The 57,671-nt window shown below is 66.9% G+C and carries 46 protein-coding genes and 1 tRNA gene (1 of these 47 running past the window's edge); 14 read left to right on the forward strand and 33 right to left on the reverse strand.

What is annotated here, in order from left to right:
- The 4 genes from NET02_RS12300 to NET02_RS12315 form a co-directional block, all read left to right on the forward strand.
- Positions 1 to 733 carry the 3' end of a PEP-utilizing enzyme gene (locus tag NET02_RS12300; RefSeq protein ID WP_284057719.1) on the forward strand. It extends 971 nt beyond the left edge of the window, so 733 of the gene's 1,704 nt are visible here — the last part of the coding sequence; its start codon lies off the left edge, out of view; its stop codon occupies positions 731 to 733.
- Positions 730 to 3,027: a xanthine dehydrogenase family protein molybdopterin-binding subunit gene (locus NET02_RS12305; RefSeq protein WP_284057720.1), complete on the forward strand. Its 2,298-nt coding sequence runs from the start codon at positions 730 to 732 to the stop codon at positions 3,025 to 3,027. Before NET02_RS12300 ends, NET02_RS12305 begins: the two co-directional genes overlap by 4 nt.
- Positions 3,027 to 3,506: a (2Fe-2S)-binding protein gene (locus NET02_RS12310; protein WP_284057721.1), complete on the forward strand. Its 480-nt coding sequence runs from the start codon at positions 3,027 to 3,029 to the stop codon at positions 3,504 to 3,506. Before NET02_RS12305 ends, NET02_RS12310 begins: the two co-directional genes overlap by 1 nt.
- Before the next feature lie 189 nt (positions 3,507 to 3,695).
- Positions 3,696 to 4,487 carry a hypothetical protein gene (locus NET02_RS12315; RefSeq protein ID WP_284057722.1) on the forward strand — a complete coding sequence of 264 codons (792 nt, stop codon included), beginning with the start codon at positions 3,696 to 3,698 and terminating at the stop codon, positions 4,485 to 4,487.
- Here NET02_RS12315 and NET02_RS12320 read toward each other — a convergent pair.
- The 6 genes from NET02_RS12320 to fdh all read right to left on the reverse strand — a co-directional run bounded on the left by NET02_RS12320 (position 4,390) and on the right by fdh (position 10,898).
- Entirely contained in the window at positions 4,390 to 4,791 is a 402-nt protein-coding gene (locus NET02_RS12320) for a type III secretion fhipep protein (protein ID WP_284057723.1), read from the reverse strand. The genes NET02_RS12315 and NET02_RS12320 overlap by 98 nt on opposite strands.
- A gap of 15 nt (positions 4,792 to 4,806) precedes the next feature.
- Positions 4,807 to 5,685: a formate dehydrogenase accessory protein FdhE gene (locus NET02_RS12325; protein ID WP_284057724.1), complete on the reverse strand. Its 879-nt coding sequence runs from the start codon at positions 5,683 to 5,685 to the stop codon at positions 4,807 to 4,809.
- The gene (locus NET02_RS12330; protein WP_284057725.1) at positions 5,682 to 5,918 is read right to left on the reverse strand and encodes a hypothetical protein; all 237 of its coding nucleotides are present in this window, start codon (positions 5,916 to 5,918) and stop codon (positions 5,682 to 5,684) included. The genes NET02_RS12325 and NET02_RS12330 overlap by 4 nt, the downstream gene beginning before the upstream one ends.
- 1 nt (position 5,919) lies before the next feature.
- Positions 5,920 to 6,807, reverse strand: a complete 888-nt coding sequence (gene nrfD / locus NET02_RS12335; RefSeq protein ID WP_284057726.1) for an NrfD/PsrC family molybdoenzyme membrane anchor subunit — start codon at positions 6,805 to 6,807, stop codon at positions 5,920 to 5,922.
- A gap of 9 nt (positions 6,808 to 6,816) precedes the next feature.
- Positions 6,817 to 7,647 carry a 4Fe-4S dicluster domain-containing protein gene (locus NET02_RS12340; RefSeq protein ID WP_284057727.1) on the reverse strand — a complete coding sequence of 277 codons (831 nt, stop codon included), beginning with the start codon at positions 7,645 to 7,647 and terminating at the stop codon, positions 6,817 to 6,819.
- Positions 7,648 to 7,712: 65 nt separating this feature from the next.
- A complete protein-coding gene (gene fdh, locus NET02_RS12345; RefSeq protein WP_284057728.1) occupies positions 7,713 to 10,898 on the reverse strand; it encodes a formate dehydrogenase in 3,186 nt (1,061 codons plus the stop codon).
- A 314-nt stretch (positions 10,899 to 11,212) separates the two neighbouring features.
- Here fdh and NET02_RS12350 point away from each other — a divergent pair, with 314 nt between their 5' ends.
- A complete protein-coding gene (locus NET02_RS12350) occupies positions 11,213 to 11,635 on the forward strand; it encodes a hypothetical protein (RefSeq protein ID WP_284057729.1) in 423 nt (140 codons plus the stop codon).
- 60 nt (positions 11,636 to 11,695) lie between these two features.
- Positions 11,696 to 12,190 (forward strand): NUDIX domain-containing protein, encoded by a 495-nt coding sequence (locus NET02_RS12355; protein WP_284057730.1) that lies wholly within the window; start codon positions 11,696 to 11,698, stop codon positions 12,188 to 12,190.
- 49 nt (positions 12,191 to 12,239) lie between these two features.
- Here the strand turns inward: NET02_RS12355 and NET02_RS12360 are convergent, their stop codons facing one another.
- The 10 genes from NET02_RS12360 to NET02_RS12405 all read right to left on the reverse strand — a co-directional run bounded on the left by NET02_RS12360 (position 12,240) and on the right by NET02_RS12405 (position 24,302).
- Positions 12,240 to 13,844 (reverse strand): thiamine pyrophosphate-binding protein, encoded by a 1,605-nt coding sequence (locus NET02_RS12360; RefSeq protein ID WP_284057731.1) that lies wholly within the window; start codon positions 13,842 to 13,844, stop codon positions 12,240 to 12,242.
- Between the two features lie 26 nt (positions 13,845 to 13,870).
- A complete protein-coding gene (locus tag NET02_RS12365; protein ID WP_284057732.1) occupies positions 13,871 to 14,641 on the reverse strand; it encodes an aspartate/glutamate racemase family protein in 771 nt (256 codons plus the stop codon).
- Between the two features lie 99 nt (positions 14,642 to 14,740).
- Positions 14,741 to 15,928 carry a metal-dependent hydrolase family protein gene (locus tag NET02_RS12370; RefSeq protein WP_284057733.1) on the reverse strand — a complete coding sequence of 396 codons (1,188 nt, stop codon included), beginning with the start codon at positions 15,926 to 15,928 and terminating at the stop codon, positions 14,741 to 14,743.
- 75 nt (positions 15,929 to 16,003) lie between these two features.
- Complete coding sequence (locus NET02_RS12375; protein ID WP_284057734.1) at positions 16,004 to 17,398, reverse strand: M20/M25/M40 family metallo-hydrolase; 1,395 nt, start codon at positions 17,396 to 17,398, stop codon at positions 16,004 to 16,006.
- 14 nt (positions 17,399 to 17,412) lie between these two features.
- Entirely contained in the window at positions 17,413 to 18,354 is a 942-nt protein-coding gene (locus NET02_RS12380; RefSeq protein WP_284057735.1) for an ABC transporter permease, read from the reverse strand.
- Between the two features lie 12 nt (positions 18,355 to 18,366).
- Positions 18,367 to 19,281, reverse strand: a complete 915-nt coding sequence (locus NET02_RS12385; protein WP_284057736.1) for an ABC transporter permease — start codon at positions 19,279 to 19,281, stop codon at positions 18,367 to 18,369.
- Positions 19,282 to 19,380: 99 nt separating this feature from the next.
- Positions 19,381 to 21,039 carry an ABC transporter substrate-binding protein gene (locus tag NET02_RS12390; protein WP_284057737.1) on the reverse strand — a complete coding sequence of 553 codons (1,659 nt, stop codon included), beginning with the start codon at positions 21,037 to 21,039 and terminating at the stop codon, positions 19,381 to 19,383.
- A gap of 76 nt (positions 21,040 to 21,115) precedes the next feature.
- Positions 21,116 to 22,339 (reverse strand): metal-dependent hydrolase family protein, encoded by a 1,224-nt coding sequence (locus NET02_RS12395; protein ID WP_284057738.1) that lies wholly within the window; start codon positions 22,337 to 22,339, stop codon positions 21,116 to 21,118.
- Positions 22,340 to 22,422: 83 nt separating this feature from the next.
- Positions 22,423 to 23,574, reverse strand: coding sequence for an NAD(P)/FAD-dependent oxidoreductase (locus tag NET02_RS12400; protein WP_284057739.1), 1,152 nt, complete (start codon positions 23,572 to 23,574; stop codon positions 22,423 to 22,425).
- The gene (locus tag NET02_RS12405; RefSeq protein WP_284057740.1) at positions 23,571 to 24,302 is read right to left on the reverse strand and encodes a GntR family transcriptional regulator; all 732 of its coding nucleotides are present in this window, start codon (positions 24,300 to 24,302) and stop codon (positions 23,571 to 23,573) included. The genes NET02_RS12400 and NET02_RS12405 overlap by 4 nt, the downstream gene beginning before the upstream one ends.
- A 285-nt stretch (positions 24,303 to 24,587) precedes the next feature.
- Here NET02_RS12405 and NET02_RS12410 point away from each other — a divergent pair, with 285 nt between their 5' ends.
- A complete protein-coding gene (locus tag NET02_RS12410; protein ID WP_284057741.1) occupies positions 24,588 to 25,472 on the forward strand; it encodes an NAD(P)-dependent oxidoreductase in 885 nt (294 codons plus the stop codon).
- Positions 25,473 to 25,651: 179 nt separating this feature from the next.
- Here NET02_RS12410 and NET02_RS12415 read toward each other — a convergent pair whose 3' ends face one another.
- Positions 25,652 to 26,122, reverse strand: a complete 471-nt coding sequence (locus NET02_RS12415; protein WP_284057742.1) for a DUF6917 domain-containing protein — start codon at positions 26,120 to 26,122, stop codon at positions 25,652 to 25,654.
- Positions 26,123 to 26,387: 265 nt separating this feature from the next.
- Between NET02_RS12415 and NET02_RS12420 the strand changes: the two genes are divergently transcribed.
- Positions 26,388 to 27,428: a proline racemase family protein gene (locus tag NET02_RS12420; protein WP_284057743.1), complete on the forward strand. Its 1,041-nt coding sequence runs from the start codon at positions 26,388 to 26,390 to the stop codon at positions 27,426 to 27,428.
- A 72-nt stretch (positions 27,429 to 27,500) separates the two neighbouring features.
- Here NET02_RS12420 and NET02_RS12425 read toward each other — a convergent pair whose 3' ends face one another.
- Together NET02_RS12425 and NET02_RS12430 are read right to left on the reverse strand one after the other, a co-directional pair.
- Positions 27,501 to 28,739 (reverse strand): Zn-dependent hydrolase, encoded by a 1,239-nt coding sequence (locus NET02_RS12425; protein ID WP_284057744.1) that lies wholly within the window; start codon positions 28,737 to 28,739, stop codon positions 27,501 to 27,503.
- Between the two features lie 533 nt (positions 28,740 to 29,272).
- Positions 29,273 to 29,348: transfer RNA gene (locus tag NET02_RS12430), tRNA-Lys, on the reverse strand.
- Between the two features lie 527 nt (positions 29,349 to 29,875).
- Between NET02_RS12430 and NET02_RS12435 the strand changes: the two genes are divergently transcribed.
- Together NET02_RS12435 and NET02_RS12440 are read left to right on the forward strand one after the other, a co-directional pair.
- The gene (locus tag NET02_RS12435; protein WP_284057745.1) at positions 29,876 to 30,130 is read left to right on the forward strand and encodes a protein-L-isoaspartate o-methyltransferase 1; all 255 of its coding nucleotides are present in this window, start codon (positions 29,876 to 29,878) and stop codon (positions 30,128 to 30,130) included.
- A gap of 97 nt (positions 30,131 to 30,227) precedes the next feature.
- Complete coding sequence (locus NET02_RS12440) at positions 30,228 to 31,058, forward strand: DUF92 domain-containing protein (protein ID WP_284057746.1); 831 nt, start codon at positions 30,228 to 30,230, stop codon at positions 31,056 to 31,058.
- 316 nt (positions 31,059 to 31,374) lie between these two features.
- On the opposite strand, the gene NET02_RS12445 is transcribed toward NET02_RS12440, so the two are convergent.
- From NET02_RS12445 to NET02_RS12475, 7 genes are all read right to left on the reverse strand, one after another.
- Positions 31,375 to 32,046 carry a chlorite dismutase family protein gene (locus NET02_RS12445; RefSeq protein ID WP_284057747.1) on the reverse strand — a complete coding sequence of 224 codons (672 nt, stop codon included), beginning with the start codon at positions 32,044 to 32,046 and terminating at the stop codon, positions 31,375 to 31,377.
- A 55-nt stretch (positions 32,047 to 32,101) separates the two neighbouring features.
- The gene (locus tag NET02_RS12450; RefSeq protein WP_284057748.1) at positions 32,102 to 34,747 is read right to left on the reverse strand and encodes a M16 family metallopeptidase; all 2,646 of its coding nucleotides are present in this window, start codon (positions 34,745 to 34,747) and stop codon (positions 32,102 to 32,104) included.
- Between the two features lie 232 nt (positions 34,748 to 34,979).
- Positions 34,980 to 37,769 carry an aconitate hydratase AcnA gene (gene acnA, locus NET02_RS12455; protein WP_284057749.1) on the reverse strand — a complete coding sequence of 930 codons (2,790 nt, stop codon included), beginning with the start codon at positions 37,767 to 37,769 and terminating at the stop codon, positions 34,980 to 34,982.
- Between the two features lie 442 nt (positions 37,770 to 38,211).
- A complete protein-coding gene (locus tag NET02_RS12460; RefSeq protein WP_284057750.1) occupies positions 38,212 to 39,243 on the reverse strand; it encodes an XdhC family protein in 1,032 nt (343 codons plus the stop codon).
- 189 nt (positions 39,244 to 39,432) lie between these two features.
- Positions 39,433 to 41,778: an aerobic carbon-monoxide dehydrogenase large subunit gene (locus NET02_RS12465; RefSeq protein WP_284057751.1), complete on the reverse strand. Its 2,346-nt coding sequence runs from the start codon at positions 41,776 to 41,778 to the stop codon at positions 39,433 to 39,435.
- Between the two features lie 4 nt (positions 41,779 to 41,782).
- Positions 41,783 to 42,292 carry a (2Fe-2S)-binding protein gene (locus tag NET02_RS12470; protein WP_284057752.1) on the reverse strand — a complete coding sequence of 170 codons (510 nt, stop codon included), beginning with the start codon at positions 42,290 to 42,292 and terminating at the stop codon, positions 41,783 to 41,785.
- 17 nt (positions 42,293 to 42,309) lie between these two features.
- Positions 42,310 to 43,185, reverse strand: a complete 876-nt coding sequence (locus NET02_RS12475; RefSeq protein WP_284057753.1) for an FAD binding domain-containing protein — start codon at positions 43,183 to 43,185, stop codon at positions 42,310 to 42,312.
- Between the two features lie 288 nt (positions 43,186 to 43,473).
- On the opposite strand from NET02_RS12475, the gene NET02_RS12480 reads away from it, so the two are divergent.
- Positions 43,474 to 44,031, forward strand: coding sequence for a Uma2 family endonuclease (locus NET02_RS12480; protein WP_284057754.1), 558 nt, complete (start codon positions 43,474 to 43,476; stop codon positions 44,029 to 44,031).
- Between the two features lie 61 nt (positions 44,032 to 44,092).
- Here NET02_RS12480 and NET02_RS12485 read toward each other — a convergent pair whose 3' ends face one another.
- The 4 genes from NET02_RS12485 to NET02_RS12500 all read right to left on the reverse strand — a co-directional run bounded on the left by NET02_RS12485 (position 44,093) and on the right by NET02_RS12500 (position 48,630).
- Positions 44,093 to 44,770 (reverse strand): alpha/beta hydrolase family protein, encoded by a 678-nt coding sequence (locus NET02_RS12485; RefSeq protein WP_284057755.1) that lies wholly within the window; start codon positions 44,768 to 44,770, stop codon positions 44,093 to 44,095.
- A 1,350-nt stretch (positions 44,771 to 46,120) separates the two neighbouring features.
- Entirely contained in the window at positions 46,121 to 46,738 is a 618-nt protein-coding gene (locus tag NET02_RS12490; protein ID WP_284057756.1) for a nucleotidyltransferase family protein, read from the reverse strand.
- Positions 46,735 to 47,382 carry a response regulator gene (locus NET02_RS12495; protein ID WP_284057757.1) on the reverse strand — a complete coding sequence of 216 codons (648 nt, stop codon included), beginning with the start codon at positions 47,380 to 47,382 and terminating at the stop codon, positions 46,735 to 46,737. The genes NET02_RS12490 and NET02_RS12495 overlap by 4 nt, the downstream gene beginning before the upstream one ends.
- Before the next feature lie 3 nt (positions 47,383 to 47,385).
- Positions 47,386 to 48,630 carry a GAF domain-containing sensor histidine kinase gene (locus tag NET02_RS12500; RefSeq protein ID WP_284057758.1) on the reverse strand — a complete coding sequence of 415 codons (1,245 nt, stop codon included), beginning with the start codon at positions 48,628 to 48,630 and terminating at the stop codon, positions 47,386 to 47,388.
- A 270-nt stretch (positions 48,631 to 48,900) separates the two neighbouring features.
- On the opposite strand from NET02_RS12500, the gene NET02_RS12505 reads away from it, so the two are divergent.
- Positions 48,901 to 50,232, forward strand: a complete 1,332-nt coding sequence (locus NET02_RS12505) for a glutamine synthetase family protein (protein ID WP_284057759.1) — start codon at positions 48,901 to 48,903, stop codon at positions 50,230 to 50,232.
- 109 nt (positions 50,233 to 50,341) lie between these two features.
- On the opposite strand, the gene NET02_RS12510 is transcribed toward NET02_RS12505, so the two are convergent.
- The gene (locus NET02_RS12510; RefSeq protein WP_284057760.1) at positions 50,342 to 50,761 is read right to left on the reverse strand and encodes a hypothetical protein; all 420 of its coding nucleotides are present in this window, start codon (positions 50,759 to 50,761) and stop codon (positions 50,342 to 50,344) included.
- Between the two features lie 145 nt (positions 50,762 to 50,906).
- Between NET02_RS12510 and NET02_RS12515 the strand changes: the two genes are divergently transcribed.
- Both NET02_RS12515 and NET02_RS12520 read left to right on the forward strand, forming a co-directional pair.
- A complete protein-coding gene (locus NET02_RS12515; RefSeq protein ID WP_284057761.1) occupies positions 50,907 to 52,214 on the forward strand; it encodes an MFS transporter in 1,308 nt (435 codons plus the stop codon).
- A 369-nt stretch (positions 52,215 to 52,583) separates the two neighbouring features.
- Entirely contained in the window at positions 52,584 to 54,854 is a 2,271-nt protein-coding gene (locus tag NET02_RS12520; RefSeq protein ID WP_284057762.1) for a diguanylate cyclase domain-containing protein, read from the forward strand.
- A gap of 259 nt (positions 54,855 to 55,113) precedes the next feature.
- Here NET02_RS12520 and NET02_RS12525 read toward each other — a convergent pair whose 3' ends face one another.
- Complete coding sequence (locus tag NET02_RS12525) at positions 55,114 to 56,220, reverse strand: M24 family metallopeptidase (protein WP_284057763.1); 1,107 nt, start codon at positions 56,218 to 56,220, stop codon at positions 55,114 to 55,116.
- Between the two features lie 3 nt (positions 56,221 to 56,223).
- Entirely contained in the window at positions 56,224 to 57,381 is a 1,158-nt protein-coding gene (locus NET02_RS12530; RefSeq protein ID WP_284057764.1) for an amidohydrolase family protein, read from the reverse strand.
- Positions 57,382 to 57,671 lie beyond the last annotated feature (290 nt).

Genomic DNA, 57,671 nt, shown 5'->3' on the forward strand with positions numbered 1-57,671 from the left:
TGGGCGGGAGAAGGTGCAGGCGGCGCTAGAGCGCGTGCTCCGGATGATGCCGCTGACGCCGGATCACCACTTCTACATCGATCAGGGCACCTTCGCGCGCATGCGCTACGTGCTGCTCGCGATCGGCCGGCGCCTGGTCGAGGCTGGCTTGCTGGACCAGCCGGACGACACGATCTTCCTGAAGTACCACGAGCTGCGCGTGCTCGCCGCGAACCCGTCGGCGATCCCGAACGCGAAGGAGATCGTGCGGGAGCGCCGGGAGGCCCGCGAGCGCGCGATGGCGATCCGGCCGCGCGAGTGGGTCGGCACGGTCACCCACTGGTCACTGTACGAGGAGCCGTACAAGCAGGGTGTTTGGGGTTACCCCCAGAAGTTCTACGACTCGCTCAAGCGGGAGAAGCGGGAGCCGGCCGCGCAGGTCGAGGGGCTCCCGGCCTCACCGGGGGTGGTCGAGGGCATCGCCCGGCTTGTCCTCACGCCGGAAGAGCTGGACGTGTTGAAGGAGGGGGAGATCCTGGTCTGCCGGATGACCAACCCGGCCTGGGTGGTCGCGTTCACGAAGATCGCCGGGCTGGTGACCGACTCCGGCGGGCAGCTCTCTCACCCGGCGGTCGTCTCCCGCGAGTTCGGCATCCCGGCGGTGGTAGGCACCACCAACGCGACGCAGATGATCAAGACTGGGGCGCGGGTGCGGGTGAACGGCAACACTGGCGTGGTGGAGATCCTGGGGTGAGCGTCGGCCGAGCTGTCCCGATGATCGACGCGGTCGAGCGGGTGACCGGCCGCATCCGGTTCTCCCAGGATGCGAGCCTGCCGGGCATGCTGCACGCCGCCGCCGTGCGCAGTGTCGTGCCGCATGGACGCATCGCGCGCGTCGACACCGCAGCGGCCCTGGAGGTGCCAGGCGTGGTCGCCGTCGTGACTGGGGAAGACCTGCGCCGTCTTCCCGGCCTGCGCCCGGTGTACGGCCCGCAGATCGAGGATCAGCCGGTGGTGGCGCTCGACCGCGTGCGCTATGTGGGTGACATCGTGGCGCTGGTCGCGGCGGAGACACCGCGGGCAGCGCAGGAGGCGGCGGCGCTGGTCACGGTCGAGTACGAGGAGCTGCCGGCGGTCTTCGACCCGCTCGACGCGTTAGAGCCCGGTGCGCCGTTGCTGCACGAGCTGGAGCCGGAGCGCCCACACGAGGGCACGGCGCTCTACTTCGGCATCCGCCCCCAGTTCGGCACCAACTGCTGCAACCTCTTCCGGATCCGGCGCGGCGACGTCGCGCGTGGCTTCGCCGAGGCCGACCTGGTGCTCGAGGAGACCTTCCGCACGCCTGCGATCCAGCACGTGGCGATGGAGCCGCACGCTGCCCTGGCCCTCTGGGAGGACGGCCGGCTGACGGTCTGGTCCGGCACCCAGACGCCGTTCAATACGCGGCAGATCCTAGCCGGGATCTTCGGCCTGCCGGTCGAGCGCGTGCGCGTGGTCGTACCCCCGATGGGCGGCTCCTACGGCTGCAAGGTCTTCCCGCGCATCGAACCCCAGGCCGCGCTGCTGGCGTACGTGACCGGCCGGCCGGTCAAGTTCGTGCTGCGGCGGGACGAGGAGTTCGTTACCCTGACGCGGCATGCCACGGTCGTGACGATCCGGCTGGGGCTGAAGCGAGACGGCCGCATCACGGCGAGAGAGGTACGAGCCTACTGGAACACCGGCGCCTACGCCGACTGCGGCCCCGACGTGGCCCGCAAGGGCGGCTTCGGCATCGTCGGTCCCTACCGGATCCCGAACGTAGCGGTCGACTCCCGCTGCGTCTACACCAACTTGCCGCCTGCCGGCGCGTTCCGGGGCTACGCGGTGACCCAGGCCACCTGGGCGTCGGAGTCGATGATGGACCTCGCCGCCGACGCGCTCGGGCTCGACCCGCTGGAGTTCCGGCTGCGCAACCTCTTGCGCGACGGCGAGACCTTCGCCACCGGCGAGACCCTGCACGACGTGCACTTCGCCGAGTGCCTGGAGCGCGCGGCCGCGGCGATCGGCTGGGAGGGACCGCAGCGCCGCGAGCTCGGCGATGGCCGGGTGCGGGCCAAGGGGCTGGCCGTGGTGATGAAGGGGATGACCACGCCCAGCCGCTCCGAGGCGAAAGTGGGGGTCGACCGGAGCGGCCAGGTGACCGTCTACTCCTCGACCGTCGAGCTGGGCCAGGGGGCTCGCACCGTGCTGGCCCAGCTCGCGGCCGAGGCGCTCGGCGTGCCGTATCAGCAGGTTCGTGTCGTCGACCCCGATACCGACCGCACGCCCTTCGACAACCGCACCACGTCCAGCCGCTCGACCTACATGATGGGCAACGCGGTGCGGCAGGCCGCGCTGGCGCTGCGCGAGCGGTTGCTACTGGCCGCGGCTCAGCGGCTGGAGGTGGAGCCGGCAGATCTGGAGCTGGTGGATGGGAATGTCCGGGTAGCCGGCGCGCCGGCCTCGGCGCTCACGTTCGGCCAACTCGTGGAGGCGACCGGGCAGGAGGAGCTGGTCGAGCACGGGGAGTTTCGCAACCAGGGTGGCCTCGACCCCGACACCGGCCAGGGCATCGCCTCCTCGCACTGGCACCAGGGCGCTGGCGCAGTCGAGGTCGAGGTCGACACCCGAACCGGCAAGGTGACCATCCTGCACGCGCATGCCAGCGTCTACGCGGGGCAGGTGGTCAACTGGCACACCGCCGAGCTTCAGAACCTCGGGTGCATCGTCTTCGGCGTAGGCAGCGCGCTCTTCGAGGAGCTGGTCTACGACCAGGGGCAGCTCGTCAACCCGAACCTCTCCGACTACCTGATCCCCTCGTTCCTCGACCTGCCGGAGCGGATGACCCATGACCTGATCGAGCGGCCCGGCGCGGAGATCCACGGGTTGGGTGAGACCGCGTTGCCGCCGATCCCGGCGGCGGTAGGCAACGCCGTAGCGCGGGCGATCGGCGCGCGGGTGACGGAGCTGCCGCTGACGCCGGAGCGCGTGCTGCGGGCGATCCGGGCACGCGACGGGGAGCGAGGCTGATGGAGCAGACGATCACGGTCGAGCTGAACGGCGAGCGACGGGCGCTCACCGTGCGGACGGATGCGACTCTCCTGGAGGTGCTGCGGGATGGGTGCGGGCTGGCCAGCGTGCGCGAGACCTGCGGGATCGGCATCTGCGGAGCGTGCACCGTGCTGGTGGACGGTGTGCCGATCAGCAGTTGCCTGCTGCTCGCGCCGCTGGCCGACGGCTGCCGGATTACCACCGTCGAGGGGCTGTCGCGCGGCGACGAGCTGCACCCGGTGCAGCGGGCCTTCATCGATCAGATGGCCTTCCAGTGCAGCTACTGCACGCCGGGCATGGTGTTGAGCGCGGTCGCGCTGCTGGCGGAGCGCCCGGATCCGAGCCCGGAGGAGATCGCCGAGTACCTGGCCGGCAACCTCTGCCGCTGCGGCTCCTACCCGCGCATCCTGGCGGCCATCTCCGACGCCGCGCGCCTGATGCGCCAGGCAAGCCGCTGAGCGCGACCGGCGGGGCTCCTCTTCACCTCTGACCCTGCGGCCATCCCCTTCTCCCAAACCTTCGGGAGAAGGGGATAAGAGTTGAGAGCCGCCCGACGCTCTTACATTCCCGACTTTCTCCCCTTGACATCACCCCCCGTACTAGAATAAGGCTAGCGAACTCACTAGCTCAACTGTAGGAGGACGAGGATGACAGGGCTGGTCTCGCGTCTCACGATCCTCGTCGCGGTGCTGGTCGTCGCAGTCGGGGCGCTGGCCTGGGGATACTGGGCGGGCGCCCGCTCCCGGTCGGAGGCCGGCGAGCAGCCGGCCGTGCTTCCCGTGCTGACCCCTGCGCAGGAGCAGCTCGTGCGGGAAGCGGCCCTGGCGCACCCGACGGTCCAGGCGGTACTGGCGACGCTCCCGTCGCGCGAGGTGGCGATCTCCTACGGCACGGTCAACGATCCGGCCGGTGAGCTGGCCGGGGGCATCGCCTGGATGCCGTTCGACTCGCCGCAGACCGTGCGCGGCGAGTGGCTGATCCCGCTCGACTGGCAAGCGCGCTGGCCGCCGTCGAGGTTCGAGCAGGCGACGTATACCGTGCGGAACGCCGAAGGCCTGCTGGTCTGGGTCGACCTTGGGAGCGGGCGTGTGGTTCGCGTGGAGGCGACCGGCGCATACGCGAGCGTCGATCCGGCCGAGGACCCGAGGGCACTGCCGAGCGAGCTCGAGGGGCGCGCTGCCGAGCTGGCGCTGGCCGCGCCCTGGCTCGAGCCGCTGCTGGCTCAGGGGAAGCCCGAAGTCAGTGGGGTCAGTCCCGTTCATACCGAGCACGCGGGGCCCGCTGGCGCTCGCACGCTGGCATTCAGGTGTGGAATGGCAAGGCCGGCTCGCGGGGGCTGGCTCAGGTGCCTGAGTCGTCGCGCGAGCGGCGCCCGGTGTCCAGCCGGGGCTCGGGCAGCGCGTCGTCGCTCGGCGCGCCGGCGGCGAGCCACTCGCTGAAGCTCGGATCGTGGCGAGCGAGCTGGTACTCCTGATAGATCTCCTGGCAAACAGCCCGCACGCCCCCGCTGCCCGGCGTCGCGAGCACGAGCTCGAGGAGCCAGGCTTCGAAGACATCAGGGTCGGGATCGGCCTCGATCACCCGCTCCAGCACCTGTCGCTTGAGGCCGAGACCGATGCTGTCGGGCGTCTGGTCGCGCTTGCGCCGCTTGCGCCGCCCCTCGGCCGCCTCGAGCGCCTGGAGCAATGCCCGGCTGAAGGCGGCCGGGCGCAGCAGCGCGGCATGCTCGGTCAGTCCAGCCATACCGACCCTCCCTGCTCAGGCCTCGCGGTCGCGCGGCACGACTCGCGTGTCCAGCGGGAAGCCGAGCGGGCCCGGCCGCTGGTACTCCCGGTCGAGGGCGACCAGATCGAGCTCCACCGTCATGAGGTCTTGCAGGAGCAGATCGCCGAGCGACCAGGTCGTGATCGTCGAGAAGGTCTTCAGGTAGCCCCGGCAGCGCTCGCACACCTCCACGCGCTGCGTGTCCTGCTTCCCTTCCTCGGCCAGGTAGCGCAGAGCATGGTGGTCAGCGTTCCCGCAGAAGGGGCACTCCTGGTGGGGATAGGGCCACTCGCTCGCGCAGCGGCCGCAGCGCAGCCAGCGGCTGCGCTCGAGCCCGCGTAGCTCGGCGAGCGCTGGCCAGGCACCGCAGACCGGGCAATACCCGGCGCGCCACTCGAGCTGTCGCACCAGCTCGCGTGCCCGACGCCCGCAGGTTACGAGCACTGGCAGGGCCAGCGCCTGGCCGACCACCGTCAGCAGCGAGGCCGGCACGCCCGACTGTACCGCCAGCCGCTCGAGTTCGACCTCGCGGTGCGCAATGCTCGCCGCGAGGAGCGCGACGGCGTCGAGCCTGCCGCCGGTCACCGCGGCCCAGAGCTCCTGCCCGCCCTCGACTGATTGCGATGCGACGACGCGGGCGAGCTCCTCGAGCACGAAGGTGAGTCGAGCGCTCTCGACCCCGATCGCGCGCTCGTGCAGCAGTGGAGGCCGAGATGCGCCGTACGGCGGCACCTGGAAGTCGATCGCGACCGCGCTCTCCCACGCTGGATCGGCAGCCGAGCGAAGCGCGGCCGCGTAGAGACGCGCTAGCGGCGCAGCGACCTCGTCCTCCTGCGCCAGCGCCTCGAAGCGGTGAAGGCTTGTCCCACTCACTCTATCGGCATCCCGGCGAGCCCGCTCGCGTTACCCGGGCGCGGCGTGTTGTAGTAGATCACTCGCGGCCCGGTGGGCCGGAGCTCGACAGACGCCCCGCGGTTACCGATATCGCCGCCGGGGCCACCGCCACGGGCGCGCGAGGCCTCGGGGCTGCAGGCTCCGAGCGCCAGGGCCAGGACGAGGAGCACAACCGACGCCACATGCCGGACAAAGCGACAGACCCGTACCACGTCAGGCTGCCTCCGACGACAGCAGCATCGCCATCCGCAGCAAGAAGCCACCGACGAGCACGAGCACCGCGGCGCTCGGCAGCGTCAACCGGCCGAGGAGTCGCGGTCGCCAGGCGAGCGCGAGCGGGACGAGAGTCCCCAGGAGCACCGCCACAACAAGCAGGACGCCATAGACGTTCTGCAGGACGAGGCGCCGGACGTCAGCGTCGAGCGTCGCGGCTAGGATGACGACCACGAGCAGGGTGAGGGCCAGCGAGCCGGCCATCAGATTGCGCAGCCACTGTGACACCGCTGGGGAGCGGTCTCGGGTCAGGAGTAGCAGGAGCGCGCTGGCCATCGCGAAGCCAGAGGCGAGCAAGAGGATGCCGAGCCAGGGTGTATCTCCCCACAGCGGCCGGTTCGTGGCTGAGAGCAAGACTCCCTTGTATCCGGCATAGAACACCCCGGCGATCCCGGCGAGAGCCGCCAGCACCGTTCCGAGAACGCCTCGTGCCAGGAAGGCGAGCCCCGATGGAAGCGGGCCACGATCGGCGAGGCTCCCGACCAGTGTCAGGAACGAGAAGCCGCCCAACAGGAAGAGCGCCCACGCACCGTCAGCCATCGGCGCCCACCACTTTTGGAAGGTGGGGCCGAGCGTCTTGGAGAAGAGCAGCATGTGCCAGAACCGTTCCGGCCGCTTGAGATCGAGCGTCAAGAGCAGGCCGCTCAACGCGCTGCCGACCGTCGCAACGGCGAAGCCATAGCGCGCGATGAACCGGTCATCGCGGCTGCCGAACAACCAGAGCAGCGCCGCGATCGCTGCTGCGGCGCCAGCGATGCCGGCGATGAAGAACTCCGAGACAGCCCACCAGCCCCAGTGGGGTGACTTGGTGAAGAAGGTATCCGGCATCGCTTCCCCCTATCCCTCGGTCTCCGGCGCTTGCTGCCGACGTTCCCGCTCCTCGGCGGCCAGCCGATCCATCCGCTGCTTGCGCAGTCCGGCCAGCCCGAGCAGTCCGAGGGCGACCGCACCGGCCGCCGAGAGGGCGCTGGCCGGGGCAGCCTTCTGGGATGGGAGCTGCGGGTTCGAAGGCAGCCCGTACACCTCGGGCTCGTCGAGCAGGAGATAGAAGGAGTTTAACCCGCCGAGGATCGACTCGTCGTGCCCGTACAACCGTGCCTGCGTCACGCCCTGGGCTTGCAACTGTTCCAGCCGTGCCTGTGCCCGCTGTCGCAGCTCGGAGATCGGCCCGAACTGGATCGACTGTGTCGGGCAGGCCTGGGCGCAGGCCGGTACCATGCCCGCTTGCATGCGGTCGTAGCAGAGCGTGCACTTCATCGCCGTGTTAGTCTCGGGGTTGATCTCGATGACCCCGAACGGGCAGGCCGCGATGCACGCCCGGCACCCGTTGCAGACGTCGGACTGGATCACGACAGTATCGAACTCCGTGCGGATGATCGCGCCGGTCGGGCAGACTTCGAGACAGGCTGCCTGGACGCAGTGCTTGCACACGTCGCTCATCATCAGCCAGCGCCCGGTGCTGCGATCGGGGCTGAACTGTTCGATGAACTTCACGTGGCGCCACTGGATGCCGCTGAGCGCGACTGTGTTGTCGTAGCTCACGCCGCTGAGCGTGACCTTGCCGCCGTTGCGAGCTGGGAGCTGGTTCCAGGCTTTGCAGGCAACCTCGCAGGCTTTACAGCCGATGCAGACGGACGTGTCGGTGAAGAAGCCCATCGGTTCTGGCATGGCATGGCTCCTTCAGCTTCTCCCGCGCGCGGCGAGATGCCTCGCGCGGGCGCCTACCTCGCTCCTCACTGCAGCTTCTCGACGTTGCAGCACAGGGCCTTGCTCTCGTGGATCGAGACGTTCGGGTCGCCCACCATCGCCGTCAGGTCGTTGACGATGTCGCCGGTGACGATGCCCATGTAGCCCCAGTGCCAGGGCATGCCGACCTGGTGGACGACTTTGCCGTCGATCATCAGCGGACGCAGCCGCGGCGTGACGAGCGCCTTGGCGACGATCGACCGGCGCTTGGTCGTGATCTTCACGAGGTCGAGGTTCTTGATGCCCTTCTCCTCGGCCAACTCCGGGCTCATCTCGATGAAGAGCTCGGGTTGCAGCTCGGCGAGCCACGGGAGCCAGCGGGTCATCGCTCCGGCTAGGTGATGCTCGGTCAGCCGGTAGGTGGTGAGCACGATCGGGAAGTTGGGATCGCCTACCTGGGCGAGCTGGTTCTCCTCGTGCTGCCAGTGCTTGGCCACCGGGTTGTGCTGCTGCTTCGGGTAGAGCAGGTTGACGACGGGCGACTCCATCGGCTCGTAGTGCGTCGGCAGCGGCCCATCGGCGAGCCCGGTGGGCACGAAGAGCCAGCCCTTGCCGTCGGGCATCATGATGAAGGGGCTCTTGCCGTCGTGGGCGTCCAGCCCGGTCGCGCCTGGCTTAGCCGGAGTATCGGGGGCCTTGGTGGCCGCGAAGTCGGGCACGTCGTATCCGACCCACTTCTTCTGCCCGGCGTCCCACCAGATGTACTTCTTGCGCTCCGACCACGGGTTGCCGTCCGGATCGGCCGAGGCGCGGTTGTAGAGCACGCGGCGGTTGGCCGGCCAGGCGTAACCCCAGCCCAGGTTGGTACCCGGCTTGTTGTCCGGATCCGGCTCGCGGTTGCGGGCCAGCAGCTTGCCCTCCTCCGGGAAGACGCCGCAGTAGATCCAGGAGGCGCAGGTGGTCGAGCCGTCGTCCTTGAGGTCGCCGAAGCTCTTGAGCAGCTCCTTCGTGCCGGTCTGGTAGCCGTTGATCTCGCGGATGATCTTGAAGACGTCCGGCTCGCCCTCGATCCGCGTGTTGGTCGGATAAGTGCCGGGGTCGTAATCGAAGTCCCAGAAAAGGTTCTTGATCCCTTCGTCTCTGGGCAACGTGCTGTCGGCGTAGAGCTTCTTGAGCCGCAGCGCGAGCTGGTGCGTGAACCAGGCGTCCGAGCGGCAGTCCCCGGGTGGGTCGGCGGCTTTCTCATGGAACTGGATGAGCCGCTGCGTGTTGGTGAAGGTGCCTTCCGTCTCGGCGACCTGAGCCGAGGGGAAGAGGAAGACCTCGGTCTTGATGTCCTCCGGCTTGATCTGGCCGCTCTTCACCTCCGGCGAGGCGTACCAGAAGGAGGCTGTCTCGGTCTCGAAGTTGTCCTTGACCACCAGCCAGTCGAGCTGCATCAGCGCGCGTCGCTGCAGCGCGCCGTTGATCGAGGTGGCCGGGTTCTGGCCGAAGATGAGCGCGCCCTTCACCTCTCCCTTCGCCATAGCGATCATCGTCGCCATGTGCGAGTAATCGCCGGAGATCTTCGGGTGCCAGTCGTAGCCGAAGTCGTTCTCCGGGGTAGCCGCGTCTCCGTACATCGACTTGAGGTAGCTCACGATGAACTTGGGGAAGTTGGCCCAATAGCCGGTTGGCCGCGTCTCGGTCAGGATGTAGTCGGCCAGCGTGTCGTGCGCCTTGCGGGCGTCCGGGTGGTTCATGTAGCCGTGGATCGAGTGGTACAGCGTCGGCACGTCGGTCGAGCCCTGGATAGTGGCATGGCCGCGCAGCGCGAGGATGCCGCCGCCCGGACGGCCCATGTTGCCCAGGAGGAGCTGGAGGAGGGCGGTCGTGCCGATCGTCTGGACGCCGTGGGTGTGCTGGGTCCATCCCATAGCGTAGACGAAGGTCGTCGTGCGCTCCCGCCCGGAGTTGGCGGTGACTGTCTCCGCCACTTTCAGGAAGACGTCCTTCGGGCAGCCGGTGATGCGCTCGACCATCTCCGGCGTGTAGCGGGAGAAGTGCCGACGCACGATCTGGAACACGCTGCGCGGGTGCTGGAGCGTAGGATCTTTCTCGGCGGCCGGCGGCACCATCCGCTGGATCATCTCGGCGAAGGTCGCCGCCTTCTTCGCCTCTTCGCGCGCCTTGGCCGGATCCCACGGCTCGACGCGCTTGTACTGCCAGGTGGCGTTGTCGTAGATGTACTTCTGCTCGCTCCCCTGCGGCGCTTCTTTCAGGCCGGAGAAGACGCCCTCCAAGTCCTCGGTGTCCTGGAAGTTGTCGTTGATGATGGTCGCAGCGTTCGTGTAGTTGACGACATAGTCCTTGAAGTACTTCTCGTTCTCGATCGCGTAGCTGATCAGCCCGCCCAGGAAGGCGATGTCGGTGCCCGAGCGGATCGGCACGTAGAGATCGGCCATCGCCGAGGTGCGCGTGAAGCGCGGGTCGACATGGATGAGCGTCGCGCCGTTGAGCTTGGCCTGAGCCACCCAGCGGAAGGCGACCGGGTGGTTCTCGGCCATGTTCGACCCCATGATGACGATGCAGTCGGCGTTGACGAGGTCACCGGGGAAGGTGGTGGAGCCGCCGCGCCCGAGCCGTGCCCCCAGACCGGGGACGGTCGAGCTGTGTCATATCCGTGCCTGGTTCTCGATGCGGACTATCCCCAGTCCGCGCATCAGCTTCTGCTGGATGTGGTTCCACTCGTTGTCGATCGTCGCTCCGCCGAGGGAGAAGATGGCGGTCGTGTGCATGACCCGCTTGCCGTTGGGTAGGGTCTCGACGAAGGTCTCGTCGCGCGTCTTCTTGACCAGCTCCGCCACCCGGTCCATGGCCCAGTCGAGATCGACGACCTCCCACTGCGTGGCATTGGGTGGCCGGTGAAGGACCTTGGTGAGCCGGTTCGGGTTCACGTGGAGCTGATACGTCGCTGCGCCCTTGGGGCAGAGGTTACCCATGTTGATCGGGCTCTTCGGGTTTCCCTCGATGTTGACGATCTGCCCGTCGACCACGTGAACCAGCGTGCCGCAGCCGACCGCGCAGTACGGGCAGACGCTGGGGAATACCTGAGCGTTCTGGATCCGCAACTGCTGGGCGCGTACCTGTTTGGGGCGAACGTCGATACCGAGACCCAGCAGTCCCCCGACTGCCGTCCCGGCCGCTGCCCCGCTCACCTTGAGGAAGCGCCGGCGCGAGAGTACGACAGCCATCAGCCTCCTCCTTCTACTCCCCGGCGCGCAACCTGCCGCGCCGGGCAAAGCATTAGGGTGATGGAAAGCACGTTTCTAACCGAGAGAATAGTCATCGATAACCGATGTTGTCAAGAGGGGGGCAACCGAAAGGTCGAGCAATCCGTTCCGACCCTGCCAGCTGCTGGCGCGCTTCCCGCTTCGAGGCGCGTACCGTCTTCCCGGTTTATGGTTCCCTGGTACGGGGACATCACTCCCGGCCCTCGCCCGCGCGTTGCCAGCGAGGGGTAGGGCGAGGAGAACAGGGTTCCCTCTCTACCGGACAGGAGGTGATCGTGTCGCCGAATCCCCGTCGCTCGCTCGCTGTCGTGCCGCTGCTCCTGCTGGTCTTTGCCTGCAGCCGTGGCCCGGCGCCGACGCCAACGCCGACTCTCACCCCGAGCGACCAGGTCAAGATCGCTGTCCGCTCCTACCTTGCGGCGATCTACGCCGGCGAGGCCGAAAAAGCCTGGGACATGCACACCCGGGAGACCAATCAGGGCGAATCGTTCGATCAGTTCGCCGAGGCGGTGGACGTCGCCGCCAGTGTGGGGGACCAGATCGAGATTGTCCAGATCGACGAGCCGGAGATCAACGGCGAGGAGGCTCGCTGCACCGTCGTGCAGCGGCTGGGCCCGCGCATCTCCGTCTACACCTTCACCCTCCGTTACGAGGACGGCGAGTGGCGCATCCATAACCCGGCGCAGTTCAACCCCTGAGCCCCGGGTGTGCGACACTTCGGCGGGAGCGTCCGCGAGGCGCGGGAGGAGCGAGGCGATATGGAAGAGCGGGAGCGAGCGCTGCACGTCGTCGCGGTCGGCGGCGTGGTGGTGCGCGGCGATGCCGTGCTGCTGGTGCGCATGGCTTATGGCCCGGCGCGTGGCCAGTACCTGTTCCCCGGCGGGCTGGTGGAGCCGGGGGAGACGCTCGACCAGGCGGTCGCGCGCGAGGTCCTCGAGGAGACCAGTGTGGCTGCCGAGCCGATAGGGGTGATCGGCCTCCGGACACGCTACGACGGGCCGCGCTCGGATACCTACGTCATGTTCCTCCTGGAGCACCGCTCGGGCGAGCCGCACCCGGACGGCCAGGAGAGCGACGACGCCCGCTACTTCGGCCTGCCCGAGCTGGAGGCCGCTGGCGATGCGGTCACCGGGCTCTCGCGCTACGTCTCGCTTCGGGTACTGCGCGGGGAGTACTGCCTCCAGCGCTTCGCCGCCGACTTCGACTACCGCGCCGCCGGGCGCGACCCGGAGCGCTGGCGGATATTCTGCTGATGGTCGGCTAGGCGAGCGGTCCCTGGACGACGAGTGCCGGCGGCCGCGCTCAGACGATGTCACGGTACGCGTCCGGGTGGAGCGGCACCTCGATCACGAACGGAACATCGGCGCGCAGCGCCTGTTGGGCCGCCTCGGCGATCTCTTCCGGCGTACCTGCGCGGACGGCGTCCGCGCCACAGGCGCGCGCGGTGGCGACGCAGTCGATCGGCCCGAAGTCGACTCCGTGCCGGGGCAGCCCGCGCGACTCCTGCGCCAGCCGGATCAGCGAGTACGACTGGTCGGCGATCACCACGACGATGATAGGCACGCCGATGCGGCAGGCCGTCTCCAGTTCGTGGCTGTTCATCGAGAAGCCGCCATCGCCCAGCGCGGCCAGCACCGGCACGCCCGGCCGGGCCAGCTTAGCGCCGATGGCGGCCGGCAGCCCGTAGCCCATCCCGGAGAGCCCGTTGGACATCCAGAACGTCTCCGGGTAGCGGCTGGGCCAGAACTGGCCGAACAGGTACTTGTGCGAGCCGACGTCGGTGGTGACGATGGTCTCGGCCGGCAGGACGCTCGCCAGCGCCTGCACGATCTCGACCGGCTTGAGTCCCCGCCTGGGCGCCCGCGACTCCCCGCGGGCGATCGCCAGCCGCTCGGCGCGGATGGGCGCGAAGGGGTCACCCCAGGCGCGCGGGGGATCCTGCCGGCTCAGATGCTCCAGGAGCTGGCCGTGGTCGGCCAGCAGCAGGTCGTGGCGGGGTAACTCGCCGGCCGCGTTGGCCGATTCGAGCGCCCAGAGCACCGGCAGACGCGCGTGCCAGGTCTTGTCCACCTCGACCGGGTCGAAGCCGAACCCGACGAGCAGGTCGGCCTGCTCCAGCGCCTGGAGCATCAGGTCGTCGATCGCCATTCCCCCGATAACTCCGACGAAGTTCGGCGCCGTCTCGTCGACCAGGCCCTTGACCTTGGGGGTGACCGCGACCGGAAGCTTCCAGCTCTCGAGCCAGCGACGCAGCGCCGGGGCGTTCGCTGGCCGGACGCCGAGCCCGAGCAGGACCAGCGGGCGCTCCGCCTGAGCAAGGCGCTGGGTGAGCTCCGCCGCGGCGGAGACCGGATCGCCGACCGGCGCCGGCTCCGGTGGCTGCCAGGGGATCACCGGCTCGGCGGCGGGCAGCCGGGCGTCCTCCGCCGACAGCGTGAGGTAGCTGGGGCCGAGCGGCTGCGCCAAGGTGGCGGCGACGGCCCGCCTGACCGCGCTGCGGGCGTTGAGCGGGGTCATGCGCTCGACGTGCTTGGTGACCGGGCGATAGATGTCGTGGAGCGGCAGCCGCTGGTGGGTATGGCTGGGAGGCCAGCTCGCCGGGATATCGGCGGAGATCGCGAGCAGCGGCTCGCGGTCGAGCCAGGCGTTGGCGAGGGGCAGCATCAGGTTGGCGGCGCCGGGGCCGAGCGTGGTGAGCGCCACGCCCGCCGTACCTTTGAGCTTGCCGTAGACCCCGGCCATGATCCCGGCGTCGGCCTCGTGGCGGCAGAGGACGTAGTCGATGCCGCGCTGGCGGAGAGCCTCCATCAGCACCAGTACTTCCCCGCCCGGCAGCCCGAAGACGCGGTCGACCCCGGCTGACGCGAGCTCTTGGGCAACAGCTTCAGCAATAGTCTGCTCTGCCATGCTCACCCCTATCGTGACGGTTCTCCCTAGCGCCAATTCGAGTCATGGAATGACCCGAGATCATGGGATGCGACAGCCCAGCGTATCATCGTGGTTACATCGAAGACAGGAAGCCCGGTCAGCGCGCGAATTCGGTGCGCGTAAGGGGGCATGTTTGTACATTCGAGCACGATCGCCCCAACACACGGGTCACGCTCGAGCAAGAGCCGCGCGGCGTCCTCGTGTTCCCGCGTGGCTCTCTCAACATCGAGCTCTTCCAGGTTGTCGAGCAGCACCGACGTGAAGTGACCGCCGGCTTCTTCGAGACCGACCACGGTGATCGGAGTGTCCTGTGGTACGCGCGCGGCGGCCAGATGCTGAGGCGTCAGCGATCGGCGCTCGACGGTAAGCACGCCGATGCTTCGCCCTCGGGGCAGTAACGTGGCGACGAGCGGGATCTGCAAGAGGCTGGACGTGAGCACGGGGACGCCAACACTTTCCTGAAGCTGTTCCTGGTACAGGATAAGGAATCCGCAGCCTGTGGTAATCAGCTCCACCCCTTGTCCTTCAAGATCGCGCGCTGCGTCGATGAATTTCTGGACCAGGTCGGTCTCGCTGAGATGGCGGACCACCAGGTCAGGGGTGGCGCCTGACACGACACGATAGGCGACCGGAAAGGGCCAAGTGCTCGCGTTCCCGATGTCCCCAGGGATGCGTGGGAAGCGAGTATCCAGCATCAGGATGCCTACTGGAATTCCATAGGTCTTCTTCCCGCCGCGCGCGACTCGTCCAGATTCTCGCGACTCGGTAGCGATCATGATGGCCTCCCGAGGCTTCGCGCTGACTCGGTCGGTTCACTCGAGGAAACTGATGCAGCTCCCAGCGATCCCAACCAGCAGCGAGCGCCAGCTACGCGTCTACATGTTTAGCTCGTCCCGGTAGATGACACCATCACGCATGACCAACCGAATGTCGGTTTGAAGAGCGGTGATATCATCCAGTGGGTTTCGCCCGACAACAACCAGATCTGCGAGTTTACCTGGCTCGACGGTGCCAATGAGATGGTCCAGCTTGAGCAACTCCGCCGCCGTGCTCGTCGCGGCTACAATGGCATCCTCGGGCTTCATCCCTGCCTCGACCATCAACTGTAGCTCGAGAGCATTCTCACCGTTCTTCATTCGAGAAGGTGCTCCTAAGTCGCTTCCCATAGCGATCTTCACGCCCATTTCCATGGCCATTCGGAAACTTCGGCGATGCGGCTCGAGCAGCGGTTCCGCACGAGCTACCCGCCATGGTTCAGCCTTGCGACGTACCGCGTAATAGTAGAAGGGACCGAACGTCGGGACGAGGTAGGTTCCCTTCTCCTTCATCATCTGGCAGGCTTCCTCATCGAGGAAGATTCCGTGATCGATCGAGGTTACGCCTGCGGCGATCGCATTCTTAATACCGGTGAGCCCGATAGCGTGCGTCTGGTTCAGCTTGCGCGCTCTCGTCGCTTCGAACACCGCTGCGCGAATCTCTTCTGTGGTGAATCCTTCGACGTCTACATCGGCCCCAGCGGTAGCGACGCCAGCGGACACTGCGAAGATCTTGATGCTATCGGCTCCACGCTTGACGAGCGTGCGAACCGCGCGGCGTATCTCATCGACGCCGTCAGCCTCGATTGCATAGTGATGGACATGCCCACCGGTCATCGTGAGCCCGCGTCCACTCGCCAGGATACGAGGCCCGAATGATATGCCCTGGTTGATTGCGTCGCGTACATCGATATCGAGGTCGTACTGTGCCCCTGCTGACCGCACGGTGGTAAAGCCGGCTAACAGCGATCGTTGAACCGCCTCGAGCGACCGCAGGGCGAGAACGCCAACTGGATCGTGCTCGTGCGCAGGGTCATAGTCTCCACCAGCGAAGTGCAAATGAGTATCGATCATGCCCGGCATCAGCACCATGCCTTGGAGGTCGTAGATTCGGTCGACGTCCGTATGAGCGATCGAGCCTCTTGGCCCCACGCCTACTATACGGTTGCCTTCTACCAAAACATCGTGGTGCTCGAAGTACCCGCCCTTCCCGTCGAGCATCGTGGCGTCGGTGAACAGTACGCGCATGACCTACCCCCTCTCGCCTCTCGGGTGCCGTCCTTCTCCCGTAAGTTCCGCGTCCGACGAACGAAATTGGTGATGCTAGCGATCCGGAAAGCGGGCAAGCTCGGCGAAATTCAGGATGACATTGGCGACATACTCGATGCCGTCATCAAAATACGGAACGAGCATGAATTCATCAGGTGCGTGTCCACGCCAGTTAGGCGGGCCGATCCCGGTGATGGCGCCAGCGATACCGAGCTTTCCCGCGAGCCACGTTGCCTGGCGGCCCGAACTCTCGTGCCGCGGTTTGATCGCTACCGGTTTCCCATACACGTGTTTGGCTGCACGCATGATCGCCTCAGTTACCGGGGAGTTCAGCGCACTTTGAGTGGGATCGGTCGATGTGAGTCGTGTAACGGTAATTCCTTCGAACTGATGTGCTCTGAAATGTCGCTCAACCTTCTCATAGATGTCATCGGCGGTCTGGTTCGGCACGAGTCGAAACTCTAACCTGGCGATCGCCTGAGCTGGCAGCACTTCCTTCCAACCCGGTCCCGTATAGCCGCTATCCAACCCTGTTATCGTGAGACTCGGCTCGAACAGTAGCTTGCGTAGAGCTTCTATTCCCGTGACGTTATCCGGAAATTCGGAGATGCCAAGCTCTTCTGCATAGGCTGAGTCATCCCATGGATAGGATCGAAGGATGCTGAACTCGTCCGGATCGGGGGGACGCACGTGGTCGTAGAAGCCCTGTATCGTTATTCGTCCAGACGTATCGCGCAGGCTCGCGAGTGCATGCACGAGGCGCCAGCCGGCATGTGGGGCTAGCCGCGCCCTCGAAGAGTGCAGATCCTTGGATGAACCAGTCGCCTGGACTTCGAGGACAAGCATGCCTGAACTGCCGAGCCAAATGAACGGATGATCAGTTGGGGCGAAACCGGCATCGAAGCTGACAACTGCGTCAGCCTTGAGTAGACCGGCGTGCGTGTCGAGGAATTCGTCTAGTTGGGGACTGCCACGTTCCTCAGCACCATCGAACAGCAGCTTGATGTTCAACGGGTACTGGCCAAGGACCCGGCGAAGCGCATCCAAGGCCGCCAGGAGGGCGGCCAAGTTCCCCTTTGCGTCCGTTGCTCCGCGTCCAATGATCTTGTCCCCAAGTTGCCGAGCCTCGAAGGGGGGAACCGACCATGCTTCGACCGGTTCCGCTGGCTGTACATCGTAGTGGCTCGTCAGCAAAAGGGTGGGGGCGTTCAGGTGGGGCACCGATTGACCAAAGACCATCGGGCAGGCCGGGGTCGGCAGAACCCGTGACTCGAAGCCAAGGTCCTCGATGAGCGTGTCAATTCGCCGCGCACATCGATCCAAGAAATCTGGTCGACTTCCAACTGACGGTATCTGTATCAGCTGCTGAAGTACATCGATATAGTGTTCAGAGCGATGCTTGACTACTTCAGCAATCTCTGACCGGGGATCTCTATTGGTCGCGCCCATCCACCTGCCCTTATCTACGATGTACTCACCTGACGTGCTCTCTTCGAAGCCGGGTCTAGTTCATCTCGGATCCAGTCACCGACGAGGTTGATAGCCATCACTGTGATGAAGATGGCTGCCCCTGAGATCCCAGAGATCCACCAGGCGGTGGCAACATACTGGCGGCCTTCCGAGACCATACCGCCCCAGGTAGGGATCGAAGGCGGGACTCCGAGTCCCAGGAAACTCAAGGACGCTTCAGTGATGATGGCCCGTGCAACTTGCAAGCTGGCGACAACGACGATCGAGGACGTCACATTCGGCAGGATGTGACGGAGCAGAATCCGGAGACTATGACACCCGATGGCCCTCGATGCGACGACGAATTCCTGCTCGCGCAAGGCCAAGACTTCGCCACGAACGATTCTTGCGTAGTAGACCCACCCGGTGATTCCTATGACGAGGATGACGTTCCTGAGACTGGGGCCGAGAACGGCCATGATCGCGATCGCCAAGATGAGTGATGGCAATGCATACTGGAGGTCGGCAATCCGCATGATGATGGAGTCGACGCGCTTACCGTAGTACCCGGCGAGCAGGCCGAGTGCGACTCCGATGCAGCCTTGGACGGTAACCGCTAAGATGCCAACGGCCAGCGATATTCTCGAGCCGTAGATTATCCGGCTCAACACGTCGCGACCTAGAGCGTCAGTCCCGAGAAGGTAACGAGGATCGCCCCCAGTGCTCCAGGCTGGTGGGACTAAGCGTCGTGCTATGTCTTGGACCGCCGGGTCGTGTGGAGCGAGAAGCGGCGCAGCAACACTGGCGATACCGATACCGATCAGCACGAACAAACCGACCAAGGCAGGCAGGTTCGTTCGCAGGGACCGCAGGTATCGCCTGTACGCTGGCGGCTCCTGGCGTACTTCGAAGCTTGCGAGTCGCGTCTCAACCGTACATGAACGGATGTCGGCCATCGACCATCTCCGCTAGTAGCGAATGCGTGGATCGAGGTATGTGTACAAGACATCGACAAGAAGGTTCAGGAGGACGATCACTGCGGAGATACTCACTACAAAAGCTTGTAGGACAGGAATATCTCGCCCTCTGATCGCTTGGATCGCAAGAAGGCCCATACCCGGATAACTGAAAACTGTCTCTGTGACGACCGAGCCTCCTAGGAGATAACCGATCTGGAGCCCGATCACTGTCACCACTGGAATGGCCGCGTTCTTTAGCGCATGTCTGGTCAGAATCGTTCTGTCGGCCAAGCCCTTCGAGCGAGCTGTGCGAATGTAATCGTGGCTGAGAACTTCGATGAGACTGGAACGCAGAATTCTCGCTACCATAGCGGATGTGTATAGACCAAGGGTTACTGCCGGAAGGATGATGTATTCTGGGCCACGGTAGCCCGACGTTGGCAGCCAACCAAGCTGAACTGAAACGATCAGAATAAGCATGATGCCTAACCAGAACGTCGGCATCGATTGGCCGAACAAGATCGCCATCATGCTCAGGCGATCGAAAAACGAGCCCTGCCTCGTCGCGGCGAGGATGCCCACCGGAATCCCCAAGCCGAGCGATACGACCGCGGAGGTAACTGCAAGGCGAAGCGTGGCGGGTATACGCTCCACAACGAGGTCGAGGGCAGGGCGTCGAATCCTGTACGAATAGCCGAAGTCGCCTTGCAGCGCGCGACCGAGAAAGAGTCCATATTGAACGAGAATGGGTCGATCGAATCCCATGCGTTCGCGGATCTCCTGCACCTGTTGGGGTGTTGCATCCTCCGGGACCATCATCGCTGCAGGGTCACCTGAGAGGTGTATGAGGATGAACACCACAAAAGAGATGCCGAGCATCACGAAGAACGCATGTAAGATTCGATGCAGAAGGAATGCGAGCATCTCGCCTCCGAGAGAGCGCCGTTATCGCCCGATGTCGCCCCCGAAGCGACGTGACAACGCCCGGGGTGCGAACGTTGTATGTCCCTCAGGCAGCTGCGGTTAGCTCCAGCTCATCTCATGGACATTGAGCAGCTCGTCCGAGCGAGGCTGCCAGCGCAGATCTGCCTTGACTCCGTAGATGTCTTCCTGCACGTAGAGGAAGATCCATGGAGCCTGCTCGTGCAGGTATGCCATGAGCTCGTGATAGATCGCTTCCCTTCTTTCGGGATCGAACTCGCTCATTGCCTCTTCGATCATGCGATCGCTTTCGGGTGAGTTGTAGTAGAGGCCACGACGCTTGCTGTGGAAGTGCCCGCCCATGACGCCATCCGCATCGAGCGTGGACGCACCCCAGCCGAGGAGGTACAGCCCAGGAATTTCCAGATTCAACCAGCGTGTGAAGTACTCTTGGAACTCAGCTGGCCTTACCTCGACTTGAATGCCAACATTCGCGAGATACCCTGCCACAGCCTGTGCAACCTCGAGGTCCTGCAGGTATCGGCCAACGGGTGTATCCAAGGTTGTCTGGAAGCCGTCTGCGTAGCCGGCCTCGGCCAACAGTTGCTTTGCCTTCTCAGGGTCGAACGGGTACGGCTCGAGGTTCGGATTGAAGCCGAACTCAGCTGGACCTGAAACTGAGGCGATTCGCAGCCCGTGTCCCCCGAGAAGGTTGTCGATGATCGATTGGACATCCACTGCGTAGTTTAGTGCTTGCCGTACGCGCACGTCGTCGAAGGGCGGATTCCAGGTATTCATGCCGATGAAGATGGTGCGAGTACTGGGCACCGTGCGGATATCCAAGTCTGATCGCTGTTCGATGGTCGGTATATCCGTGATGGGGATCAGCGTAGCGAGGTCGAGCTCGCCAGCCAACAGTGACGCCACGCGTGTCGCGGCCTCTGGAATTGGACGGAACTCGACGGATGGGATAGACGGGCTGCCGCCCCAGTGGTCCTCAAACCGTTCTAGTATTATGTGGTCGTCCTTGACCCATTCCACGAACTTGTAGGGGCCTGTACCGATCGGTGAGACAGCGAACTGTTCTGAACCCATCTCTTGATACTTGTCCGCTGGAAGTGCGTAGAGATAGCCGAGTATCGTAAGCAGAGGAGGAAATGGTTCTCTCGTAATAATGCGGACAGTATAGTCATCCACCGCTTCAACGCGATCGATCACTTCCACTCGCGTGCGCGATCGCGAATTGACGGACGGGTCGAGTACTCGTTCGATACTGAACTTGATGTCTTTCGATGTCAGCGGGTTCCCATCATGGAAAAGCACGTCACGTCGAAGCTGGAATTCCCACGTCAGCTCGTCGATCGTTTGCCACGATTCCGCCAGCGCTGGGACGAGGTTGAGCTCGTGATCGCGCTCCACGAGCGAGTTGAAGACATTTCGAAAGACAGCGATGGCAACCGTGGACGTGTCCTCGTGGGGATCGAACGAGGCGATGTCGACACCCTGCGCGATGACGATAGGGCGTGTAGACGATCCAGTAGGTGTTTCACCGCCAGGTTGCGTGGCGACCGTTGGGGTCGATGACGTACCAGGGCCAGCGTCTTCACCTCCAGGAGTCTGCTCATCGGAAGCTTGACTGCACGCCGCCAAGAGCGCTGCCGTGCCTACAAGGCCGCCCGCCGCAAACTGGAGAAAGCGACGCCGGGATTGGACACGAGCGAGCGCCCGTCGAGCCGATACCGTGTTCCCCTGCTCGTTCATGGTGCTCCCTCCTCAGTGCAATCGCCGCGGCAATGCGGTGCCGAGCGACTGTCGTGAACTTGCGCCAGCGGCTCCGCTACAGGTACAGCTCGCCGTCGCGGACGAAGTGCTTTCCGTCGCGGATGACGTGAACTATGGACCGGAGTGCACGCACGTCGCTGAGCGGATCCCCGTTGACTACGATGACGTCAGCCGCGAGCCCAGGGGTCAGCGTGCCGAAGCGATCCTCCATGCCCATGATCTTGGCCGCGTTACCGGTTGCGGCGACGATGCAGTCCATCGCGCTGATGCCGGCAGCTTCTTGCATGAGGAGCATCTCTTCGACCATTTCACCGGCGCTGTCGGTGCCGACCCCATACCGAACGCCTGCCTGTACTGCTTGGGCGAAGCTCTCTTGCTGGGGACGCAGAGCGAGGTCATAGATCAAGTCACAGGTCGCTTGATCCCCGGCCTCGCGGTAGTACTCGGCAACTCGATAGAGCCCACTCATCGTTGGCACGAGATCGACCCCTCGTTCGATCATCATATGGATCGCTTCTTCATCTAAGAAAACGCCATGCTCGATCGAGTCGATCCCTGCCCTGATCGCATTCTTGATGCCTTCGGTGGCATAGGCATGGGCACAGGTCTTCTTACCGTGCTTGTGCGCCTCCTCGATCCCCGCGCGGAGCTCTTCCTCGGTGAACTCGACGTGCTGTGGGTGCTCCTGAGGGTAACGGGCAAGGCCAGCTGTGGCCATGAACTTGATGTGGTCGACGCCAGTCAGGAGTTGCTCGCGCACCGCCTTGCGTACCTCATCGGGGCCGTCTGCCTGGCGAGCCATCCAGTATCCGTGTCCGCCCGTCATCGAGATCGCCTGCCCTGCTACGAACATGCGTGGTCCAGGGAGCAATCCTTCGTTGATCATGCGGCGCAAGGTGACGCTGATGTCATAGCCGGCGCCAACCTCTCGAGTGGTTGTGATGCCGGCTCTGAGCTCGATCAAGAGATTGCTCGCTGAGAGCACAGCCAGGTACGTCGGGGATTCTCTCACCAAGCGATTCGATGCTTCGCGGTACGACGAGACGCCTGGGGTGACGTACCGGAGCCGCTTGCGATACGCGTGATCGTGCAGGTTGATGAGACCAGGCAACACCGTCTGCCCAGTGGCATCGACCACCGTATCGCCAGGTTCGCCACGATGCGCTCTATCCTCGACGCTCGCGATCCGGTCTCCCTCGATGATGACCGTGCCTCGTTCGATCGGATCTCGACCGGTACCATCGATGATCGTCCCGTTGGTAATCACGATTCGTGCCATCTGTCGTTCTCCTTTCGTTCTTCCCTCGCCAAGCGATCGTCTCTTTGTAAACGCGCACTGATACGTCCCGTTGACAATCGCGGCTAGAAGATGACCGATTCTGTCAAGCGGAGATCACTGCGGAAGCGCGTGGCCGTGAGCGCTGAGGCGTCCCATGTAACTGGCGCCCCATGGACGATCCATTCGGCCACCAATAGCCCCACCGCTGGGCTATGCATAACGCCGTGCCCGCTGAACCCGCACGCCACGTATAACCCCTCCTTATCCTCAACTGGACCGAGAATCGGATGGTGATCGGGTGTGAGCGACCGTGCCCCGGCGTACGCGCGCACGACCTTGGCTTCGACGAGGACGGGCATCCTCCGCGCGGTTGCCTCGTGGATACGGGCGAATCGATCCCAGTCGACGGTGGCCTCCAATCCCGGGCGATCGTCCTTGTCTGTACCGCCGAGTAGCACTTCGTACCCGTGTGTGTGGGCATACCACCCGGTATCGACGTCGACGGTGAGCGGTACACTGCTCGGCACGCTGGGCGGGCGCTCCACGACGAAGACCTGGCGCTGGTACGGGAAGACGGGAAGATCGATACCGGCATACGCCGCAACTTGCCGTGTCCACGGCCCGGCTGCCAGGACTACGGTTTGGGCCGTCCAGGTCTGCTCAGGTGTCTGCACCCGCCACGCGGAGCCATCCATTGCCGAGAGGCCAGTCACAAGGCTCTCGGTGACGACTTCTCCTCCGAGCTCACGGAACCGTGCCAGAAAGCCCTGCACCACGGTGTACGGGTCGAGCGATCCGTCCAGTGGACAATAAGCTCCGCCGATCAAGTCGTCGACGCGGAGGGCCGGGTGGAGTTCGGCAATCTCATCAGGAACCAGAAGCTGCGTCGGGACTCCGCACTGGCGCTGGAGTTCTGCCTGCCGTTGAAGGGTCTCCCAATGTTCCGGGCTGGTCGTTACAAATAGGTAGCCGTGCTGCCTGAACCCGGGATCGACGCCGAAACGCTCGAGGAACTGTTCGAAATACGGGAGACTGAGCTGGCTGAGGCGGATGTTGGCCTCGGTGCCGAACTGCAAGCGAATACCACCGGTTGCCTTGGAGGTCTCTCCGGCACCCGGAGATTCCTGCGCTTCTAGGAGGACAACGTGGAGGTTTGCATCGAGTTCCTTGAGGTGGTACGCGACGCTCGCCCCCGCTACGCCAGCGCCGATGACGACGACATCTGCTGATCTCATCCGTTCTCCTTTGCCGATGATGGTCGCCCCGGCCATCCGGTAAACCAGTGCCGGAGCCGGCCGGAGGCGACCTCCGCGAGCACATCGTCCAGGTATCTCATGATGTGCTCGCGCATCCGGGCGGCCGCACTTGCGGCATCACCTCTACGAACGGCGCTAAAGATCTCCTCGTGCTCCTGCATCTGCTTCTGCGGGTGGCTCATGATGCTGGCTGAGATCATGCGAATGCGTTGCATTTGGGAATCGATCGTGGCCATGAACGACGAGAGCTGCTTGTTGCTGTGCTTGTCGATGAAGAATCCGTGGAACTCGTTGTTGGTGAGGAAGAATTCCGGGAAGTCCTCGCGGGCAAGGGAGTCTCGCGCCCGGTCGAGAATTTGATCCAACGCGGCCAGATCATCCTCGGTCAGTCGCGGTACGACCTGCTCGACGACATAGGGCTCGATGAGCGACCGTGCCTCGTAGATGTCGCGGACATCTTCGACGCGGAGCTCAGCGACGATCGTCTCCTTGAACGGCGTGATCACGACGAGCCCGTCACGCTGAAGATGAACCAAGGCGGTACGGATCGGGCTCTTGCTGATGCCGAGCATGGCTGCGAGTTTAGCCTCGGTGATCAGCTCACCTGGCTCAAGCTTCAACTCGAGGATCATCCGCTTGATGACCTCATAGGCTTGTTCGGCCAGTGAGGTCCGGGTAAGCGGTGTAACCGGGGTCTGGGTCGCCACACCTGCTCCTCGTCCGTTGCGGTCTGATGTTGTAGACATCATATACCAGATACCGACCGCTGTCAAGGCCCTACCCAGTCTCGGCGCCGGATATCAGGGGGGGGAGCAGCTCGAGGAGGGAGAGAGCAGCTGCGTGCCGCTCCGGCAGCGAGCTGCCTGTTTGGTAAGCAAGAGGTTGACAGGGCCGGTGGGCGGGAGTACGGTGAGGGCGAGTTCGACAGACCATCGAGAGGATGAGGCGCTTCGATCGCTCGCAGGGAGCGGGCGCTGACTGGAGGTCGACCCATGGCGACGATCGGATTCATCGGCCTGGGCAACATGGGCTTCCCGATGAGCCGCAACCTCCTGCGCGGCGGGCACCGGGTCGTCGGCTACGACATCGCCGCGCCGGCGCGCGAGCGGTTCGCGGCGGCCGGCGGCGAGGTGCGGCTGGGCGTGGCGGAAGTGGTTCGGGAAGCGGACGTGGTGTGCACGAGCCTGCCGGGACCAGTCGAGGTGGAGGAGGTCTACCTCGGTCCAGGTGGCGTAGCCGAGACCGGCCGGGCGGGCCAACTGGCCATCGAGCTGAGCACGATCGGCCCGACGCTGGGCCGGCGAGTGGCCTCGACGCTGGCAGAGAAGAGTGTGGGCTTTGTAGGCGCGCCGGTCTCCGGCGGAGTGGAGGGCGCTGAGGTCGCGACGCTGACCATCATGGCTGGGGGCTCGGCCGAAAGCTTCGCCCGGGCCGAGCCGCTCTTCGGCCTCCTGGGCAAGAACATCTTTCACGTGGGTGAAGACCCGGGGGCGGGGTATATCGTCAAGCTGCTCAACAACTTCTTCATCGGCTTCTACACCGAGGCCGTGGCCGAGGCGCTAGCGCTAGCCGATCTCCTCGGGTTCGACAAGGAGAAGCTGTTCCAGATCCTCAACGTGAGCTACGGCCGGAGCGGCATCTACCAGCGCAACTACGAGCTGTTCATCGCCAAGGAGCGCTACGAGCCGGGGTTCGCGCTGGGCCTGTTGCTCAAGGATCTCGCCCTGGCGCGGTCGATGGCCGAGGAGTTAGGGGCGCGACTCCCGATCTTCGAGCGCCTGCTGGAGGTGTACCGCCAGTCCGTGGAGGCCGACTTCGGGACGAGAGACATGGCCGCGCAATATCTCTATGTCAAGTCACTGCAAGGCGGGGCCTGAGCGACTCGGCGTGAGCGGCTACGGGCGCGCTGTCTTCCCCTGCCAAGCTCGGGGCTCGTCCGGGAGCTGTGCAGTGATGGAGCGAGCGGGCCGCGAGCAGCGCACCGTGGGTCGGCCCGGAGGCGGCGACTCGCCGGATACCCTGCTCCGCCGGCGAGCGCGGTGGGCGGTCGCGCTCGTCAGGCCTTGCCCGACGATGTGAGCACGAACTCCACCGTCTGGCCGGGAGTCAGGCCGCGCTCCGCACCGTGGGCCAGGCGGTCAGCGCGCACGACGATGTTGAGGTGGTTCGGCTCGTGTGAGGTATCGAAGCCAGCGACCACGCCGACAGTCTCGCCGGCGATCGAGCACGTGTCCCCGACGATGACGATCCCGCCGGTCGGAAAGCGCACGAAGCCGAGGTAGGCCGCGCGCTGCACGGTCTTGCCGGGTTGGGCATCGGGCTCGTCGGTGACGGCCAGCTCGGCTATCGAGCCGTCCGGAAAGGCGCGCGAGCCGACCGGTTCGAGCTCCAGCCCGCGTCGTTCGAAGGTGACGCGCAGGACAGCGACGAGCTGGCCGCGGAGCGGCGCCTTGGCTGCGAAGGGCTGTGGCGGCACGATCCCCAGGGCATAGGGGTCGCGTGTGCGCTCTGGATCCTTCCCGCTCATCTTCCCTCCGCGCTCATCAGGCCTAGCAGTCCCTCGAACGAGCTGCAGCCATCTGTCCTGCACTCGCGCTGCCTCTCACCGGCAGCCTAGCAGGCCAGGGCGGACCAGTGCAAGGTGGATGCCGGCCCATCGATCGCTCGGATTGGAACGGTCCGCCTTCCACGGCTCTGATAGTCATGTTTTGGCGGGTTGCAGGTGCCTGCTCCAGCGCGTAGGATGCGGCAAGCGGGAGGGATCGTGGCCAGGGAGGGAGAGGAGCGAGGCAATGTTCGGGCATGCGCGTCACGTGCTCCACGTCTGGGACTACCACCACGGGCAGGCGACGAGGATCGTGGTCGGTGGCTGCCCGCCGCTGCCAGGCAAGACGATGGCCGAGAAGCAGGCCTACCTGGCCGAGCGGTACGACCACCTGCGGGCGCTGATCTGTCGCGAGCCGCGCGGGCATCGGAACATGCTCGGCGCCTTCCTTACCGAACCGGCCACCCCGGGCTGTGATGCCGGGGTGATCTTCGTTCACCCCGATGGCTACTTCGAGGCCTGCGGCGACTCTACTTTCAGCGTCGCGGTCGCGCTGGTCGAGAGCGGCATGGCCCCGCGACAGCTCGAGGACGGCGAGCAGTTGCTGCGGCTCGACACGGTGCTGGGGCCGGTGCCGGTGACGGTGGAGCTGGCCGGCGGGCGCGTGCGCTCGGTCACTATGCGCAGCGGCTGGTCGCACGCGCTCGGAGCGACCACCCTGGAAGTCGAGGGGCTGGGCGCCGTGCAGGCCGAGCTGGCGTGGGGCGGCCTGCTCTACGCCTTCGTGCCCGCGGCTACGGTTGGCTTGCGGCTGGGCCCGGATATCGCCCCGAGTGAACGGGAACAGGTGCTGGATACCGGCACGCGAATCTGGCGGGCGGCTCGCGAGCAGGCGCGCGCCGACGTGCCCAGCGTGCAGGCAGGCCGGCCGGTCGACCTGATCACGCTGTACGAGGACGTCGACGCGCAGGGGCGCCCGATGCCGCCGGGAGATGGGCAGCCGGCCGGTTCCCGCGTGGCGAACTTCTACGCGCCTCGCACTATGGGGCGCACGCCCTCCGGCACCGGCACTGCGGCGCGGGTGGCCCTGCTGCACCAGGCCGGCCGACTGCCGCTGGGTGCGGAGTTCTACCACGAGAGCCCGCTCGGCCTGCGCTTCACCGCGCGGACGGTGGCTGCCGGCACCGAAGGCGTCGTCTCCGAGATCTCGACGATGTCCTATTGTATGGGGATCGCGACGCTGGTACTCAGGGACGACGACCCCTTCCACGAGGGGTTCGCGATCTGAGTCCTCGGAGGCCGATCAGGCTCTGCCGGCGACCACGAGGGGTAACCGCGCTGGAGCGCTCGCCTGGCCATCCTAGTAGGCCACGCGATGCAGCCCGGCTGTCAAGACCTGGATGCCGGCTACGGCGTCCTCAGTCGTGGTGAACTCGGCTGGGGTATGGCTGCGGCCTCCCACGCTCCGGACGAACACCATCGCCACCCGGGCGATATGCGCCATCCGCTGGGCATCGTGCACCGCCCCGCTGGGCATGGTCGTCACCGGGATCTCCTGTTCGGCCGCAGCGTCGAGGAAGAGCTGGACGAGTTCAGGGTCGGAGGAGCACGGCGGATGGCTCGTCGTGATCCGCCAGCTCACCTCGCGGCCATGGCGCTGAGCGATCGAGCGCAGGGTCTCCTCGTGGGCGGCGCAGAGTTCGGATAGGGCTGCGGGGTCGGGATGCCGGACATCGATGGTGAAACTGACCTTCTCTGGGACGATGGCGGGAAAGTTGGGCTCGACCAGCACCCGTCCAACGGTGGTCACGGCCGGACGACCGATCTCGCGTGCCCGGGCGATGACCGCGCTGATCATCTCAGCGGCGGCCGGCATCGGATCCTGGCGCAGATCCATCGGCATGGCGCCGGCATGGTCGGCGCGACCGCGAACCTCGACCAGGTAGTGGCGGATTCCCGGGAAGCCGGTCACGACTGCGACCGGGAGCCCCTGTTGCTCGAGGATCGGGCCCTGCTCCACGTGGAGCTCGATGAAGACGTCGATGTCGTCTCGCTTCGCCTCCGGAATGCGGCGGGGATCGAGCCCGACCGCGCGCATGGCGTCGGCAATCGTGACGCCATCGTAGTCGCGCAGCGTCTCGGGCTCGTCGGGGCCGATGAGGCCAGTCACGGCGCGCGATCCCCAGAAGTTGGTGGCCGGGAAGCGGCTCGACTCCTCCTCGCAGAAAGAGACGAGCTCGAGTGTGCGCCGGGGCGTGCCGAACCGCTCGCGGAGCGTCCGGAGAGCGACGAGTCCAGCGATGACGCCGAGCGCGCCGTCGAAGCGCCCGCCTGGCGCCTGGGAGTCGATGTGCGACCCGGTGACGATACTCGGCCCTCCCTCGAGCCCTTCGAGCCGAGCCCAAACGTTGCCGACCGCGTCTTGTCGAGCGTGGAGGCCAGACTCCTCGGCCCAGCGCATGACCTGCTGCTGAGCTCCGACCCACTCCGGCGTATACACCTTGCGGACGACGCCGGTGTCGCCCCAGGCGCCGTAGCGCGCGAGCTCGTGGAGCAAGCGCTCGACGAGCTCGGCGTCGATCGCGATTGTCTCGCTCATCTGCTCCCTCCCCTCGTGGCTCGACCCTCTGGCCCATTGTGCCGCCGAACGGCCCGCGAGTCCAGGACGGCAAGCGAAGTCCGGTGTGGGAGCATTCGACCACTGTATCCCACCCCTTAGGGAGAACGCTGCGTTCAGAGTGTGGCGTCCTCCATACGGTAAACACTCATCCGATGCCGCTGTGACCGGGTCACGCATCACGCTGGAGGCAGCATAGAGTGAGCTTTATTGCAGTAAACCTGTCCGGTTGCCTGGAGAGTTCCAGCCTAAAGCAAAACGAGCGGTTACAGGCCCAATGGGGCATGGCCGCACCGGTGACCGAGGGTACGAGCGTCGACTGATAGTCGGGACTCGTTGGCGAGAAGCCGCGAGCGATGTACCCTACACAGGCCAGACAGGCGAGCGAGGGACTCCTCTTCGCGAAGCGAACCCGGAGGAGAGCGTAGCCTGGCGGGTGTGCTAGCGCGCTTAGTCGGCCGGCAAGAGGGCGTGCACCGGCATGCATAGCCCGACGACTGTCGGGTAGAGCCCAGTGGTAGGCCGGGTGGGAATCGAACCCACAACCCGCGGATTAAAAGTCCGCTGCTCTGCCAGTTGAGCTACCGGCCCGAGGCGTACGACACCCCGCGCACAACCTCATTCTACCACTACGGCACCCTCGCTCTCCGCTTCCCGGCGCCGCAGCCCGCTCGACCCGGCGGTGCCTCGCCGGCTCCCGGCCCGCTCGAGCCCGCGATCCGGTGGCCCGGGAGCCACGCATCGAGCGCGTGCCTGCGCCCGCCCTGCCGGTCATGCCCTCCCGGCACCGCCGAGCCCTGGCCTGGCGCCAGGGCCCGGCGCGGGCGGTCGCTTGCGGCATCCCTGTCGAACCCAGCAAGCTCGTGGATTCCTGGCGTCCGGAAACCTTTCTAGAATGCGCGCTGCATGCATCGACCGTCTCCCGGGGAGCGAGGCCAGTCCCGTGACGCGCTGGTCGTATCAAGAGCGGACGGCGCAGTCCCGCCAGCCGTGCGGTACGCTGTACCTGTGATGCCGCCAGCAGGCGATGCCGTGGCGGGTATACTCCGGCGGCTCGGTAGACCGGCAGCGGCACGGGTCAGCTACCGGGTCGACGCGAATCCAGAGAGGCAGGCACGATGACGATCGACGAGGCGACTGCCCTCCGCCTGGCGGGTGAAGCTGTGGATCGGGCGGGTGGCAGTCGTCACATCTATCGCAATCCACGTCACCCCTTCGCGCCCAACGCGATCCGCTCCTTCGAGATCGAGGGGTACCGGGTGGTAGTCCGGTTCGGCGAGATCAGCAGCCCGGCCATCGTCGAGGTCGAAGGCTGGGTGTTCGAGATCCAGGAAGAGGGGTTGATCACGCTCTTCCGTCCCTCCCGGGAGTGAGGACGACGGTGGATCGACACCTCGCGCGCTCGGCCGGGGTGCGCACGGTGGCAAGATATCCGGGCGATCGAACGGGAACCGGGCGGAGGCAGGCGTGGTGCCCGAGAGCTTGATCGGCCGGCTCGCGCTCGGCCTGGCGCTCAGCGCAGCCATCGCCGGGGCCGGAGTCTGGCGCCGGGCGCTGACCTGGAGCGGGGCTGCCGGGGCGCTGGTGTCCGGCACCATCGTCTTCGGGCTCGGCGGGCTAGCTTGGGCCGTCCCGATGGTCGCCCTCTTCGTGTCGGGCAGCGCGCTCTCGGCGCTGGGACGCGAGCGCAAGCGCGCGCTCGGCGAAGTCGCGGCCAAGGGCGCCCGGCGCGACCTCATGCAGGTGCTGGCCAACGGCGGAGCCGCGACCGCGCTTGCGCTGGCCGCGGGCTCGGCCGGCCTGGCTACGTCGCTCTTCCCTGCCTATCTAGGGGTTCTCGCCGCGGTCACGGCTGATACCTGGTCGACCGAGATCGGCGGGCTGAGCCGTCGCCCGCCGCGGCTGGTCACGACGCTGGCCGTCGTGCCGCCAGGGACGGCCGGCGGGGTCACCCCGCTGGGCCTGCTCGCAGCGACGGCCGGCGGACTCTGGATCGGCGCGGTCGGCTGGCTCTCCCTCCTGCTGGAGGGCGGGCCGGCAGCGATCGGGCTGGGTGCCGCGCTCGCGCTCGGCGCGCTGGCGGGGCTGGCGGGATCGCTCGTCGACAGCGTGCTCGGGGCGACGGTGCAGGAGGTGCGCTGGTGCCCTGCCTGCCAGGCGGCCACGGAGGCAGCGGTGCATCGCTGCGGAGCTCCGTCTTTGCCTCATCGCGGCTGGCCAGGGCTGACCAACGACGCGGTGAACTTCCTAGCCTCGCTCATCGGGATTCCGGTCGGGCTCTCGGTGGCGATGCTGGCGTGATCGCTCGGTGCCACTCGCCGAATCTGCTCGCTGCCGTGGTGCAGGAGACCCCCGCCCGACCAGCCGCCAGTGGCCAGGTGGAGGACTTGCCCACTGGCTGGGCTCGAAGCTCGAGGTTGCCTGCCCTCAGGGCACCCTCCGCCCCGGACGGCGCCGAAGGCGACGTGGCTAGCTCCCTGGCTGGTCGGCAGGGGCGACTACGTATGCGACCACCTCCCCTGTGTTGCGGCGGCCTGCCTGGAATCCCGGCTGCCTGGGGCGGGCCCGGTGTCAGAGGTCTTCCGCTCTCCCTCCCGGCGTCACTGGCGGCGGATCGCTAGCTCAGGTCGGCCAGAACGTCTTCCGGCTCCTTGCGCAGGCCGAGGAAGATCGGCGTATCGAGCTGGGTGTAGCGGCGCACCTCGGCGGCGCGGAGCCGCTGCACCATCGTCACCAGCGTGGCGACGTCGTCGTCTTCGAGGGCGACGATGAACTCCTGATCCTGCACTCCGAAGGAGTTGACCGTATTGGTGAGGACGCTCGGGAACTCGTCGCCGAGTCGCCCGTGCTCGATCATCAGCTCGCGCCGGCGCTCGAACGGCAGCAGGTACCACTCCGGCGTCTTGATGAACGGATAGACGCTCAGGTACCGCTTGGGGGGTACGCCGCGCAGGAAGGCTGGCCCGTGGGTGGGGTCGTACTGCGAGGCTCCGGCGACGCCGAGGTAGGCGTAGCGCATCTCCAGCGCCTGCCCCAGCGGTGTCCGGTTGAGCGCGACCGCGAGTCGCTGCAGGCGCTCCGGGTCGTCGGCCAGCAGCCAGAGGATCAGGTCGACGTCGGCGCGAAAGCCGATGGTCGAGTAGGCTCCCCGCAGGCGCACGTCCTCGGTATCGCCCAGCACCCGCAGGAACCGCTCGCGAGCTGCTCCCTGAGCGTCCGGCGGCAGCTCCCGCCAGCGCGGCGTCGCCTTGTAGAGCCAGAAGACTGTGTAGACCGGCTGTGCGCTCATCTTCCCGTGCTCCCCGTCAGTCGGCCAGCGGAGGGCGATCTCCCTCCCAGCCAGATTATGCCACCGGGGTGGGCACGGTCTCCCCCGCAGGCGCCTCCGGCCCGGCCACCGCAATCGCCATCCGCTCCGGGTCGAGGTACCGCCGTGCGACCTGCTGGATCTGCTCAGCCGTAATGCTCCCGATCAGATCCGGCAAACGATCGACGTAGTCCAGTCCCAGACCGTAGCAGGCGAGGTCGAGGGCCAGGGAGGCGATCGCGCCGCTGGTTTCCAACCCCAGCGGCAGGCTGCCGAGCAGATATGTGCGGGCATCGCTGAGCTCGCGCTGGTCAACCGGTTCTTCGCGCAGGCGGATCACCTCGGCGATGATCTGCTCGATCGCGCGCTCGATGTTGACCGGGTTGACGCCGGCGTACGCCATCCAGAGACCTGGCCCGAGGCCGGCCTCGAGCGTGCTGCTGGCGTAGTAGGCCAGCCCGAGACGCTCGCGCACGCTGGCTCCCAGCCGGCCCATCAGGCCGAGACGGCCGAGGACGATGTTGGCCAGCCGTAGCGTCTCGTAGTCGGGGTGATGACGAGGAATGACCGGCAAGCCGAGCGCGATGTCGGCCTGGCTCTTGCCGGGCAGGCTCTCCCGACGGCGCACCCGGCCAGGGGGCGGTTCGACCGGCGGGATGGCGAGCTCCGGCGCCTCACCGGGTTCCCAGCCCGCGAACGCCGCTTCGATCAGCCGCCAGGCTTCCTCGACTGGCACCCCACCGGCAACGGCGAGGTACGCTCGGTCTGGCCGGTACAAGCGACGGTGGAAGTCGACCAGCTCCTCGCGGGTCGCGTCGCGCAGTCGCTCCTCGGTGCCGAGCACCCGGTGGTGGTAGGGGTGCCCCGGCGGGTACAGCAGGCTGCGCAGCGTGTAATCGGCCTGAGCGCGCGTGCTGTTGAGCGCCTGGCGTAGCGCGGTCAGCGCTTGGGCGCGCACGCGCTCCAGCTCGTCTTCGGGGAAGGTCGGCCGCAAGGCGACTTCGGCTAGCAGCTCGACGATGCGCGGCAGATCGTCGCGCAGGCAAGTCGCGCTGACGTCGACGGCGTCGCGCCCCACGCTGACCGAGAGCGCAGCGCCGAGCGCGTCGAGCTCCTCGTTGAGCGCGTCGAAGCTGCGGGCCTCGGTGCCGTGGGTCAGCATCTGGCCGGTGAGGTAGGCGGTGCCCGGCCGGTCACCGTCACGGGCGGCTCCAGCCGGGAGGCGTAGCGCGACGGCCGCCACCTCGCTGGTCGGGTCGTGGTGGCCGAGTAAGGTCAAGCCGTTAGCCAGCCTGTCCTGCCGGATCGTCAGGCTTACCCGGGGATAGATGACAGGCTCGGGGCCGGGATCGACCAGGAAGTGCGGCCGCGCGGCCAGCAGTTCGGCTGGCGGTGCGGCACCCAACGTTGCCCCAGCCGGTTCAAGCCAGCCGACGGTGCGTCGCTCCGGCACGAGGCAGGTGTTGGCCACTCGCAACAGCTCGTCCGGCGTGACGCTCTCGAGCTCGTCGAGCAGTGCGTCCGGGTCGCGCTCCGGCGCGACGGTACGAAGCATGCCCAAGTAGTAGCCCAGCGCGGTGACCTGCTCGTGTGCCTGCGCGAACTGCGCGCGGAGCTGGCGGATCGCCCGGGCCAATTCGTCTGGCGGTACTGGCTCCTCGCGCACCCTGGCCAGTTCGCGCTCGACGATGGCTTCGACCTGGCCGGGATCGGCCGTCGGCGTGAGGGTGGCCGAGACGGTGAACAGGTAGGGGTCGATAGTGAGGGCGAAGCTGGAGGCGGCGCTGCTGCACAGGCCGCTCGAGACCAGCGCGCGGTAGAGTCGAGAGCTTCGACCCATACCCCCGCCGCCGAAGCTAACGGGCTTGGCGCCGGACAGAACAGTATCGAGTACAACCAGCGCCGGGGCGTCGGGACTGGCGGCAGGGGGAGCGTGCCAGGCCATGAGCAGCACCGGCGTCGGTGCTGGGCGGCGCACGGTCACCCGCCGCTCGCCCCACTGCTCGGGCTCGCGGGCGCGCACCGCCGGCGGCTCGGGGCCGGCGGGGATCCGGCCGAAGGGGTCTTCGACCGAACGGAGCATCTGCTCGGCGTCGAAGTCGCCCACGAGCACCAGCGTGGCGTTGTTAGGGGTATAGAACGTGCGATAGTGGCGGTAGAGCTCCTCGCGAGTGATGGACAGGAGATCTGCGCGGTGCCCGATCACCGGCTGGCCGTAGGGGTGTGCCCGGAAGGCGGCGGCGAGCACCTCTTCGCGCAGGAAGTAGGCGGGCTGGTTCTCGTTGCCTTCGCGCTCGGATAGGATGACCGTCCGCTCGCGCTCGACCTCGGCGGGGTCGAAGGCGGCGTGCTGCGTCCGGTCGGACTCGATCTCGAGGGCTAGCCGGACGGCGGTGTTCGGTAGGGTCTCGAAGTAGGCCGTGTAGTCGATCCAGGTGAAGCCGTTCAGGGTACCGCCCCAGCGGTTCACCTCGCGGAAGATGCTGCCCGGTGGGAAGCGGGGCGTGCCCTTGAAGAGCATGTGCTCCACCCAGTGGGAGATACCAGTGAGGCCGGGCGGCTCGTTGCGCGAGCCGACGCGGTACCAGACCCAGCAGGAGACGACCGGAACCCGATGCAGCTCCCTCAGGACGACGGTGAGGCCGTTATCGAGCCGGGCGGTGATGGTGGTCGGACTGGCCATGCGCGCGATCCTTCCGCGTTCGGGCGGTCACGAGACGCCGGGCTCGATGATGCCAGCGGGCTGCCTTCGGTGCCAGCGGGTAGCGCACGAGTAGCCGGCGGGGGCGGGTTCGAACCAGGAGGGGCAGCCAGGTGGCTGAGCGGATGCCTATCGCGACATATCCCTCGCTATACTCCGTACCCGGGAACTCAGCCACCCGGCCCCACCGAGCCGGCTACTGCGCCTACCCTGTCTACTCTGCGCGCAACAGCCGCCGCAGCACGTACTGCAGGATGCCGCCGTGCCGGTAGTACTCGACCTCCGTCGCGCTATCGACCCGGGCGATCACCTGGAACTCTGCGGTCGACCCATCAGGCCTCGTCGCCCGCACGCGCAGCAGCTCTCCCGGTTCCAGCCCATCGGCGATGCCCAGCACGTCGAAGACCTCGTGGCCCGTCAACCCCAGGCTCTCGGCGCTCTCGCCCGGCAGGAACTGGAGCGGCAGGATACCCATCCCCACCAGGTTGCTCCGGTGGATCCGCTCGTAGCTCTCGGCGATGGTGGCCCGGACGCCCAGCAGCATCGGCCCCTTAGCAGCCCAGTCGCGCGAGCTGCCGCTGCCGTACTCCTTGCCGGCGATGACCAGGAGCGGCACGCCCTCCGCCTGGTAGCGCGTCGAGGCCTCATAGATCGTCATCAGCTCGCTGCTCGGGAAATGGGTCGTCCAGCCGCCCTCGCGCCCACCCGCCAGGCGGTTGCGCAGGCGGATGTTGGCGAACGTGCCGCGTACCATCACCTCGTGGTTGCCCCGCCGCGCGCCGTAGCTGTTGAAGTCCTTCGGCTCCACCCCACGAGCGATCAGGTACTGGCCGGCCGGGCTGTTGACCGGGATCGAGCCAGCCGGGGAGATGTGGTCAGTCGTCACCGAGTCGCCCAGCACCGCCAGCACGCGGGCTCCGCGGATATCGGCCAGCGGCGGTGGCTCCAGCGGTAAATCCTTGAAGAACGGTGGCTCCTGAATGTAGGTCGAATCAGGCTCCCAGGCATAGAGGTCGCCTTCGGGTACCGGCAACGAGCGCCAGTGCTCGTCCCCGGTGAAGACATCGCGGTACCGCTCGATGAACAGCTCCGGCCCGATCGCCTTTTCCATCGCCTCGCGGATCTCCTGCGGCGTGGGCCAGATTTCCCAGAGGTAGACCGGCTCGCCATTCGGGTCGTAGCCGACCGGCTCGGTCGTGAGATCGATGTCCATCCGACCAGCGATGGCATAGGCCACCACCAGCGGCGGCGAGGCGAGATAGCTGGCCCGCACCTGCGGGTGGATCCGTCCCTCGAAGTTGCGATTTCCGCTCAGCACCGAGACGACGACGAGCTCGTGATCCTGCACCGCCTGGGCGATCGGCGTCGGCAGCGGCCCGCTATTGCCGATGCACGTCGTGCAACCGTAACCGACCAGGTGGAAGCGCAGCGCCTCCAGGTACGGCAGCAACCCAGCCCGTTCGAGGTACGCGGTCACCACGCCTGAGCCCGGTGCCAGGCTCGTCTTGACCGCCGGGCTTACGTCCAGCCCTCGCTCGACCGCCTTCTTCGCCAGGATTCCAGCGCCGAGCATGACCTCGGGGTTGGACGTGTTGGTGCAGCTCGTGATAGCAGCGATCACCACCGAGCCGTGGCGCAGCTCGACATGCCGGCCATCCAGCCGCACGTCGACGGCCTTCGGGCGGGGATCGACCGGAACCACTGGAGCGCTCGGCTCTTCTTCCTCGTTAACCGTCCCGCCCTCCCAATCGAAGCGCTCAGCCTCCTCCTCAGACGGCTGTGGCTCCGGGAACTGATCGGGGAAGGCCGCTCGCAGGCTCTGGCGCACTTCGGAGAGCCGCACACGATCCTGCGGCCGCCGTGGCCCCGCCACGCTCGGCTCGAGCGTTGACAGGTCCAGCTCGACGACCTGGTCGAAGAGTGGCTCCGCGCTGTCGTCGCTGCGGAAGAGCCCCTGCTCCTTGGCGTAGGCTTCGACGAGCTGCACGTGCCCCTCGCTGCGGCCGGTGAGCCTGAGGTAGCCGAGCGTCTCCTCGTCGATCGGGAACATCACTGCCGTTGCGCCCATCTCCGGCGCCATGTTGGAGATGGTCGCGCGGTCGGGCAAGCTGAGGTAGCGAAGCCCCGGGCCGAACACCTCGACGAACTTGCCGACCACGCCGACCTTGCGCAGCAGCTCGGTGACGGTGAGCACTAGATCCGTGGCGGTCACGCCGCCCGGTGGCTGGTTCACCAGTCGAAGCCCGACGATCTCCGGCATCAGAAGGTAGATCGGCTGGCCGAGCAGCACCGCCTCGGCCTCGATGCCGCCGACTCCCCAGCCCAGCACCCCCAGGGCATTGATCATCGTCGTGTGCGAGTCGGTGCCGACGAGCGTGTCCGGAAAAGCGACGGGCACTTCCCCGACGCCGCGCACCGTCACGACCGAGGCCAGGTACTCCAGGTTGACCTGGTGCACGATACCGGTGCCTGGTGGTACGACCCGGAAGTTCCGAAACGCCTGCTGGGCCCAGCGGAGCAGGGCGTATCGCTCGCGGTTGCGCTCGTACTCGCGCTCGACATTGCGGCGGAAGGCGATGTTCGTTCCGAAGACATCGACCTGGACGGAGTGGTCGATGACCAGGTCGGCCGGCACCAGCGGGTTGGCCTTCGCCGGATCGCCGCCGAGCCGGGCCATCGCCGCGCGCATGGCGGCTAGATCGACGACAGCCGGCACGCCGGTGAAGTCCTGGAGCACGACGCGCGCGGGCAGGAAGGGAAACTCCCTCCCCTCCTTCAGGCCAGGTCGCCATGCAGCAACGAGATCGACGTCATCCGTGCTGAATGGAGGGCTGCCGGCGTGCCGGAGCACGTTCTCGAGCAGCACCTTCACCGTGTAGGGAAGCCGCTCGAACCCGGCGGCAATCCGATCGGCAATCGCCGCCAGGCGGTAGTACGCTACTTCTCCCTCTGGGGTCACTAGCGTCGCGCGCGCTCCCAGGGGGTCGAGGTTCCGGTGCTCCATCGCCTGCCTCCCTAGCTCTTCCGGCTCCTGTTCGCCTGCTCGCCGGCCAGGCGTTCCCTGATCCGGCAGCCCGATGTCGATTACTACTTTACCCGCTCGCACCACCGTGGAAAGAGCGTCTCGAGCCAGCAGTCGCGGCCGCATCCGGCATCAGCGAGCAACATGTCTAACTTTTCCCGACAGACAGGCACAGGGTTTCTGCCTAGACTAGCTGGCGTAACGGGATAAGCCGGACGACCTGACGAGGCGGTCTTGGCTCGTTCCCAAGCTGCTGGTCCATCCCTTGCCCCTCTCGGATCGGCGGCAACAACCTCAAAATGCCTCTTTCTTCCCCCTCTTCACCCCTGTGTCGGGACAGCGGTAAACACTCCGCTGTCCCGCCCCGTTTGTGCAGCCTATCACAATCTTCACGATGCCGGCTGGACCAATCGGGGGCTGGACGTTAGGCCCCTGCGCCGGGGTGAACGTATTCGGCGGGGTTAGCGAGGAAATGCCGTCGACAGGCCGGGCAACAGAAGTAGTAGCGCCGCCCCTGGTACTCGGCCGTGTGCCGCGCACCAGCGATCTCCACCGTCATGCCGCACACCGGGTCGACCGCGGTCGATGGCTCAGCCGGCTCGCGCAGCTCTGGTATGCCGCCCGCGAGAGGTTGCAGTGCCGGCTTGTGCGCGATGATCTCGGCCAGAATGCTCACCGCGATCTCCTCAGGGGCAACCGCGCCGATGTCCAGGCCCGCCGGGGCCTTGACTCGTGAGAGCAGATCAGGCGGAAGTCCCGACGCCTCGAGCGTTGACCGAACCGCGTCGAAGCGCCGGCGACTGGCGACGAGCGCCACGAACCCAGCCCCGGCCTGAAGCGCCCGCTCGACCGCCTCCTCGTCGTACTGCCCCATAGTGGCGACTACCGCGACCGTCTGCCGGCCGCGCACCAGCTCGTCGATATCGAGGGTGGCCAGCGTCAGGTCGGCCTCCTCGACCGGCCCGACCGTGCCAGGCCGAACCGCCACTACCCGGTAGCCCATGGCGCGCCCGAGCCTGATCAGCGCCTGCGCGACGGGGCTCTCGCCGAAGACGAGGAGCTGCAGCGCAGGCAGGAACGGCTCGAGGAAGACCTCCAGCGCCCCGCCGCTGTGGCAGGTCATCGGCACGACCACCACATCGCGGCGGTCGCTGGCGAGCTGGCCTTCCGGATCGAGCCGCAGAATGCGCGATCGCCCGTCCGCCAGTGCCTTGAGTGCCTCCTGGATGACCGCCGGCTGGGCACAGCTTCCCCCGACCCAGCCGAACAGCGCGCCATCGGCAGTGACGATCCCCTTCGCACCGGGCTTGGCCGAGGTGGGCCGCTGGCTCCAGATCACTGTGGCCAGCACGAAGGGCCGGCCGGCCTTTTTCAAGGCTGCGGCCCGTTCGAAGATATCCTGCGAGAGCATTGGCCCGCTCGCGGCGAGTGGCCGGCCGGCCTCGTCGATCGCCATAGGGCTGTCTCCCGGACGCGAGCCAGGGAAGCTCCGATCGCTTCACACATGGTAATTATGCCAACTGAGTCCAGTTGTTCTGTCGACGTGCGGTTCTACCGGTACTCCCCTGGCCATGCCACGACGCACTCTCTGCACCGGACGGGACGCCGGACAGAGGGCCGCTTCCTCCAGGTGCGGTCTTCCCTGCTACTCAGCGACCCCCTTCTCGAGCAAGATCTGGTAGACCTTGGCCGGCGTGATCGGGATGTCGATGTGGCGCACGCCCAGATGGCTCAGCGCGTCGACCACCGCGTTGACGATGGCCGGCGGAGCGCCGATGGTCGGGCTCTCGCCTACCCCCTTCGCGCCCAGCGGGTGATGCGGTGACGGCGTCACGGTCTTATCGGTCTTCCAGTGCGGCGTCTCCATCGCCGTGGGCAGCAGGTAGTCCATGAAGGTGCCGGTGAGCATGGTGCCGTTCTCGTCGTAGACGATCTCCTCGAAGAGCGCCGGGGCTAACCCCATGGTCAGCCCGCCGTGAATTTGCCCCTCGACGATCATCGGGTTGATGATGGTGCCGCAATCGTCCACGGCCAAGAACTCCCGTACCTTCACCTGACCGGTGCCGCGGTCGATATCGACGACGCACACGTAGGCGCCGAAGGGGAACGTCAGGTTGGGCGGGTCGTAGTAGCAGACCGCCTCCAGGCCACCCTCTAGACCTTGCGGGAAGTTGGTGTAGGCGGCGAAGGCGATCTCCTGCATCGTCTTGAACCGATCCGGGGCGCCCTTGACCCGGAAGGCGTAGTCGCGCCACTCAAGGTCGTCCGGGCTCACCTCGAGCAGGTGGGCAGCGATGAGCCGGGCCTTCTCCCGGATCTTGCGCGCAGCCACCGCGGTGGCCGCGCCGGCAGTCGGCGTGCTGCGGCTGGCGTAGGTACCGAGCCCGTAGGGCGCGGTGTCGGTGTCACCGTGCTCGACGATGATGTTCTCAACCGGCAGGCCCAGCTCCTCGGCCACGATCTGGGCGAAGGTCGTCTCGTGGCCCTGGCCCTGCGTCTGCACGCCGATGCGGACGATGGCCGAGCCCGTGGGGTGGACGCGGATCTCGGCGCTGTCGAACATCTTGATCCCGAGGATGTCGAACGTGTGTGACGGGCCGGCGCCGACGATCTCGGTGAAGGTCGAGATGCCGATACCCATCAGCTCCCCGCGGGCGCGCCGCTCGGCCTGCTCGCGGCGCAGCTCCTGGTAGCCGATCGCGTCGAGCGCCTTCTGCAGCGTGGCCGGGTAGTTGCCACTGTCGTATTCCCATCCGGTCGGCGACTTGTAGGGGAACTGCTCCGGCCGGATGAAGTTCTTAAAGCGGATCTCCGCCGGGTCCATGCCCAGCTCGTCGGCTAGGATATCCACCATCCGCTCGATCGTGTGCACCGCCTCGGTAACCCGGAACGAGCAGCGGTAGGCCACACCGCCGGGCGGCTTGTTGGTGTAGACTCCGTCGACGGCCACGTGAGCCGCTTCCATATCGTACGAGCCGGTGCAGACGCTGAAGAGACCGGCCGGGAACTTCGACGGGTTCGCGGCGGCGTCGAACGCGCCATGGTCGGCGACCGTGTGCACGCGCATGGCCCGGATCTTGCCGTCCCGCGTGGCGGCCAGCTCGGCGTGGATGTGGTAGTCGCGGGCGAACGTGTCGGCCTGGAGGTTCTCCGAGCGGTCCTCGATCCACTTGATCGGCTTGCCCAGCTTCAGCGCCGCATAGGTGGCGATGACGTAGCCGGGGTAGACCGGTACCTTGCCGCCGAAGCCACCGCCGATGTCCGGCGAGATGATCCGGATCTTGTGCTCGGGGATGCCGCTCACCAGCGAGAAGACAGTGCGGTGCGCGTGCGGCGCCTGGGAGGTCATCCAGATCGTCAGCTTGTCCGTCGCCCGGTCGTAGTTGACCACGCAGCCGCAGGTCTCGATCGAGCAGACGTGGATGCGCGGGATGTAGAGATCCTGGCTGACGACGACCTGGGCTTCCTGGAAGATGCGGTCGGTCTTCTCCTTGTCGCCCGCCTCCCAGTGCCAGATGTGGTTGGTCTTCTGCTCGCGATCCGGCCGGACCAGCGGCGCGCCGGGCTCCAGCGCCTTGAACGGGTCCAGCACCGGCGTCAGCGGCTCGTACTCGACCTCGACCGCCAGCACCGCATCGGCCGCCGTATAGCGATCGGTGGCGACGACCGCCGCCACCTCCTGGGCGTAGTAGACGACCCGATCGGTCGGCAGCACCATCTGGCGGTCGCTCATCAGCGTCGGCATCCAGGCGAGCCCGGCCTTCTCCAGCTCGGCGCCGGTGATGACGTCGACGACGCCGGGCATGGCGAGCGCCTTGGATGCGTCGATCCGCTTGATGCGGGCGTGCGCGTAGGGGCTGCGCACGATGTCGAGGTAGAGCATGCCGGGGAGCTTGATGTCGTCGACGTAGGTGCCCTTGCCCCGGATGAAGCGGGGATCCTCCTTGCGCTTGACCGGATGGCCGAGGCCACGGATCGGCGTGGTTGTCATGGGCTTACTCTCCTCCCGCGATGCCGGCGGTGGCCGGCGCAGTCTCGCGCATCTTGCGCGCCGCGTACTGGATAGCCTTGACGATGTTGACGTAGCCGGTGCAGCGACACAGGTTCCCTGCGATCGCCTTGCGGATCTCCTCCTCGCTGGGATCCGGATTCTCCTGGAGCAATGCCACGGCGGTCATTATCATGCCGGGCGTGCAGAAGCCGCACTGGAGGCCATGCTCCTCCCAAAAGCCCTCCTGCACCGGGTGAAGCTGGCCGTCGCGCTCGAGCCCCTCGACCGTCTGGATCTCGCCGCCGTCGGCCTGCACGGCGAAGACAGTGCAGGACTTGACCGGGCGACCGTCCCAGAGGACCGTGCAGGCGCCGCAACTGGTCGTGTCGCAGCCGATGTGGGTGCCGGTGAGGTTGAGCACGTCGCGGATGAAGTGGACCAGCAGCATCCGCGGCTCTACCTCGGCCTGGTAAGGCTGGCCATTGACCGTGAGCTGGATCGGGACTCTCTCCATCGGATTCCCTCCCTCTGTCAGCTTGCTGCCTGTGCCCGGCTCAGCGCGGCCTCGAGGGCACGGAACGTCATCGTGCGGGCGACCGCACGCTTGTACTCGGCTGGCCCGCGCAGGTCAGTAGTGGGATCGGCCGCCTTGGCTGCGAGCTCGGCGGCCGCGCGGAAGAGCTCGCCAGACGGCACCTGGCCGAGCAGTGCGTTCTCGGCCTCCGCGGCGCGCAGCGGCTTGTAGTACACGTTGGTGAGCCCGATACCGGCACCGGCGATCTTGCCAGCCTCGTCGAGGACCAGGAAAACCGCCGCAGCCGCCACTGCGTAGTCGCCCACCTTGCGCTCGAACTTTACGTATGCTCCGCCGGAACGCGGCGGGGGCGCCGGCACCCGGATCTCGGTGAGGATCTCGTCCGGGCCGAGCGCCGTGGTGAAGGTGTCGACGAAGAAGTCGTCGATCGGGATGGTCCGCTCGCCGCCCGGCCCGCGGGCAACCACCTCGGCCCGGAGCGCCAGCATGGTTGCCGGGTGGTCGTTGGCCGGGTCGCCGTGGGCCAGGTTGCCGCCGATGGTGGCCAGGTTGCGGACCAGCGGGTCGGCGATGACCTCCGCGGTGTCGGCGATGATCGGGTAGCGCTGGCGGATGAGCGGCGAGCGCTCCAGGGCGACCTCGCGCACCAGCCCGCCGATGGCGAGGATGCCGTTGCGCTCCTCGATAGCGTCGAGGCCCGGGACGCGGTTGATGTCGACGATGACGGCAGGCTCGGCGAGGCGGAACTTCATCATCGGGATGAGGCTCTGGCCGCCGCTGAGCACCTTGGCCTCACCGCCGTACTGCTGGAGCAGCGCGATGGCCTCCTCGATCGATGCCGCCCTGCGATAGCTGAACGGTCCTGGGATCATGGCTCTGACCTCCTCCCCGGTTTGCCGACAACCCTGAGAGGATCGCCTGGGAATAACGCGCCGAGCGCGGCGAGCGTCGCTTGTGGGTCTCCTCGGTTGTCGCGCGTTATTTTCTCTAGGGATAAGTTTACCGAGGTCCGGACTGTCCCAGTACCCTACCAGCGCGGGCTCAGCGTCCACCCGGATGGAGGTCTCCCTCCCTCCATTCGCAGGGTTGGACCTCGCGAGTGGCCTGGGAGAGCATATCGCCGGGCGAACCGGTAGAATAGCGCCGACAGGAGGCATCGCATGGCCGTGCATGCGCTCAAGCACCGGTTTACGGTCTCGGAGTACCGCCGGATGGTGGAGGCGGGCATCTTCGGTGAAGATGACCGTGTCGAACTCCTCGAGGGAGAAATCGTCCAGATGAGCCCGATCGGCAGCCGACACGCGGCATGCGTGGCTCGGCTTACCACGCTCTTGGCCCGCCTCCACGATCGAGCGATCCCCTGGGTGCAGAACCCCGTCGTGCTGGGCGAATACTCGGAGCTTCAGCCAGATATCACGCTGCTGCGCTTCCGCGAAGATTTCTATGCCCAGACGCTTCCCGGCCCACACGACGTCCTGCTGCTCATCGAAGTCGCTGACAGCTCGGTGGAGTACGACCAGGAAATCAAGGTGCCACTCTATAGTCGCGCGGGAGTGGCCGAGGTCTGGCTGGTGAACCTCGTGCAGCAGCGGGTAACCGTCTACGGGGCTCCCTCACCCGTGGGCTACCAGGAGGTTCGAGTCGCGACCCCGGGCGAGACGGTGAGCCCCCGCAGCTTCCCAGAGCTGGAGATCAGCGTCGGCGAGCTGCTGGGCTAACCTCGCGACGGCATCGGGCGGCGACGCGGCGCGGGCGGGTAAGGCCCGCCCGCGTGTCCTCTTAGAGGCTGAGGTGCTGGCTGAACCAGCCGAGGATGCGCTCCAGGAGATCGCGCTGGTGGTTCCGCTCCTCGAAGCCATGACCCTCGCGTGGATAGGTCACGAGCTGGCACTCGACCCCGAGCGCCCGCAACGCCTGGTACATCTGGATGCTCTCGCTGGCCGCGACGCGCCGGTCGTCCTCGCCGTGGACGATCAGTAACGGCGTACGGACGCTGCGCGCGTAGCGGATCGGCGAGCGGTCCCAGTACGGTTCCGGGTCCTCGTAGGGCGAGCGCTCGAAGTACGAGAGGTTCGCGCTCGGGATGTCGCCCAGGCTGTTGTCGCTGATCAGGTTGCAGAGGCCAGCGCCCATCACGGCAGCCTTGAAGCGGTCGGTCTGGGTGATCGTCCAGGCCGTCATGTAACCGCCCCAGCTCCAACCGCACACGCCGAGGCGGTTGGGGTCGGCGATGCCGCGCGCGATCAGCGCGTCCACGCCGGCCATCAGATCGCGAAACTCGCCGCCGGCCACGTCGCCGAAGATCGCGTTGGCCCAGGCGGGACCGCGCCCGGTGCTACCCCGCGGGTTCGGGAGCAGGACGGCGCAGCCGAGACGAGCCAGGGGCTGCGCCCAGTCGTGCCAGGAGCCGAGGAACTCGTTCGACCACAGGCTCGTCGGGCCGCCGTGGATCTGCACGATGAGCGGGATGCGCTCTCCCTCCCGGTAGCTCGTCGGGAGGACGAGCAGGCCCTGGACGATGACGCCCGGGTCACTCTCCCACTCGATGACGCGGCTGCGATCCCTGAGAGTGCTGTCCGTGCTCGTGCCGGCATCCTAAGGGATATGTCGTCCGGAGCAGCCCTCCAGGCCACCACCTCCGGAGCGTGTCCGGCGTCCGACCACACGCCAGCCAGCCGATCTCCTCCCGCGCTCGCCGTCACCGCCCCGTGAAACGTCCCGGCTGGGCCAGCCGGCAACAGGCTCTCTCGTCGCCCGTCCCAGCCTATCCGGTAGACCGTGGCCTCCAACCCTTCGAAGGCCACAGCCAGCAGCGCTCGCCCACCCTCTAGCGGGCGCATCGCTTCGATCGTCCCCGGATAGTCGGAGGTCAAGCAGATCGCGTCACCCCCATCGACAGGCCGCGCGAAGACATACTCCCCGTGCACCACTCGGCCTGCCGGCGCCCGGTAGGCCAGCCATTCGCCGTCTGCTGACCAGACCAGGTCTTCCGCCAGCCCGGTCAGGCGAAAGACCGGTTGTGGCTCGCCACCGTCGCGGTGGAGGATCGCGACCTCCGTTTCCCGGAAGATGTCATCTATCTTCGGGGTGGGACTGGTGTTGATGGCCAGCCGGCTACTATCCGGAGCCCAGGCGTAACCCCGTACCTGCCGGTCGGGCGGCGAGATCGCCTTGCCCTGACCTGTCTCCGGATCGATGACCCACAGCCGCTGGTACTTGTAGTCGGTATCCCAGACGCGCTGGTCTTCCTTCGCCTCTCGTCGCCGCTTCTCCTCCTCCGTCTCGGGATCGGTCATCAGCACGGCGAGCCAACGGCCATCGGGCGACCACGAGAGCATGGCCAGCTCACCCTGCTGGTCGAAAACGCGCACCGCCTCGCCGCCGTCGCGCGGTATGACGTATACGCTCAGCTTGCCCCGCTCGGCGCGGTCGGACAGAAAGGCAAGACGGCTCCCGTCCGGTGACCAGCGCGGGCACTCGTCCTGCCACAGCCCGCTCGTGAACTGCCGTGGCTCACCCTCGCTGAACGGCACGACCCAGATCGCCGACTCCCAGTGTTCACCGCTCCGGCTAACTGGGCGGAGCACGAACGCGATCAGCGCGCCGTCCGGCGACACCTGCGCGTCCGACGGCCGCCGATAGCTCACCCACCGCTCGACCTCGAAGCGCCGCGCAGTCGTGTCCGAGTCCATGTCCTCCCCTTCCCGACTCATTGTCGCCATTCTCTACGGCTAGGTACCTCTGGCCAGTCGGTTTGCCGCCACGCTGCTGCCGGAGCCAGATCTCACGAGCTGGTCAGGAGCTCTCTCAGAGGCTCTCCTCGAGAAGCGCCTGATAGTCCACCCAGGTGTCGACATCCCTGGGATATGGCGCATCCACGTCGACCACCAGCGCCGAACCCAGGAGCCGATCTACCAGCTTCCAGGCCGCCTTGTCCCCCCGCAGAGCCGCCAGCTCGCCGAACAGCTCCCGCCCGAACAGCAGCGGGTGCCCCAGATCACCCCGGTAGCGCACGAGGGCGAGGGGTGCCCTCCGCTCCAGCCAGGCAGCCCCTAGCCGGTCGATGACCGTCGCTGAGATCCCAGGCTGGTCGCCGAGGACGACCATCACTGCCTCGGCGCGCGCCGCCACCGCGTCCAGACCGGCGCGGTAGGAGGCGCTGCAGCCGTCGCTCGGCTGCTCGCTGACCGCCAGCCACGCGCGTCCCCAGTCGCGCTCCCTTGCCCAGCTTGCGAGCGCCGGATTGAGCACGACGACCACCTGATCCAGCAGGGCAGCGCGGCAGACCTCTGCGACTACCCACTCGAGGAGCGTCCTGCCCCGGTAGGGCAGGAGCTGCTTGGGCTGGCCCATCCGCTCCGACCGGCCTCCGGCCAGCACCAGCCCGGCGATCGATGTCCGCCCCGGCGCCGCTCCCCGCGTCACAGCCAGCCCTTCCGGTTGGCGATCATCACCGCCTCGAGCCGGTTACGGGCACCCAACCGTCGCAGCACCTCCTGCACATAGCCTTTGACAGTGTTCTCGCTCAGGAAGAGCCGCTCGGCTATCTCACGGTTGGACAGCCCCTGGGCCATCAGCCGCAGTACCGAGAACTGGTGCGGCGTCAACGGGTGCTTGGGCGGCTGATCCCCCTGCCGCAGCCGCTCCAGCACCACCGTCGCCACTCGCGGGTCGATCACCGCCTCACCCCGAGCGACCGCTTTGAGGCTCTGCTTCAGGTCGAAGTGCACGATGTCCTTGAGCACGTAGCCCCGGGCACCGGCCAGTAGGCAGCGGTAGACCAGCTCCTCCTCACCGAAGGCGCTCAGCACGAGCACCTTGACCTCGGGCGCGCGCTCGGCCAAGAGCCGACACACGTCATCGCCGTGCATCGATGGTAGGCGGACATCGAGCAAGACCACGTCCGGCCGCACGGCGTCCACCATCGCCACCCCGCTCGGCCCGTCATCGGCCTCGCCCACGACCACGAAGTCTGGATCACCGTCGAGAATATGCTTCAGCCCCGTGCGGACGATCTCATGGTCATCGATCATCGCCACGCGCAGAGGCGTGACCACAGCGCGCGCCACGTCTCACCTCCGCGGCTCAGCCGGGATCACGGCACGGAGAACCACACCACCGTCCTCGCCGTTCTGCAGGTGGAGCTGCCCGCCGAGCGCCGCCACCCGCCGCTGCATCGAGCGCAGGCCCAGGTGCCCCGGCCGGTGCAGCGTCCACTCGAGCAGGCTTGCCGGGATACCCCGGCCGTTGTCCTGCACCACCAGCGTCACCGCCTTCGGGCTGTACTGCAAGCTCACGATCGCGAGATCTGCCCCCGCGTGCCGCCGCACGTTGGCCAGCGCCTCCGCCACGATCCGCAGAACGGTCTCCTCCGCTTCGTGCGCGAGGCGACGCGGCCGGCCATCGACGACGAGGTCGACCTGGAGATCCGGCCCCTGGAAGGACTCGACCAGCTCGCGCAGCTCGTGGACGAGCTCCCGTCCGGCCGGTGGTTCGGCCGCCAGGTCGTAGACCGCCCGGCGGATCTCGGCCGCGCCGCGCGCTGCCAGGTCGCGGATGCGGCCGAGCGATGCGGCCAGCTCCGGCGGGATTCCGTCCCGCTCCAAACACCAGGTGGCCTCGATGCCGATGCTGAAGATGATCTGCGCCACCCGGTCGTGCAGCTCCTCGGCGATCCGGTTCCGCTCCTGGTGAATCAGCGCCTCAACCTGGGCCGCGTTCAGCCGGGCATGCAGGGACTGAAGATCGGCGATCATCTGCCGCTGCTGCTCGTAGAGTCGCGCGTTCGCGATCGCCACGGCTACTTGATTGGCGAAGGTGCTGAGCAGCCGCTCGTGGCCGGCGTCGTAGCCGTCGGGACGGTTCGCCACCCCGATCATCCCGATCGTCTCGTCGCGCACCTTGAGGGGCACGCCCAAGAACGTGCGCACTGGCGGGTGCCCGCGCGGTGAGCCGATATGCAGGGGGTCGTTGAGCACATCGTTCGACAGGTTGGAGCGCCCCTCGAGGATGACCACCCCGAAGATCGTGCGACGGATCGGGATCTTGCGGAAGCGTTCGTAGAACCCGGGCCGATCGGGGACGAAGCCGCGGATAGCCGCTACGTCCATCGTGTCCGGCCCGTCGACCAGCCCGATAAAGCCGAAGGCTGACGTGGTCAGGGCAAGGCAGTACTCGAGCGCCCGATCCATCACCTGGCTCAGCTCGCGCAGCCCGGCGATCTCGACCGAGATCGCGTACAGCGATTCGAGCTGAGCCTGCCAGCCGTCGGCGTCGACGGTCGGATGAGGCAGCGAATCTGGCAGACGGTACACCACGACCGCTCTCTCCTCACGCGCGACGGAGACAGTGTAGCATCGCCTGCGTACCTTCCGCGAGTACATAGGCTGTCTCCCTGGACACCAGCCGAGGCCAGGGATGAGCTGCCTCCCCGAGTGCGTGGACTCGATAGGTGTAACGCCGTTCGCCCGCCTCCAGCCCGCGCATGCCGACTCGAGGGCGTCCGGGCCAACCGGCCATCCCGCTTCGCAGTCCCGGCAGCGCGTGCTACTCTTCCCTCGACATCGGATCGCGCGAGGGAGGACAGCATGGTGATCGGCAAGCTCGCCGACCGGCTGGTCGCCGAGGGCTACGCCCACCTCTGGATCTGCTACACCGACTACAACGGCCGTCTCGCCGGGCGTAGCATCCCGCGCTCCCGCTTCGCCCACGTGGCCGAGCGAGGCACCAACTTCGCCAAAGCCAACTTCAACTTCACCATCCTCGACCAACAGGTGCCGGATCCCCGCTTCACCGCCGACACCGGCGACGTGCTCGCTATCCCCGACTCCGAGGCCGTCTACCCGCTGCCCTTCCACCCGGGCACCGCGCTCTCTTTTGCCATGCTGCACGAGGAGGATGGGTCGCTCTGGGACGGCTGCCCCCGTGCTGCACTGCAGCGAGCAGTCGCCGCGCTGGCTGAGGCCGGGCTCAGCGCCCGCATCGGGCTGGAGCCAGAGTTCTACCTGTTCGAGGACGAGGACCTTACCCCCGCGACGCGGGCCGGGATGTACACCATCGCCGGGCTCGACGCCCAGGCCGCCTTCATCGAGCAGCTCACCCAGCATCTGGTCGAGATGGATATTACCCTAGAGCAGATCGGAAAGGAGTACGGGCCAGGCCAGTACGAGGCGACGGCCACCCCGGCCGACCCGGTGACTGCGGTCGACCGCTACCTGGTCTTTCGACTGGCGGTGCGCTCCATCGCCCGCGCGCACGGCCTGCGCGCGTCGTTCATGCCTAAGCCAGACGCTACCCTTGCTGGCTGCGGGCTGCATGTGCACGTGAGCCTGCGCGACCTCGCGACCGGTGCCGACCGCACCGCCGACCCCGACCACCCCAGCGGGCTCTCGGCCGAGGCGCGCTCCTTCCTGGCGGGCTGGCTCCAGCACGCCGACGCCCTGACAGGCCTCGGCGCTCCGACCGCGAATTCGGCCAAGCGGCTCCAGCCGGCCTCCTGGGCGCCGGCGCACGTCTGCTGGGGGATCGGGAACCGGGCGGCCCTCGTGCGCGTGCCAGGCCTCGGTGCTCGTGCCCGCCTGGAGTTCCGCTCCGGCGATAACACCTGTAACCCGTACCTCTACGTCGCTGGCCTCATCTGGGCCGGGCTGGACGGGTTGCGCCGCGGGCTCGACCCCGGCCCACCGGCCGAGGCCGATGTCGGCCGCCTGCCAGCCACCGAGCTGGCCGCCCGCGGCGTCCGGTTCCTGCCGCGGAGCACCGAGGCAGCCCTGGACGCCCTGGACGCCGACACGGCACTGGCAGAAGGGCTCGGGCCGCTCCTGCACCAGGAGTTCCTCCGGGTCAAGCGCGCCGAACTAGCGATGTACCGGATCCAGGTCACCCCCTGGGAGCGCGCGGCCTACTTCGAAGCGCCGTGAGCCTTTCCCCGTCGGAATCCCCAACCCTACGAGAATCACCCCAGCACGAGGCATAGGGCTTCGCCGCGCGCCCGGCCGGCTGAGAGGCGTCCGACCGATCGCGGGGCGATCACGGCATCGACGGTCTCGCCGAGCGCAGAGCCCGTACACGCAACAGTAGCGCCGACACGAGCAGCCCGATCCCGAAGACGCTGAGGAGCGGCTGGAGCGGCTGCAGGTACGCAAGCGCGCCGCTCGTCCCCAGCAGGAGTAGCGCGAGCTTGTTGCATGTGGGGCAGGCAATGCCGAACAGCGTGAGCATGCTCCCGGCGAGCGTGCGCCGCTCAGCCGTGGGACAGGCTGCCGGATAGGCATAGGTGGCCGCCAGAAGGCCGCTGAGCGCGACCACTACTACGAGCGCCAGGTAATCCAGCGGCCGTGGTGGCACCATCCGGGTGAACAGCGGGTTCGGCAACAGATCGGTCGGCACACCCAGGACGAGGAGACTCACCCCTGCCCCAGCCAAACCGTAGAGAATGTGCCGGCTCATGTGACCGTTGCCTCCCGTCTCCTCATGCGGATCGTACCACAGGGCCATCGCCGTAGCGCGGGTATGTTGCGCTCCTTCCCGGCATGGTATCGTCTGCCTTCAGCGGGAGAGTGGTGTTTCCGGCCCCTGTGGAGGATCGCTCCGAGTGCCCTTGCGCTTGCCGCACGCGTTCGCCGCGCTCCGGTACCGCGATTACCGGCTGCTCTGGATCGGCCAGTTCGTCTCGATGATCGGCGTCCAGATGCAGACCGTGGCCCTCGCCTGGCTGGTCTACGATCTCACCGGCTCGGAGGCCCAGCTCGGCGGCATCGCGCTGGCCCGCGCGCTCCCGACCATCGTGCTCTCGCTCTTCGGAGGCACGCTCGCCGACCAGGTCGACCGGCGCCGGCTGTTGATCGTGACCCAGAGCACCGCCGCCGTGTTGCTGACGTGCCTCGCGCTGGCGGTCTCCGCGGGTTGGACCTCGATGCCGTTGCTCTATGGCTTCGCTCTGGCTACCTCCAGCGCGATGGCGTTCGACAGCCCGGCCCGCCAGGCACTGATCCCAGCGCTCGTGCCGCGCGAGCGCCTGACGAACGCGCTGACGCTGAATGTGCTCGCGTTCGACACGGCAGCCGTCCTCGGCCCCTCGATCGGCGGCGTTCTCATCGGCGCGTTCGGCACCGCCGCCGCGTTCTGGACGAATGCCGCGACGTACTTGGTAGTCGTTGTCGTGCTCCTTCTGATGCGGAGCAGCGTCGCGCCGCCGTCCCCGATCCGCCGCGGCTGGGCCGCCTTTGTCGACGGGCTCGCCTTCGTCCGCGAGCGCCCGATCCTCTGGCAACTGATGTTGCTAGATTTCTTCGCCACTTTGCTGGTGTCCTCGATCGGGCTGCTCCCGGTCTTCGCGAAAGATATCCTGCGCGTAGGCCCGGACGGGCTCGGGCTCCTGTTCGCCGCCCCGAGCGCGGGAGCTATCGCCGGCTCGCTGCTGTTCGCGTTCTTGCCGACGCCGCGCCGGCCTGGCCGCATCGTCGTGCTGGTCGTGGTCGGCTACGGGACCTCGCTGGCGCTCTTCGGGCTCGCCCGCTGGTTCCCGCTGGCACTGGTCTTGCTGGCGGTGGCCGGCTCGCTCGACGCGATCAGCATGGCCATGCGCCACACTGTACGACAACTCGCGACCCCGGACGCCTACCGCGGTCGCGTGGGAGCTCTCGCCTCCATTTTCGCCACCGGCGGACCGCGGCTCGGACAGTTCCAGGCTGGGATGCTCGCGAGCGTGATCGGGGCCCAGTGGGCGATGGTCGGCGGCGGGATCGCTTGCGTCCTGATGGCGCTCGGCTCGCGGTGGTGGGCACCGAACCTCTGGGTCTACCGCGGCGAGGAGCTACGGGAGCAGGTAAGCTCCGATGCCCGCCAGCCGTCTCGTCCGGCTGCTCCCGAGTACGACGCGGCCACAGGGCCAGGCGAGTGAGCCAGCGCATCACGGCGACCCTTCCCCGAAGGCATGCGGTGGACGACGCGGCACAGGGTGGAAATTCTTGCGTGAGCGCCGTCTCCCGACCGCAGCGGCGGTGCGGAGCGTCCCCGACTCGCGTCCCAGCGACCGTCAGGATCGGGACTAAAGTACTATGCGGTAAGTACTATTCCATCCGTACTGGCAGTGCTATAGAGTGATCGTACCGTGCGCGGGCCGGTCGCTGGTACTCCAGTCACTCGCCTTATCCTCGGATCTCGCAGGGGTGACCGGAGTACCAGACCACAGACACCAGTTCGGGGGCATCCCACGTACATATCGGCTGTGGGTGCCTGGAGCGCCCTATCTACCGAGGTAGATGTGACGATGGAGACGGAATCCAGGCTTCGCGTGCTCGTTGTGGATCCCGATACGACTCGCCGCGAGCGAATCGTGGGTCTCCTGGGGAATGCCCCCGTCGCCGCCGTAGCAGACTGGGAGACCGCCCGTGACATCGTCAGGCAGCAACCGCCTTCGCTGCTGCTCGTTGCCAGCGAGGTGGTGGCCAGGCCCGAGCCGCTGGGGAGCGCGCACCTCCCGTTCGAGCTGGCGGAGTCGGTCGTGAAGGTCGTCATCCTGCGAGAAGGGGAGGGGGTGACGCCGGAGTTCCTGGCCTCGGGCTTCCACGCGGTGCTCTACGACCCCGTGACACTAGTCGACTGCGAACGCGTGCTGGCCCTGGCGAGCGCGATCCTGGAGCATACCGCCGATGCCGCGCGTCGCCGCCTTCGCGTGATGGAGGCGCTGCGCCAGCTCGAAGTCGAAGTCCTGGCCCTGGCAGACGTGACCCCGAACTGGCTCGGGCGCAGCCTGGAACTGCTGCGGCGTCTCCTCGGGGCTCCGGCCATTGCGCTCTGGGAACTCGTGGACGGGCCAGATCAGCTTCGCTGCCGGAGCGCCGTCGGACTTCCGGATCAGTACGTAGCGGGCGTTGAGCAAGGCTCGCTGGGACGGGCGAAGGAGATTCTGGACCTCCTCGTGCAGGCGCCGCTCCGCCCGATCGAGCTACACCCGGAATCGCCCGATCCACGCGTGGTCAGTCCGGTCGACGTTCGCCAGGATCTCGGACTGCGGCATGCACTTGCGATTCCCCTGAGAGAGGGGGCCCGTATCCGCGGCTTCATGGCGGTGTACTTCTCGGAGCAGGCTCCGTTCCTCTCCGAAGACTTGCCGCTCTACGACGCGGCCGCGAGCATCCTCGCCGCCGCGCTGGCGATCTCTCGCGCGCGTCACCAGCTCGTCGTCAGCCAACACGTGCTCAGCGAGCTGATCGAGGGACTGTACGTCGGCGTGGTCGTCTGCGATCTCGAGGGTACCGTCCTGATGGCGAACCGGGCTGCGGCGCGCCTCATCGGTCTCGCCGATCGATCACCGGTGGGATTCTCGCTACCCGCGGTCGTGCGGACACGAACCGAGCTCCCTTGGGAGACCTGGCGACAGCTCTCGCCGGGCACCACGTCCGACGCCGTCATCGCCCAGGTGATAACCCCCGACCACCGGCTCCGCGAGATCGAATTCCGAGTCCAGGCGATCGAGCTGCCGGACGAGCGGGCAGGCTGGGCACCGCGTCTCCAGGTGCTTCTGCAAGATGTGACGCTGGAGCGGCGCCGGTTACTGGAACTCGAGCTGCTGCAGGATCTCACGCGGATGGTCACCGATCATCGCGACCTCGACGCGGCGGTCCGCATGGTCGCCGAGCGGCTCCAGCGCGACTTCGGGTACGCGTTGGTCGGCCTCGCCGTCCTCAGCCCAGATCGCCAGCGCTTCATCGGACGCGCGATCCGAACGGAGGGAGCGGTCTCGTTCAACGAGTGGCTGACCACCCGAGGCGTGACTGGCCGGGCACTGCGCGAGAACCAGTCGCAGCTCGTCGTCAACGTCCGCGAGGATCCGGACTACTTCGAGCCACTCCCTGGGCTCGCGGTCGAGAGCGAGATCGTCGTCCTGCTGCGGCGCTGGGGCGAGCCGATCGGCGTACTGAATATCGAGAGCAATGCCGGGCACCGGCTCGACGAGGAAGACTTGCGGCTAGCCGAGAACGTCGCCGTCCACCTCGAACTGCTGATGGAGCAGGTCGAGCTGACGGATCGGTTGTCCCGCCAGGCGCTCACTGATCCCTTGACTGGGCTTGCTAACCGCAGGGCGTTGATCGACCGCTTGCAACAGGTGACGCGCGACCGGCGGATCGAGACAGCCGCGGTCATGCTGATCGACTTCGACGGTTTCAAGCAGCTCAACGACCAGCGTGGCCACCTCTTCGGCGACGCAGTGCTCCAGCAGGTGGCCGACCGCCTCGTCCAGCACACCCGGCCAGACGATCTGGTCGCCCGCTACGCCGGGGACGAGTTCGCAGTGGTCGTCGTCGATGTCGGGCTTTCGGAAGCTGTCGAGGTTGCCGAGCGACTGCGGCGGGCGGTAGCCCGGGAGCCGGTCGTGCACGAAGACGTGGCCGTAAACCTGACTATCTCCATCGGGCTCGCCATCTACCCCGACCACGGGAAGACGCCCGACGATCTGATCCGCGTCGCTGACGAGGCCATGTATCGCGCCAAGCGACGAGGCGGAAACAGCATCGCCCTGGCTGGCGAGCCCGGGTGACCGCCGCCTCGAAGGGTGATCGCTCCTCCGTGCCTGGGGACGAGGCCCTCCTCATAGTCTGAAGCACCTTGTTCGCCGCGCTGTGGCATCGCGGGACGTCCCCACCCGCTCGACCGGGTGCCGAAGACGCGGCTGAGATGAAGGAACGCCAGCACGCTGCGGACCCACACGCCTCCGCGCTTTACCAGGCAACCCTCGTTACGCGAGCGAGCACCACGGAGCCTCGTGCCGAGACTGCACCGTTCGAAGGTCGGGCCGCTCAGGGGAGCCGCAACAGCTCGCGCGAGACGCTGTTCAGCCGCTCCGCCCCGTCCTCGGTAACCACGACCAGATCCTCGATCCGGACGCCCCAGCGGCCCGGGATATAGATGCCGGGCTCATCGGAGACGACCATGCCTGGCTCCAGGGGCTCGTCGTTCCCTTCGACCAGGTAGGGGTCTTCGTGCACCGTCAGACCGACGCCATGTCCCAGCCGGTGGATGAAGTAGGAGCCGTAGCCGTGCTCGTGGAGGATCTGGCGCGCTGCACGGTCGACATCCTGGCAGGGCACGCCGGGTCGCATGGCGGCAAAGGCCGCTTGCTGCGCCTCGAGCACCGCCTCGTACGCATCGGCGAAGTCGGAGGATGGCTCACCGGCCACCGGCGTGCGGGTAATGTCAGAGTAGTAGCCGTAGTAGCTCCCGCCGAAGTCGATCACGACCGGATCGCCCGGCTGGATCACCCGGTCGCCGGTCTCGTGATGCGGCGAGGCACCGTTGGGGCCACTGGCGACGATGCAGAAGGCGACTTCGTGCAGGCCCTGAGCCAGCAACAGCTCGGTCAAGCGGGCTGCCACCTCGCGCTCAGTGCGGCCGGTCAGCCGCTCGTGGGCACAGAAGTACTCCCAGGCGGCGTCGGTACGCCGCGACGCCTCGCGCAGCAGCGCCAGCTCCCCGGTATCCTTGGCCATCCGCAGCCGGCGGAGCAACGGGCTAGCCCGGCGGAAGGACCGCTCGGGCAGGCGATCCTGGAGCTGGAGCAGGAAACCGCTCCAGAACTGGTCGTTGACCGCGATGGCCCGGCTCCCCGTCGACTGAACCAAGGTCACCAGGTGAGCGATCGGGTCATCGCCATCGGCCCAGACGACGAGCTGGAAGGCGCTCTCGAGGTCAGCGTACAGGGGGGCTTCCAGCTTGGGAACGACCAGCACCGGCGGCCCGTCCCGCTCGATCACGAGAGCAGTTAGGCGCTCGCTCAGGTGTCCCGGCCTGCCGGTGAAGTAGCGGAAGTCGGCCGAGGGGCCGATCACCAGCAAGTCGATCGCCGCAGCCGCCATGAGCTGGCGAGCGCGGGCCAGGCGCTCCGGGTTCGGCGGGAGATGCTCCATCACCTAACTCCTCTCTAACGGGTATATCCGTTCGGCGTTCGCGTGCAAGATCATCGCCGCCACTTCCAGGGCTTCCGCATCGGTGAGCAGGTCGTCGTCGACCAGCGCGCCGAGCGCTCGGGTCAGCGCGGCGCGCCAGAGGCGGGCAGCGAACCACTGGAACTCCGGTAGCCCGTGCCCGTCGGTCGAAGCCAGCACCTTGCTCGCCGGGGCCAGCCCGAGCGCCTCCTGCACCAGCGGTACCGCCTCGCCCGCGACCAGGGGCAGCGTTAACCCCAGATCCACATACGCATTTGGGTAGATACTGGCCAGGTAGGCCGCCTCGCGGACGAACGGGTAGCAGTGGAGCAGGACGATCGGGACATGCCGGTAGCGCTCCTCCTGGAACAGCGCGCGGAGCAGGGTGGGGTTGCTGGTGGGCAAGAACACGTCGTCGTCGCCCAGCCCGACATGGAGCTGGAGCGGCAGCTCCAGCTCCACGGCGACCTCCAGCGACTCCCAGAGCAGGGCGTCGATCAGCGTCTTGTGCTCCAGCCGCGAGAAGCTGCCAGCGTCGAGGTCGGCGATGACCTGGAGGAAGGCCTCGTCAGCGCTCGCGGCGTCGACTCGCTGGATCTCGAGCCCGCTGCGGTAGGCGGCGATGCTCTTGAAGGCCACGGCGCCCCCGGCCGCAGCGGCGACCAGCTCCTGGCCGAAGCGCCCCCGGAGCTCGTCCCACGACCTGACCTGCGGCAACAGGCGCTCGGCGACGGTCTCGATGCGGACGACGGGGCGCACTGGCCTGCCGATCAGCTCGGCCCATTCGCCGGGCGTGTAGCAGCGCTCTTCGTCGTAGAGGTAGTCGTCATAGCACGCCGCTAGCTTGGCGTCGTCCGCCAGAAGGCGGTGATAGGCCGGCGGCTCATACGAGGCGCGCGCCTCGAGCACCGCGTGCTCGGTTGGGTCGGTGCCGAGCAGGCTGGCCAGCGAGCGGATCATCGCCCGGTAGGCGACCGTGTGCGGGACATCCTGCTCGACAACGTCGGGGATCGTCGACTCGGTGAAGGGCTGCCGCAGGTGAGTGGCCTTGATCTCTTGGCGGAGCCGCAGCGGCGCATGGCAGTGGTGGTCGACGAGCGGCATCTCGGCGATGTGCTCGGGCAGATAGTGGCGCGTGCTCATGCAAGCTCCTTCGGATCGGATCCGCCACCGAAGCAGGGTAATTACCGCGGAGGATGCCCCGCGCGTCAAGGTGCGCTGACAGTCCGCCGAGCGGTGTACCAGGGGAAAGGGTGTTGATGCCTTCCCGGGACGGTAAGGGCTGAGCCGCCGTCGGGGCAGCGCCCGGCCGAGCAGTGCCGCCCGCTCCGATGGGGCCGCCGCCCGCCGCCGGGGAAGCGCTGGCTGCACGGCGCGCGAATGGTTGCTCCGAATCGGATCGATTCACGAGTCGCACTCGCGCCCGTTGCAGG

The organism is Thermalbibacter longus, assembly GCF_023806485.1.
GTDB classification, from domain to species: Bacteria; Chloroflexota; Chloroflexia; order Thermomicrobiales; family Thermomicrobiaceae; genus Thermalbibacter; species Thermalbibacter longus.

Excerpts from the sequence above, each read along its gene's own strand:
- NET02_RS12435 (WP_284057745.1), top strand. The coding sequence starts at position 29,876 with ATGACGATCGACGAGGCGACTGCCCTCCGCCTGGCGGGTGAAGCTGTG.
- NET02_RS12420 (WP_284057743.1), top strand. The coding sequence starts at position 26,388 with ATGTTCGGGCATGCGCGTCACGTGCTCCACGTCTGGGACTACCACCAC.
- NET02_RS12410 (WP_284057741.1), top strand. The coding sequence starts at position 24,588 with ATGGCGACGATCGGATTCATCGGCCTGGGCAACATGGGCTTCCCGATG.
- NET02_RS12315 (WP_284057722.1), top strand. The coding sequence starts at position 3,696 with ATGACAGGGCTGGTCTCGCGTCTCACGATCCTCGTCGCGGTGCTGGTC.
- NET02_RS12450 (WP_284057748.1), bottom strand. The coding sequence starts at position 34,747 with ATGGCCAGTCCGACCACCATCACCGCCCGGCTCGATAACGGCCTCACC.
- NET02_RS12365 (WP_284057732.1), bottom strand. The coding sequence starts at position 14,641 with ATGATCGCTACCGAGTCGCGAGAATCTGGACGAGTCGCGCGCGGCGGG.
- NET02_RS12385 (WP_284057736.1), bottom strand. The coding sequence starts at position 19,281 with ATGCTCGCATTCCTTCTGCATCGAATCTTACATGCGTTCTTCGTGATG.
- NET02_RS12460 (WP_284057750.1), bottom strand. The coding sequence starts at position 39,243 with ATGGCGATCGACGAGGCCGGCCGGCCACTCGCCGCGAGCGGGCCAATG.
- NET02_RS12425 (WP_284057744.1), bottom strand. The coding sequence starts at position 28,739 with ATGAGCGAGACAATCGCGATCGACGCCGAGCTCGTCGAGCGCTTGCTC.
- NET02_RS12525 (WP_284057763.1), bottom strand. The coding sequence starts at position 56,220 with ATGGAGCATCTCCCGCCGAACCCGGAGCGCCTGGCCCGCGCTCGCCAG.
- NET02_RS12445 (WP_284057747.1), bottom strand. The coding sequence starts at position 32,046 with ATGAGCGCACAGCCGGTCTACACAGTCTTCTGGCTCTACAAGGCGACG.
- nrfD (WP_284057726.1), bottom strand. The coding sequence starts at position 6,807 with ATGCCGGATACCTTCTTCACCAAGTCACCCCACTGGGGCTGGTGGGCT.
- NET02_RS12390 (WP_284057737.1), bottom strand. The coding sequence starts at position 21,039 with ATGAACGAGCAGGGGAACACGGTATCGGCTCGACGGGCGCTCGCTCGT.
- NET02_RS12375 (WP_284057734.1), bottom strand. The coding sequence starts at position 17,398 with ATGGGCGCGACCAATAGAGATCCCCGGTCAGAGATTGCTGAAGTAGTC.
- NET02_RS12465 (WP_284057751.1), bottom strand. The coding sequence starts at position 41,778 with ATGACAACCACGCCGATCCGTGGCCTCGGCCATCCGGTCAAGCGCAAG.
- NET02_RS12510 (WP_284057760.1), bottom strand. The coding sequence starts at position 50,761 with ATGAGCCGGCACATTCTCTACGGTTTGGCTGGGGCAGGGGTGAGTCTC.
- NET02_RS12470 (WP_284057752.1), bottom strand. The coding sequence starts at position 42,292 with ATGGAGAGAGTCCCGATCCAGCTCACGGTCAATGGCCAGCCTTACCAG.
- NET02_RS12520 (WP_284057762.1), top strand. The coding sequence starts at position 52,584 with ATGGAGACGGAATCCAGGCTTCGCGTGCTCGTTGTGGATCCCGATACG.
- NET02_RS12320 (WP_284057723.1), bottom strand. The coding sequence starts at position 4,791 with ATGGCTGGACTGACCGAGCATGCCGCGCTGCTGCGCCCGGCCGCCTTC.
- NET02_RS12480 (WP_284057754.1), top strand. The coding sequence starts at position 43,474 with ATGGCCGTGCATGCGCTCAAGCACCGGTTTACGGTCTCGGAGTACCGC.
- NET02_RS12505 (WP_284057759.1), top strand. The coding sequence starts at position 48,901 with ATGGTGATCGGCAAGCTCGCCGACCGGCTGGTCGCCGAGGGCTACGCC.
- NET02_RS12415 (WP_284057742.1), bottom strand. The coding sequence starts at position 26,122 with ATGAGCGGGAAGGATCCAGAGCGCACACGCGACCCCTATGCCCTGGGG.
- acnA (WP_284057749.1), bottom strand. The coding sequence starts at position 37,769 with ATGGAGCACCGGAACCTCGACCCCCTGGGAGCGCGCGCGACGCTAGTG.
- NET02_RS12380 (WP_284057735.1), bottom strand. The coding sequence starts at position 18,354 with ATGGCCGACATCCGTTCATGTACGGTTGAGACGCGACTCGCAAGCTTC.
- NET02_RS12355 (WP_284057730.1), top strand. The coding sequence starts at position 11,696 with ATGGAAGAGCGGGAGCGAGCGCTGCACGTCGTCGCGGTCGGCGGCGTG.
- NET02_RS12370 (WP_284057733.1), bottom strand. The coding sequence starts at position 15,928 with ATGCGCGTACTGTTCACCGACGCCACGATGCTCGACGGGAAGGGCGGG.
- NET02_RS12530 (WP_284057764.1), bottom strand. The coding sequence starts at position 57,381 with ATGAGCACGCGCCACTATCTGCCCGAGCACATCGCCGAGATGCCGCTC.
- NET02_RS12475 (WP_284057753.1), bottom strand. The coding sequence starts at position 43,185 with ATGATCCCAGGACCGTTCAGCTATCGCAGGGCGGCATCGATCGAGGAG.
- NET02_RS12400 (WP_284057739.1), bottom strand. The coding sequence starts at position 23,574 with ATGAGATCAGCAGATGTCGTCGTCATCGGCGCTGGCGTAGCGGGGGCG.
- NET02_RS12310 (WP_284057721.1), top strand. The coding sequence starts at position 3,027 with ATGGAGCAGACGATCACGGTCGAGCTGAACGGCGAGCGACGGGCGCTC.
- NET02_RS12360 (WP_284057731.1), bottom strand. The coding sequence starts at position 13,844 with ATGGCAGAGCAGACTATTGCTGAAGCTGTTGCCCAAGAGCTCGCGTCA.
- NET02_RS12340 (WP_284057727.1), bottom strand. The coding sequence starts at position 7,647 with ATGCCAGAACCGATGGGCTTCTTCACCGACACGTCCGTCTGCATCGGC.
- NET02_RS12395 (WP_284057738.1), bottom strand. The coding sequence starts at position 22,339 with ATGGCACGAATCGTGATTACCAACGGGACGATCATCGATGGTACCGGT.